The organism is Rhizobium sp. BK313 (assembly GCF_014193655.1).
In the GTDB taxonomy this organism is placed as follows: domain Bacteria; phylum Pseudomonadota; class Alphaproteobacteria; order Rhizobiales; family Rhizobiaceae; genus Rhizobium.
The window spans coordinates 285827-341233 of record NZ_JACHZQ010000007.1; the positions used below are offsets into that span (position 1 = coordinate 285827).

Consider the following 55407-nt stretch of genomic DNA (forward strand, 5'->3'; position numbering starts at 1 on the left):
GCCTGAAGACCGGCCGCGACGTCATCGTCGGAGCGCTGCTCGGTGCAGACGAGTTCGGCTTCGCCACCGCACCGCTGATCGCCGCCGGCTGCATCATGATGCGCAAGTGCCACCTCAACACCTGTCCAGTCGGCGTCGCGACCCAGGATCCGGTCCTGCGCAAGCGCTTCAAGGGTACGCCGGAGCATGTCATCAACTACTTCTTCTTCGTTGCCCAGGAAGTGCGCGAAATTCTCGCCTCGCTCGGCGTCGCCAAGCTGGACGACATCATCGGCGCTTCGGAGCTGTTGGAGAAGGACGATATGCTCGCCCACTGGAAGGCCAAGGGGCTCGACTTCAGCCGCATCTTCCACAAAGTCGATGCCCCGAAGGAAGAGACTTATTGGACGACTGTGCAGAAGCACCCGATCGTCGATATTCTCGACCGCAAGCTGATCGAGCAGGCCGAGCCGGCGCTTGCCAGCAAGACACCGGTCGCCTTCGAAGTCGGTATCAAGAACGTCGATCGTTCGGCCGGTGCCATGCTGTCTGGCGCAGTTGCCAAGCGCTACGGTCACCGCGGGCTGAAGGACGACACCATCCATGTCACGCTGAGAGGCACCGCCGGCCAGTCGTTCGGCGCGTTCCTGGCGCGGGGCGTCACGTTCAACCTCATCGGTGACGGCAACGACTATGTCGGCAAGGGGCTGTCGGGCGGCCGCATCATCATCCGCCCGCCGGAGAACTCGAAAATATTGGCCGAGCATTCGATCATCGTTGGCAACACTGTGCTTTACGGCGCGACCGAGGGCGAATGCTACTTCCGTGGTGTCGCCGGCGAGCGGTTTGCTGTCCGCAACTCCGGCGCCATCGCCGTCGTTGAAGGCGTGGGCGACCACGGCTGCGAATACATGACTGGCGGCGTCGTCGTCGTCCTCGGTGAAACCGGCCGAAACTTCGCTGCCGGCATGTCGGGTGGCGTAGCCTATGTACTCGATGAAAAGGGCGATTTCGCGCGCCGCTGCAACATGGCGATGGTCGAATTGGAACCGGTTCCGGAAGAGGACGAACTGCTGGAGAAGCTGCATCATCATGGCGGCGATCTTGCGCACAAGGGACGCGTCGACGTCTCGGGTGACATGACGCGCCACGACGAGGAACGCCTCTATCAGCTGATCTCAAACCACTTCCACTACACGGGTTCGACGCGGGCAAAGGAAATCCTCGATAGCTGGGCCGACTACCGTCCGAAATTCCGCAAGGTCATGCCGGTTGAATACCGTCGTGCGTTGGAGGACATGGAACGTAGCCGGATGAGCGTGGCGGCGGAGTGATCCGCGGCGGCTTGTCTTCCATTCGAGGATTTCGCTCCTGATTGCGATCGCCGGGGAGGCGATCGCAACTGTCGAATAGCGGAATCGAATTTGAATTACAGTGCCAGACAGAGCAGCGGGATTTGCCTGCGGGGCACGGGAGCCATCGGCTCCTCTACTAGAGTGAGGAAACGAAAGCATGGGCAAGGTAACAGGCTTCTTGGAAATCGACCGGCAGGTTGGCAAGTATCAGCCGGCGTCGGATCGCATCCGGCATTTCCGCGAATTCACGATCCCCATGTCGGACCAGGAAGTACAGAAACAGGCCGCGCGCTGCATGGACTGTGGCATTCCCTATTGCCACGGCCCGACCGGCTGCCCGGTTCACAACCAGATCCCGGATTGGAACGACCTCGTCTACAACAACAATTGGGAAGAGGCGATCCGCAACCTGCATTCGACCAACAACTTCCCGGAATTTACCGGCCGCGTCTGCCCGGCGCCTTGCGAGGAAGCTTGCACGCTGAACCTCGAGGATGCCCCGGTCGCGATCAAGACGGTCGAACAGGCTATAGCCGACAAGGCCTATGAGCTTGGTTTCATCCGCCCGGAACCGGCAACCGTCCATACGGGCAAGAAGGTCGCCGTCATCGGCTCCGGCCCTGCAGGTATGGCGGCTGCGCAACAGCTCGGTCGCGCCGGTCATGAGGTCCATGTCTACGAACGCGAGACGAAGCCCGGAGGGTTGCTGCGCTATGGTATTCCGGACTTCAAGATGGAGAAGAACTTCATCGACCGCCGCGTCGAGCAGATGAAGGGCGAAGGCGTCACCTTCCATTGCGGCGTGAATGTCGGTGTTGACGTCAAGGTCGAGCAGCTTCTGGCTGACCATGACGCGGTTCTGTATTGTGGTGGCTCGGAAACCCCGCGCGAGGCCGGCATTCCTGGCATCGGGCTTGCCGGCGTCCATGACGCCATGCCCTATCTCGTGCAGCAGAACCGCCGCATCGGCCGCGAAAACATCGACAGCATCGGCTGGCCGTCCGATCCGATCCTCGCCGGCGGCAAGCATATCGTCGTCGTCGGCGGCGGTGATACGGCATCGGACTGCGTCGGCACCGCGTTCCGCCAAGGCGCCGTCAAGGTGACTCAGCTCGACATCCGCCCGCAGCCGCCGGAGAAGGAAGACAAGCTCGCCGTCTGGCCGTTCTGGGCGACGAAGATGCGCACGTCGTCCTCGCAGGCCGAGGGCGCCGTGCGCGAATTCCAAGTGGCAACGCTGGAATTCATCGGCGAAGATGGCGTGCTGACGGGTGTGAAGTGCTGCGAAGTGGATGAGCGTCGGCGGCCGATTGCCGGGACCGAATTCGTCATCCGCGCCGATCTCGCCTTCATCGCCATTGGCTTCCGCGGCCCCTTCACCGATAGCGTGCTGAAGGAACTCGACGGCAAGCTGACGCTCAACACCGACAAGCGCGGCTCGACCAATGTCGTTGCCGACGACAAGGACTACAAGACCTCGGTCGACAGGCTCTGGACCGCCGGCGACGTTCGCCGCGGCCAGTCCCTGGTCGTCTGGGCTATCCGCGAAGGCCGCCAAGCCGCCCGCGCGATCGATGAGGTCTTGATGGGGGCCACGGTGCTGCCGCGGTAAGCGAGGAGCGTTATACTGACATAAGGGCCGCCAAGCGCGGCCCTTTTCATTTTATGGAGTTGTCCGCCGGCGCAGCAACCACTGGCAGTCGATAATCGTCAACGCGTCCGGTCGGAGCCGGAGCCATCTGGCCTTTCTCGACCAGGAGGTCGCGAGGTGATGGTGTGATGGAATCCCGAGCGGGAGCGCCGCCGAGAAGCTGTGCGCCGCCGTCGAGATTGGGATCGGAGAGACCCATCGGCTGTGTGCGGGTGATCTTCTCCATCTCTGCCGGCGGCAGGTTGACTTGTTCGGCCGGCAATTGATTTCCGGTGTCGAGGCGGGTGATATCCGGGCTCGCCTGGTCGCCAAGCAGCCGGCGCGTCGGTTTTTCGACATAGAAAGCGACCTTGCGCTTGCCCGCTGCCGTCAGGTTGATGCCGTCTGCAGTTCTAAGCCGCACCTGCTGGCCGTTGATGTCGGAGCCGGTAACGATGAACTCGCCGTTCTGGTCGGTGAACCCGTCCCAGATGTCGATGAACTCGCCGCCGACGCTTTCGACCTGACTTTGATAAAGCTGGTTGAGCTTCACGGCATCCGCCGTCATCTGATCAGAGCCGAAGGGCGGTAGGCCGACCCAGAGCAGAGGGATATGCCGGCTCGTCACCAGCTTGCCGAACTGCTGTACACGCTCCTCATAGGCGAGGTACCAAGGGTCAGTGCCGAATTTTTCATTGAGGCCGTCACCGATCATCTGCTGGCGGTCATTGGCGCCGATCATGACGACGACCATGGCCGGTTTCAATTGATCCATCATGGCGGGTAGCTGTTGCGGCCAGTTGTAATAATCCTGGCGCACGAGGCCGGAGGCAACGGTACTGCGCGTCTGGACGACGACGCCAGGCGACGTGGAAAAGGCATCGTCCAGCCCGTCACCTAGGCCGCCCGCCAGGAAATCACCGACGACGAGGATCGTCTTGGCATCAGGCAGCTTTTGCACCGGCGGCGGCGCATCCGGTTGAACCACCACCTGACGGGGCGGTGGAGCAGTCCGTTTGCGCGGCGGCGGCCGTATCAAGCGTCTCGGCGCGGGCCGATAGAGGACATCGGGCTCAGGGCCGCCGAACAGCATCTGGAGCAATGTTCTGCGCGGCCGCTGCTCCTGTGCCTCAGCCGCGGTCAACAGGCAGGCAAGCGCAAAACAGGCGGCAAGAAGAGTCGTGAGGATCGCTTTTGCAGCAGCCATGGTCGCGCGGGCAGGTCGGTTTCTCATCGGGCTCTTTTCCGCTCACTGCCCCATGGTTGCATGAAGACGGCGCCGCCGTCCAGCAAATCCAAGGTTCATGGTTGATCGCGGCGACCTATTTGCGTAATGCGTTCAGCAGGTTCATCGACGGCTCGCCGTCGGCGCTCATGCCGAAGCGCTCCTGAACGGCGCTAATGGCGGCTTTGGAGCCGGAACCGAAATTGCCGTCGACCACGCCGTCGTAATAGCCGAGTTCCTTCAGGCGGGTCTGCAGCTCAAACTTCTGCTTTACGTCCAGCGTGCCGCTCGGGCGCGGCCAGGATTGCTGCATGCCACCGTATCCGGCGATTTGATCGGCAAGCAGGCCAACGGCGAGCGCATAGCTGTCGGAAGCATTGTAGCGCTTGATGGTGAAGAAGTTGCCGGACATCAGGAAACCGGGGCCGCCAGGTCCGCCGAGCATCTTCAGTTGCGCACGATCGGAGGTCAGGCGGAAGGCCTTGCCGTTCGGGCGGGCAAAGCCGAGGGCTGCCCATTGAGCGAGCGTATGGGTCTTGCCGGCCTGTGCGCTGCCGCCGGGCGGCACGGTCACCTCGTAGCCCCAAGTGCGGCCAGCGCTCCAGCCGTTCTTTGCCAGCAGATTGGCGGTCGTTGCCAGCGCGTCGGGAATGGAGTTCCAGATATCGGCATGGCCGTTACCATCGGCATCGACGGCATAGAGCAGGTAACTGGTCGGGATGAACTGTGTATGACCCATCGCGCCGGCCCACGAGCCGTTGAGCTCATCGCGCGGCACATCGCCGCTCTGCAGGATCTTCAGCGCCGCGATCAATTGCTTTCTGGCATAGTTGGCGCGCTTCGGATCACCATAGGCAAGCGTCGCCAAGGCGCGGGGCACATAGTGCAGCTTCTCGTCCTTGGCCAATACCGCGCCGTAATTCGATTCCATCGACCAGATGGCTAGGATGATGTTGCGATCCACGCCGAAATGCTGTTCAAGGGAACGTAGTGTGGAACCGTATTTGGCCGCCATCTTCCGGCCAACATCAACGGTATAGGGATTGACGCGGGAATCCAGATAATCCCAGATCTGGGATTTGAATTCCGGTTGGAATTGAGCTTTTTCGAGGACCGTGGGGTCGGGGTCCGTCACGCCGGCAAATGCTTTGCGATAGGTTGACTGCGTAATGCCGCCTTTAGCCGCAGTATCGTAGAAACCGGCGATCCATTTCTGGAACCCAGGGTCCGCATTAGCGTTAACGGGGGCGAGTCCCGCAAAGGCACCGAGCGCGAGCGCCAGAGCGAGACCACGAAGGGAGTGTTTGCGGTTTGAGGTCATCAACAGCCGTGTCCATCAATAGTTGGATTTCGGTGCGGCGATGCCGGTGGCATTCGCCCAAGCGTGACACTACAGGAACGAAGTCAACAAATTCTTTACCATGGAAGCCGGGGTCAGTCATCATTTGCAAAACAGTAGCAAATTTATACTACTGACCCCCGAACAGCTTTGGCGCAAAGCGATGTAATTCCCCAGGAGGTATGAGTGGGACAGCATAAGAAGGTGCGTAAGGCAGTATTTCCGGTCGCCGGACTTGGGACGCGGTTCTTGCCAGCGACCAAGGCGGTGCCGAAGGAGATGCTGACCGTCGTCGACAAGCCGGTTATCCAATACGTCGTCGATGAGGCGATGGAGGCAGGCATCGAGCATTTCGTGTTCGTGACCGGCCGCAGCAAGCATGTCATCGAAGACTATTTCGACATCCAGTTCGAGCTTGAGCATACCCTTCGTCAGCGAAACAAGAATGCCGAGCTGTCGCTGCTGAACGGCCTGCTGCCCAAGGCAGGCACGGCAAGCTTCACGCGCCAGCAGGAACCGCTCGGTCTCGGCCATGCCGTCTGGTGTGCACGCGAGATTGTCGGTGACGAACCGTTTGCGCTGCTTCTGCCCGACATGGTGATGCGTGCGGAAAAGGGCTGCATGAAGGGTATGATCGAGCTCTATGAGCACAGTGGCGGCAACGTCATCGCCGTCGAAGAATGTGCTCCGGACCAGACCCATAAGTATGGCATCGTCGGCGTGGGGGAGACCATCGGCAACGGCTTCCGCATTACCGAGATGGTCGAAAAGCCAGCCAAGGGCACGGCTCCCTCGAACTTCTTCATCAACGGCCGCTACATCCTGCAGCCGGAGATTTTCCATATCCTGGAAAGCCAGGAGCGTGGTGCGGGTAATGAGATCCAGCTGACGGACGGCATGCTGAAGCTCGCCCAGGAGCAGGATTTCGCCGGCTATCACTTCCAGGGCCAGACTTTCGACTGTGGCGCCAAGGATGGCTTCATCCTCGCCAACGTTGCCTTCGCTCTTGCCCGCGCGGATATCCGTCCGACCATCGAGGACGGGTTCAAGGCACTGGTCGAGGCGCTGAAGTAGGCATGAATCGTCTCCTTCCCGCGCTGCGGGGAGGAGATGCTACCTCTTGACGGTCAATCCGACACCCGCCTGAAGTTGCTGTGTGTCGTCGCCCGTCTTTCGCGACGTTAGCTGATATCCGACATTGCTGGTCAAATCGAGATAGCGGTTGATGCCCCAGGTGAAACCGAGGGCAGCATCGTATTCGGTTTCGTCGGCAAAGGCGCTGTTGGACGGGTAATCACGCCAGATCGTGCCGCCGGTCAGTTTCGCCGTGAGGTCGTCGCGCAGTTCCTGGCTCAGCGTGCTGGTGAGCTGATAGGCCGTATAGCCGCTTTCCCCCGCCGTCGTTGACGGCTGGACGCTGGTCGACAGGCCGATGCTGACATCGGTGCCGCGTTGGGGTGACCAGGCGAGATTGCCGTCGACGGTGGGCGAATCGATCGAGGCGAGGCGCGAATCGTCGAATTCCGTATGCTGATAGCCGAAACCCAGTTCGCCCTTCATCTTGTCGCCGAGATCCAACTCGATACCCGCCTTGCCCCCGTAACTCTGATTCGAGCGCGCATATCCATCGCTGTCGCGCGATTGGTCGTAGACCGTCTTGCCAAGATCGGCTTCGAGGAAGGGTATGAGAGCGGGTGACAGTTCGTAACCGATGCGTCCGCGCCAGGTGCCGGCCGTCTGGTTGCGGTCGCTGAGCGTGACCTGCGTGCCGTCCGACAGGGTGGCGTCGGAATAGACGGTGCGGGTCAGCGCTACGGCTGTCGTGCCGCGCAGCAGGCCGAAATCGCGCTCCAGCGATGCGCCGGCGTCGAATTGGTTGACGGCCGATTGCTTCGAGGCGCCGGCGATGGCGTTCGGATCGCTGGTGTCTTCGCGGAAGAACTGATAGCCGGCGGTGATATGCGCCGTTGTATCTGAGGGAAGGTCTAGGCGCAGATCGGCGTTGATATCGACATTCGGCTGCTCCGCGCCGTTGCCGCTCAGGTTTTTCTGCCAGACGCCCTCACCGGTAACGGTCAGCGCATGCCGGTCCCAGTCCGATGTCAACGTGCTGCGCAGATCGGTCTGCAGGAAGCTGCGGTCGTCATTGGTGGAGCCGGTGCGGTTGCGCTCGACATTGATGGACTGGTTGACGGAGGGGCGCAGGGTGAATGTGCCGAGCGGTATGCCCTGTACGTCCTCACGATCCGGATGCTGCTGCGCCTTCAGGTCATCGACACTGGTCTCGCGCAGATTGACGCGGCGCAGGTCGTCATCGAGGGTAGAGCCCGTCGTCGTCGGGTCGATGCCGTCAAGCCGGAGGCGGGCATTGGGCGATGCGGCGGTATCCGTTGCGGCCTGATTCGCGGCTTTGGTCGTCCTGGATTTGGAGGATGTCGTGGTCGTCGCGTCTGAACCGGGCAGATCGAAATTATCAGTATCGGACGAAGCCGCCGTCAGATTGGTACTGGTGCTCTGGCTGGCATCGAGCAATTGCGCGTGAACCGGCATCGGCATGGCAAGTACGCCCCAGCCCAGCAGAGCGGATGCAGCGCATGCCGTCAGCCGGAGGGAGTCACCACCCGCCTTGTTTTTGCCGATGTCCATTTGATCTATGTCTGGCCTTACTGGAAATGCTTTAAATCCTTACCCAACCGTAAAGGCCCATGGTTAACGCTTCCTTGCCAGCGGACTACAAGGAGTAAGTAGTGACGGATCTTGCTATGGCGGTGCGACGACCCATCTCTAGCAGCACAAAATCGATCTCTGGTGGACAGAAATAGAGAAAAGCGGTACCCCTCGGTCATGAATAAGAGAGCAGTGAGACTCATCGAGAACGGTGCGATCGAATCCGCGATGCGGACGATCGAGACCGAAAGGCGGGGGCTGGAAGCGCTGGAGCGTTCGCTGGTCAATGGTTTGGCCGAGCCTTTCAGCCGCGCGGTGGAGCTTCTCGGCCACATCAACGGGCGTGTCATCGTCACTGGAGTCGGCAAGAGCGGCCATATCGGCAACAAGCTCGCCGCCACTTTTGCCTCCACGGGAACGCCGGCTTTCTTCGTGCATCCGGTCGAGGCCAATCACGGCGATCTCGGCATGATCACGCATGACGACGTCATTGTCGCCATGTCCTGGGGCGGCGAAAGCGCCGAACTACGTGGCATTATCAGCTATTCCCGTCGTTTCTCCATCCCGATGATCGCCATTACAGCCGGCGAGACATCGACGCTAGCGCGCGAGTCGGATGTGGTTCTGTTGCTGCCCAAGGAGCAGGAAGCCTGCCCGCATGGGCTGGCGCCGACGACATCGACGCTGTTGCAGCTTGCGATCGGCGATGCGCTAGCCGTGGCACTGCTGGAGGCGCGGGGCTTCACCGCGGAGGACTTCCGCACCTTCCATCCGGGCGGCAAACTCGGCGCCAGCCTCTCCCACGTCATCGATATCATGCACAAGGGCGATCGCGTACCGCTGGTCAAGCTCGGCACGGGCATGCCGGAAGCAGCGATGACCTTGTCGAAGATGCGTTTCGGCTGCGTCGGCGTGATCGATGACGACGGTTGCCTCTGCGGCATCATCACCGATGGCGATATCGCCCGCAATCTCGGTAGCAGCCTTGCGCAGATGCGGGTAGACGATGTGATGACGCGCAATCCAAAAACGGTGAAGGAAACGACGCTGGCGACCGGCGCGATGGCATTGCTGAACCGCCACAATATCTCGGCGCTGATCGTTGTCGACGACACCCGGCGGCCCATCGGCATCGTCCACTTCCACGATCTGCTGCGGATCGGCGTCGCCTAATCAGGCCGTTTCGACGGTCAGGTCGCGCCCATTGCTGGCGACGACCTTGACGCGGGTGCCGGCCGGAAGGTCCGGCCCCATCACGGTCCAAAAGGTATCGTCCAGACGGATACGGCCGCGGCCTTCGGTAATGGGTTCGTTGAGCGTTGCTGTGCGACCGACCAAGCTTGCGCCGCGTTGGTTGAGGAAGGGCTCGTCGGTCGTCTGATTGTTGTTATAGACATAGCGGCGGCCGAGCAGCGTGACGATGACGGCAGACGCCGCGAAGACCAGCAGTTGCACCTGCCAGATCCAGAAGGTGTTTTCCCAGAAGAGAAGCGACAGCGCGCCGACAATGATGGCCGCGAGGCCGATCCAGACGAGGAAGAAACCCGGCACTACCAGCTCGGCGGCGAGCAGCACCAACCCCAGCACCCACCAGCTCCACGGGCCAAGTTGAACGACGAGATTGTCGAACATGGTTAGCTCTCCCGTGGCGGCTGCGGATTGATGGACGGCGTCGTGCGCGCAGAGCCGGGACGCGGGCGGGGCGATTGCGGCGAAGTGCTGCCGTCGCTGTTATCGCCGAAAACCTCGCGGGCGATGGCTCCGATGCCGCTGAGTGAGCCGAGGATCGAGCTGGCTTCCATCGGCATCAGCACGATCTTGGAATTGCCGGCGGTGCCGATCGCCGCCAGTGCCTCGGTGTATTTCTGGGCGACGAAATAGTTGATCGCCTGCACATTGCCTTCGGCAATCGCCTCGGAGACCACGCGGGTCGCCTTGGCTTCGGCTTCAGCCAAACGTTCGCGTGCTTCGGCGTTGCGGAAAGCAGCCTCGCGCTGGCCCTCGGCCTGCAGCACGGCCGCCTGCTTGGCGCCTTCCGCGCGCAGGATCTGGGCGTTGCGCAGGCCCTCTGCCTCCAGAACCTGGGCACGCTTCTCGCGCTCCGCCTTCATCTGCCGTCCCATGGCGTCGACCAGATCCTTCGGCGGCTGGATATCCTTGATCTCGACGCGGGTCACCTTGATGCCCCAAGGCTGGACGGCGTCGTCGACCACACGCAGCAGCCGGTCGTTGATGGCGTCACGGTTGGACAGCAGCTCGTCGAGGTCCATCGAGCCCATGACCGAACGAATGTTGGTCTTGGTGAGGTTGAGGATGGCGGATTCGAGATTGGTGATCTGATAGGCGGCCTGGGCGGCGTTCAGCACCTGGAAAAAGGCGACGGCGTCGGCCGAAATGCTGGCGTTATCCCGGGTGATGACCTCCTGGGTCGGGACGGCCAATACCTGCTCCATGACATTCATGCGCGCGCCAATCGTCTCGACGAAAGGCACGATCAGATTGAGCCCCGGCTCCAGCGTGCGGATATAGCGGCCGAAGCGCTGGACCGTGTAGCGATATCCCTGCGGCACCGTCTTGATTCCTGCAAACAGCACCAGGATGACCAAGACAACCAAGGCAACCGCAACGATGCCGAACCCACCGATTACCATAAAATCCTCCATGGACGCTCCCGCACGATACGTGGTTTGCGTCACGTCAAAGCACTGCCGCAATCCTCGCGCATTCGAGCGAATAGGCGACGCAGCAGATCAATCAGATGTGGTGGGTTAGCATGTTCTCGGCAAGGGCGGAATGGGCCGCACTATCCAACCTTTTACCCTTCTCAATAGCGTGAAAGTGCGGGCGGAAACCTTGCGTTTCTGGCCCGAACAGACAGCTCCCGTCTCTGCGGAAATGAGATTCAGCCGAACTGGCAACCAGGACACTCAAATTCGCCCAAGGCCTTGCACCTAACCACACATCTTCATACCTTAAGGGAAGGAAATGTATCCGGTTTCTGCTGCCGCGCAGCCTTCTGAGCCATAGCATGGCGCATCACCAGGGTGAGACTATGATTATCGATAGGACTTTGCGGTCAATCGTGGCCGTGCACGCTTCAATTCCGGAAGATGCCTTCACGGCCGGGGCGTTAGGGACCCGGCGGGAAGGCAGCGGTGTGGTCATCAGAGATAACGGGCTGGTGCTCACGATCGGTTACCTGATCACCGAGGCCGATGAGGTCTGGCTGACGACCAATGACGGGCGTGTGGTTCCTGCTCATGCACTTGCCTACGATCAGGAAACCGGTTTCGGTCTGGTCCAGGCCCTTGGGTCGCTTGGTGTTCCCGCGCTGGATTTCGGCGACGTTGCCAAGGCTGAGATCGGCGATCCCGTCGTGATTGCTGACGGGATCGGTCAATTCGTCCGCGCAAACATTGTCGCCAAGCAGGAATTCGCCGGTTATTGGGAATACCTGCTGGAGGAGGCGATCTTCGTTGCGCCCGCCCATCCTTCATGGGGAGGTGCTGCGCTCATCGGCACGGACGGCAAGCTTTTGGGTATCGGCTCGCTTCACCTGCAGATGGCCTCCCAAAACGAAGAAACTGCCGACATCAATATGGTTGTGCCGATCAATTTGCTGCCGCCTATTCTGGATGATCTGCTCAACCGAGGCCAGGTCAACAAGCCACCGAGACCCTGGCTTGGGGCTTTCTCCGCCGAGAGCAACGGCGAGGTCGTGGTCATGAGCGTGGCAGAAGGCGGTCCGGCCGCTCAAGCGGGCTTGCGTCGAGGCGACGTCATCTCCGAGATCCGAGATGGCGAGGTTGACAGCCTGGCTGATTTTTACCGCAAGGTATGGGAAAGCGGCCCTGCCGGTGCAGAGATCCCGATGAGAATATTGCGCGACGGCCGTGAAGCATGGCTGCGCGTCAAGTCGGCCGATCGCAACAGTTTTCTGAGGAAGCCGCAATTGCAATGAGGCACCGGTTGCGTGGCGGAGTTCTGGACTAGAACAGCGCTCGATGAGGCGTGCGCTGCGAGGGCAGGGTGAGCATCAAGCCCAGCCCAACAATTCCCGCCTCACCACCTTCTCCAGCACCCGCATCCCATCCTCGCTGTCGTTCAGGCAGGGGATGTGCGTGAATTTCTCGCCGCCATTGTGGTGGAAGGATTCGGCGGCTTGTTCAGCGATTTCTTCAAGTGTTTCCAGGCAGTCCGAGACGAAACCGGGGTTGAGGACCGCGATGCGTCTGGTGCCCTCCTGGGCGAGGCGCTCCACCGTTTTGTCGGTATAGGGCTGAAGCCATTCCTCCGGGCCGAATCGGGACTGGAAGGTGATCATAAACCTGTCCTCGGGAAGTCCGAGCTTTTCGCGGAGCAACCGGCCAGTCTCCATGCATTGGCCGTAATAAGGATCGCCCTTCTCGGAATAGGAAAGCGGGATGCCGTGGAAGGAGGCTAGGATCTTCTCCGGCTGCCAGTCGAGCGTTGCGAGATGCCGGGTCACCGAGTTGGCGAGCGCCTCGATATAGGTGGGATCGGTATGATAATCGGGCACTGTGCGCAGCACCGGTTGCCAGCGCATGGTCATCAGCTTTTCGAAAGCTTTGTCGTTGACGGTGGCGGTGGTCGCGGCCGCATATTGCGGATAGAGCGGGAATAGCAGGATACGGTCGCAACCCTGATTTTTCAGCACCTGGATACGGTCGCCGATCGAAGGTTTTCCGTAGCGCATCGCCCAATCGACGATAACGTGGGGCAAGTCCGTCAGCCGCTCGGCCATCAATACCGACTGGTTGCGGGTATAGGTGCGCAAGAAACTTTCGTTCTTTTCCTTATTCCAGATTGTCTCATAGGCCTTGCCGACCTTGCCGGGGCGGGTGTTGAGGACGATGCCAAACAGGATCGGGTACCATTTCCACCGAGACCATTCGATGACGCGCTTGTCGGTCAGGAACTCGCGCAGATAGCGTCGCATCGACGTGTAGTCGGTACCATCCGGCGTGCCGAGATTGACGAGAAGGACGCCGATTTTGCCGGATTTCTGTTGCGAATAGCCGGTCGGGGCTTCTGCGGTCATCAGTTGTGTTCCTCTCAACGAAACGGAGTACCTCACATAGGAACAAAAGCCGGCCCGGGAAAGCCCGGACCGGCTGAGTTTTGCGAGACAAATGGTCTTTACTTGGCCGGTATCGTCAATTCACGGCCGACGGAGAGATGGCGCGGCTTGAGATCGTGATTGGCGGCCAGAAGCTTATGCCATTCATTGGCGTCGCCGTAGTAAGTCTTGGCGAGATCCCAGAGCGTATCGCCGGCGACGATGACGTGCGTGGTCGGCGTTTTCGGCGGTTCGCTGCTTTCGACGGCCGGCGCGGTGGTCTCCTGGGTCGTTGTGGGTGTGGTAGCTGGTGCCGTTGTTGTCGGAGTTGTGGTTGTCGCCGGAGCGGTCGCAGCCGGCGCCGCAGTCTCAGGTGTCGAGGTGGCAGGTGTTGTGGTCGTGGGCGTTTTCGACGGCTCGCTGCTGTCGGCGGTCGGTGCGGTGGTCTCCGAGGTCGTCGTCGTTGTGGTAGCGGGAGGCGTTGTCGTCGGAGTGGTGGTTGTCGCCGGAGCGGTCGCAGCCGGCGCCGTGGTTTCAGGTGTTGACGTGGCAGGTGTTTGGGTGGTGGGTGTTTTCGGGGGCTCGCTGCTTTGGGCCGTTGTCGTTGCGGCAGCGGGAGGCGTTACCGTCGTGGTGGTGGTTGTCGCTGGAGCGGTCGCGGCCGGCGCCGTGGTTTCAGGTGTTGAAGCCGCGGGCGCCGGGGTGTTGGCCGTTGTAGTGGTGGAGGACGCTGCACCGGTATCAGTCGCAGCCGGGGCGGGTTTTTGATCCGAAGTGGCCGCCTGCTGCGTTTCTGCCGGTTTCGCTGCGTCCGGTTGGGTGGCAGTTGCGGTCCCGCCGACCTGCGTCACGCGGCCGTCGGTATAAGGCTTGTAAGGACTATGGGCGGCCAGATAGTCGGCGACGACTGCTTCCAGATCGGGGCCGAAGTCATAGGCATCCTTGCCGTTCTGCGCAAAGACGACATAGCCGTCCCCGCCGGCGCGCATATAATTGTTGCTGACGACGCCATAGGTCTTGTTCGGATCAAGCGGCACGAATTCCGTGCCTTCCTGCACCACGACGGAGACTACGCGGCTACCGGGCGGCTTTGATTTATCAAAGGTATATTTGAGACCGGCGACCTGCGGGAAACGGCCGGCGCCGTCATCGATCTGGCTGAGGCCGTTTTCCAGCGCTGCCTTAACGTCCGCGCCCGTCAACTGGAAGGTGGCGACCGTATTCTGAAAGGGCAGCACGGTCAGCACGTCGCCCATCGTGACGTTGCCGCCTCCGATAGAGGCTCGCAAGCCACCGCCATTTTGGATGGCGATGTTGATCCCCTGGTTTTTGGTTCGATCGAGCATGGCGTCGGCGACGAGATTGCCCATCGAGCATTCTCCTGCGCGGCAACTCTCGCGCGATCCATCGATGGGGTCCGTGGAGGAGCCGATTACCTTATGGCGCAGTTCCTCGATCGGCTTGGCCATTTCCTGGACACGGGCTGATATCGTGGGGTCCGGTTTGACCGTGGAATCGAGCAGGATGGGATCGCCCTTGGCTTCCTTGACGACACCGTTGTCATCGAAGGTGATGACGATATCGCCGAGATATTTACTGTAGGAGGCAGCCTGGACGACGGGAACTTTATAGCCGGCCGGATTGTCGACCATCGTAGGATAAGGGCCGGCGGCTTTTGGATCGGTGTTCGACAGCAACGTATGCGAATGGCCGCCAACGACGACATCGACGCCGGCGATCCTGGCGATCTGGGCGACATCGCGGGGATAGCCGACGTGGGTGAGCGCGATGATCTTGTTGACACCCTGCGACTTCAGCGCGTCCACCTCGGCACTGATGGCGGCGGCATCGTCAGTGATCTTGACATGCGGGCCAGGTGAGGCGAGCTGGGGCGTCTCGGTCGTGACTGCGCCGACGATGCCGATCTTCTGGCCGCCGATATCGAGCACGACGGACTTCTTGATGCGGTCGCCGATTTTCGATTGGTTGTCCACCACCAGGTTGGCTGTGACGACGGGGAATTGCGCCTTGTCGAGGAAAGCGGCGAGCGGGCCTTCTCCGTCATCGAATTCGTGATTGCCGACCGTCATGGCGTCGATCTTCATATCGTTGAGGAATTCGACCTCGGCAGCCCCCTTGTACGTCGTGTAGAACAGCGAGCCCTGGAAATTGTCGCCGGCATCGAGCAACAGGACATTCTGACCGGCAAGTGCGGCACGACGCTGGTCAATTGCGGTCTTCAGCCGCGCTGCCCCGCCGAAGCATTCATTTTTGCTTTCTTCCGCGGCCGAGCAAGTGGCGTCGAACTTGTTGATCGACTCCACGCGTGAATGGAAATCGTTGAAATGCAGAATGTTGAGCTGGTAATCCGCGAAAGCGGCGCTGGCGCTGAGCGCCAAGGCCGCGGCGGCCAAAAGACCCACACCGAAGGGCTTCGTCATCTCTCTCTCCTGTTGCTCACCAATATCCGGTCCGCCTTTGCCCCCGGCGGTTCCTCACATGAATGTTTCCATCACGGCAGAAAGAGCGCAAGCGAAAGCTGTTGGGTTTATTAGGATTTCGCAAATCCACGGGAAAGAAGTCGCGACGTCAGGCACAGGCCTCGATGGAGGCGTCGCCGTAGGATTCCAGCACGGCGGCGATGAAATTCCAGCCGATGGAGAGAGAGACAAGCAGGCAGCAGAGTGCCGCGACGCGGTGAAAGCGCCGGCTCCTGTCGCGGTAAAGCAGGATGGTGCCGGTGCCGTAGATCAACAAGGCGGGCAGGGCGATGATGAAGACGGCTATTGGTCCGTCGCAATCGAGAGCGGTGATGCCCTGTGCCTTATAGCTGTTGGCGGGCAGAACCGCCGCCAGGACGGCGAGCGGCAAGGCGGCGATGAGAACGAGATAGAGCGCCATTCTGCGCATGGCATTTTATCCGTCCGCACCGCCTGTTCCAGCTTATCGACGATTGAGGGAGAACTGCTTCCCGGCATCGGAGGTGCAGTTGAGCTGGTAAGGGCTGATCAGGGCGCAGTTGATCTTGGACTGCGTCTTGCGCACCAGCGAGGTCATGTTGATCTCGATCAGGCTGGGGGAAACACTGGTATAGGTGCCGGAGGCCAGAACGGAGTTGCTGTCGGTAGTGTGGGTCGTGAAGGTGCCGGCCTGGAAGGTCGAAATGAGGCCGTTCGCATCGCTCCAGTTGCCTTCCACCCCCGTCCCCTGCGGCTGCGCGCTTGCGCGTATGGCAGGCGGAGGCCTCGATCCGCCGAAATCGACGCAAGCGGACAGTGCTGCTGCGGCGGTGACAAGGGCAATGCTGGTTCTGATCTTCATAAATGTCTCCCGCGATTGAAGGCGGACTAATATCATGCTGGTTGCGAGAAACATGGCGCGGCCATCTGTTGAAAGCAAGGCTTCAGAACCCGTCACCTTGATTTATCCGGTGAGCGTAACAAAAATGCCCGCACGACCTGTGCGGGCATTTCAATCGTCGATTATTCGGATGATCGGCCGATCAACGAACCAGGATGTTCTTGAACTGCCAGGGATCCTTGGTGTTGATGTCTTCCGGGAACAGCCCAGGCCGGCCGTCGAGCGGCGTCCAGTCGGTGTAGTGGCCTTCAACTGGGCCGAGATAGGGCAACTGTACTTCGAGGCAGCGCTTATAGTCGATCTCGTCGGCTTCGACGATGCCGGCGGTCGGATTCTCCAGAGCCCAGACCATGCCGGCGAGAACGGCTGATGTCACCTGCAGACCGGTCGCATTCTGGTATGGGGCGATGCGACGGGTCTCTTCGAGCGACAGGCGCGAACCGTACCAATAGGCGTTTTTGTCGTGGCCATAGAGCAGCACGCCGAGTTCGTCGATGCCGTCTTCCAGCTCATCTTCGTCGAGGACGTGGTGAACCGGCTGCGGCGTACCGCCATTGCCGAACATTTCGTGCAGCGAAAGTACGGCGTCGTTGGCCGGATGGTAGGCGTAATGGCAGGTCGGGCGGAAGGTGACTTCGCCATCCTTGTCGCGGACCGTGAAGAAGTCAGCGATCGAGATCGACTCGTTGTGAGTGACCAGGAAGCCGTACTGGGGACCCGGCGTCGGGCACCAGGTGCGAACACGGGTGTTGGCGCCCGGCTGTTCCAGGTAAATGGCGGCCTTGGAACCCTTCTTGTGCGTCTTGGCGTTCTTCGGCATCCATTCTTCATGGGTGCCCCAGCCGAGTTCGGCCGGCTGCATGCCTTCCGAGATGAAGCCTTCGACGGACCAGGTGTTCCAGAAGACGTTCAGCGGCTTCGGATGCTTGGTGCGCTGGGTGTCGCGCTCGGCGATATGGATGCCCTTGACGCCGACCTTCTTCATCAGCTTGGCCCAGCCTTCGCGGTCATGCTGATCCGGCTCTTCGAACTTGACACCAATGTCATTGGCGAGATTGACGAGGGCCTGCTTGACGAACCAGGACACCATGCCCGGGTTTGCTCCGCAGGTGGAAACCGCCGTCGCGCCGCCCGGGTTCTTCGCCTTTTCCTTGCGCACGGTCTCGCGCAGCGCATAGTTGGTGCGGTCGGCGTTCTTCATGTTCTTGTCGAAATAGAAGCCGAGCCAGGGTTCAACGACGGTATCGATATAGAGCACGTCGAGCTTGCGGCAGAACTTGATGAGGTCGAGCGACGAGGTGTCGACCGAAAGGTTGACGCAAAAGCCTTGACCGCCACCTTCCGTCAGAAGCGGCTTCAACAGCTCCTTGTAGTTGTCCTTGGTGACATATTCCTTGATGTGCCGGACGCCGTGCCTCTCCAGGATCGCCAAGTGGTCGGCGTCCATTTGCGGGTCGATGACGACCATCCGGCTCTTGTCGAATTTGAAGTGGCGCTCGATCAGGGGCAAGGTGCCGCGGCCGATGGAGCCAAAGCCGATCATCACGATCGGACCGGTAATTTCGGCATATACCGGATAGTTCTGTTCGGTCATTCTTGTCTCCTTCGAAAGGCAGGACGCCGTTCGGCCTATGAAATTCAATCAATGTTTGCGCGAAAATGCGAGGTGAACGGCTCTAACCATATATTGATGTCACAATAAAGAGCCGTCCCGGCTTATCGGGTAAATGTCAAGCTGATGAAGCAACTTCCGCAAGCACTCGTAATTGCCTCACCAGCTCCGCTTTCTGATGAACCAGACCTTTATAGACCACCTGCCGTTCGTCCAACGCATCCAATTGTGCGGCGAAGCTTAATGCCAGTTCCGAGGCTTTGGGATGGTTCGCGATCGCGGCGATCGGGTCGACATAGACGCGGATGGTGAAGAGGATATCGCCCGATATCGGCAGTTTGCGCAGCGTCTGGCGCTCGACACGAGCAAAACGGGTTTCGAGCGTGGGGGCCGTGGTGCCTTGCGGCCGTCTGTGTTTAGACGTCGGGACAGACAGCTCATTTGTCGTATTCACCGACCAGTTCATCCGCTCGACGGGCTGCGGCACCTGCAGATTGTCGAAGATGCGGGTGATCAGGGTGGCGTTGCGCGTGCCCTCGCCGAACCCCGGCACATCAGCATGGATCGCCTGCATCGGCCGGCCGAATTTTTCCTGAAGTGACCATGACGAGGGGAAGGCGACATGGCCGGCAACGAGATGCCAGCCGTCCGTCTTGCGGCGCATGATGACGAGATCATCGCTGATCAGCGAGCCGGCCTTCAAGAGGGGCGGAACCGAGGTATCGGCAAGATCGACCGAGTGACCGGCGGCAGAAACGACATCGTCCTTGCGGCGATAGATGGCTGGATGCTGGTCGCAAAGATAAGCCGCCAGAAGATCGAGGCATTCCTGCTGCGCATTCTCAGAGCCGGCTTCGGAGACGAAAATATCGTCGCGATAGTCGCGAAGAAGTCGGCGCTTTTCATCGAGATAGCGCCTGAGATCGGCGTCCGGCTCGATCCAGCGGGCGCAGTCCAGTGGTGCCAGGCCGATGGTGAAGGGTTTGGCGGATCCGTCATAGGGTGTGTAAGTCAGTTGCGTCATGAATAGAGCTTATCGCGTCAGCGTTCCCTGATGGAAGATCATCCGCCACTTGCCATCCGTCTCCAGCCGCCAGATCGAACTTCTGAGCGTTCTGACCGTGGGCTTGTCCGGAGAATCGCGCGTGGCCCGATAGGTGACGAGAGCGATGCCGTCCGAAAGCAGGCGAGCGTCGAAGTCCTCAAGTGTCCGCGAGGCGATATTCTCCGGATCTGTCGGAAGCCGGGTCAGGATGTCCTCCAAGTCGAAAAGCAGGCCGGAGCTGCCGATCTCGCGGAAATCAGTGGAAAGCAACTCCGCCAAGGCCTGCCGCGAGCCACGCACCGCAGGGTCGAAGAGCCGTTCTTCCAGGTCTTTCAAGTGCGCTTTTAGATCGTCCAATGGGCTTTTCTCAGCTCTTCAACGTCTCCAGTCCCTCGGTCACGGTCGTCAGAGCAATTTCCGTGACTTCATAGGCGGCTACGCCATGGATCGTAAAAGGATCGACGGCGACATAGGCTTCCAGTTCGGCGCGGTCGCCGCGGGCAAAGATGATGCCGCCGGTGCGAGGTACCTTGCGGCCGGACGCGAGGAACCAGCCCTTGGCATAGCCTTCCTTCACCCAGGCCATATGCGGCTCCATGTGCTTGTCGGCTTCGTCATTGCCCTTGAGATAGGTCAGCGAGAGAATGAGCATTGCGTCAATTCCATACGAGTTGCGCGCGGATCAGTCCGCGCAGAGAGTTTCCGACATAAAGCGTGGCTTTTTCCAGATCGTCCAGCCTTATCCGACCGACGCGGGCTTTGCGTTGGCAGATGAGTTCGGTGCGCAACACACCGGCGAGCAGGCCGGAAGAAATGGGTGGAGTTCGGAACGGACCGGAACCCTCGTCGAGGAAAATCGAGGTGATGGTGCCCTCGCAGACCTCATCCTTTTCATTGAGCAACAGCACCTCGTCGGCTTCCGCCGGCGAATATTCGCCGCGGGCAGCCTCATAGACGGATCGGCGAGTGGTTTTGACGCGTAGCAGCTTGTCGGTGGAATCAAGCCGGGTCTCGGCAACGCGGATGCGCCAGATGGTGTCAGGAACAAGGGGCGTAAAGGCGGCGGTCGTCACTTCTGTCCGCCCGGCGCGATCGAATGTCAGGCGGACCCGCATCGGAGCGTTCGCGCCAGCCACGACAGCATCCAGTTTCGCCAGCGCATCCTTCGGTGCGGGAAAGCCCAGACGGCGGGCGGAGCGTTGCAGCCGGGCAAGGTGTAACCGCAGGCGCACGAAGCCGATTTGCGGTTCATAACGCAGCGTCTCGATCAGCGAAAAATCGTCTAGCGCTTGATCCATCGATCCCCCACGGCGAAGCGCGCCTTCAACAGGCATTCTTCATATTCTGCTTCCGCCGTCGAATCGAAAACGATGCCACCGCCGACATTGAAGACGGCACGGCCATCATCGAACAGCGTGATGGTGCGGATCGCGACGGAAAAGCGCATGGCGCCGCCAGGCGAAATCATGCCGATTGCCCCGCAATAGGCATCGCGCGGGCCGTCTTCGAGATCATGCAGAATTTCCATCGCCCGCATTTTCGGCGCGCCGGTGATCGAGCCGCAGGGGAAGAGCGCTGCGAAGATATCGCGGACGGTCATGTTGTGGTGCAGCTTCGCCTGCACATGGCTGACCATCTGGTGCAAGGTCGGATAGGTCTCGATCTCGAAGAGTTTCGGCACATCGAGCGTACCGACTTCGGTGATGCGCGAGATATCGTTGCGTAGGAGATCGACGATCATCCGGTTTTCGGCCTGGGTCTTCTCGTCGGCCAGCATGGTGCTGATGATTTCCGCATCCTCGACGGCGTCGACGCCGCGCTTGGCCGTGCCCTTCATCGGATGCGTCTCGATCCAGCCGCTGTCGTCGGTGCGGAAGAAGAGTTCGGGTGAGCGCGACAGAATGATCGGGCCGCCGAGATCGACCAGAGCACCGTACTTCACCGGCTGACGCTCGATCAGCGACCAGAAGGCGGTTCTGGCATCGCCATTCCAGCGGGCCGAGATCGGCATCGTAAGGTTCGCCTGATAGCAGTCACCTTGGCGGATATGCCAATGCAGCCGGTCGAATCTCTCTTTATATATAGGGAAGTCCCACGCGGCCGTGGCGTCGGTCAGGAACTCCTCGTTTTCGAGGCGTTGCATTGGCTGGGCGAGGGGATGGCGGTCCGCCGCCGGAGCATCGAAAACGCCGAAGCAAAGCAGCGGCGTCTCTCGGTTCTCCTCGGCGAAAGGCGCGAGTTTTTCCTCGAAGAGATGGCCGGCCTCGTAGGCGATATAGCCCGCCAGCCATTTTCCTTCGGCCTTCGCCTTCTCCATCCGGTCAAGGGCATCGAAGAATTCCGCGCGTGTTCGAGCCATGATGATCTCCGCCGGCTCGGCGAAGAGCATCACCTGTCCAGTGCTGTCGTCCCGGAAGAGGACGTAGGGTTGGGCATCGGCCATGCGCGGTTCTTCATCAATGTGCATCAAGCGCTCTTATCAAGCGCCTCCAGCTCATCGATGAGCCCTTCGATCATCGACAGTCCCTTGCTCCAGAACGACGGATCGGTGGCATCGAGGCCGAAGGGTTTCAGGAGTTCGGAGTGATGCTTGGTGCCGCCGGCCTTTAGCAGCTCGAAATATTTCGCCTGAAAACCTGCTTCGGCATTCTGGTAGACGGCGTAGAGCGAATTCACCAGGCAATCGCCGAAGGCATAGGCATAGACGTAGAAGGGCGAGTGGATGAAGTGAGGGATATAGGTCCAATAGGTCTCGTAGCCCTCGGAAATCTTGATCGCCGGGCCTAGGCTTTCCGACTGCACGGACAGCCACAGCTCGCCGATATCATCGGATGTCAGCTCGCCGTTCTTGCGGGCGGTGTGCAGCTTGCGCTCGAATTCGTAGAAGGCGATCTGGCGCACGACCGTATTGATCATGTCCTCGACCTTCTGGGCGAGCATCGCCTTGCGCTCGTGCTTGTCGGTGGTCCTGTCGAGCAGGGCTCGGAAGGTCAGCATTTCGCCGAAAACAGAGGCGGTTTCAGCCAGCGTCAGCGGTGTCTGGCACATCAGCGCGCCCTGGCCGCCGGCAAGCACCTGATGCACGCCATGCCCGAGTTCGTGCGCCAGCGTCATGACATCGCGTGGCTTGCCCATATAGTTGACGAGCACATAGGGATGGGCGGACGGAACGGTCGGATGGGCAAAGGCGCCCGGCGCCTTGCCGGGGCGCACGGGCGCGTCGATCCATTCCTCATCGAAGAAACGCTTGGCGATTGCGGCCATTTCCGGGGCGAAATTGTTGTAGGCAGAGAGAACGGTCTCCTTCGCCTCGGTCCAGGAAATCAGCGCATTGGAGGTTTCGGGCAGCGGCGCGTTGCGGTCCCAGAAGTTCATCTGCTCCATGCCGAGCCACTTGGCCTTCATCTTGTAATAGCGGTGCGAGAGGCGCGGATAGGCGTCGCGGACCGCCGCTGCCAATGCGTCGACGACTTCGCGCTCGACACGGTTGGCCAGGTGCCGGCTGTCGGCAATGTCCTCGAAGCCGCGCCAGCGGTCGGCAATGTCCTTGTCCTTGGCGAGCGTATTGGTGATCAGGGTAAAGACGCGCAAATTGGCCTTGAAGGTCTCGGCCAAAGCCATTGCCGCCTTGCGGCGCGCCTCAGGATCTTTTTCCTGCAGCATGTTCAAGGTGACTTCCAGCGGAAGCTTCTCGCCGTCGACCTCGAAGCGCAGCTCCGCCATGGTCTCGTCGAACAGGCGATTGAAAGCGGCGGCACTTGTCATGGACTTTTCGAGGAATAGCTGCTCCAGCTTGTCCTCGAGCTGATAGGGCTTGTCCTTGCGCAGGTCGACGATCCAGGGACGATAGTGGCCTGCTGCGGGATCGTTCGCCATGCACGCATCCATCACGGCATCGTCGATACGATTCAGTTCCAGCGGGAAGAACAGCAGATGGGCCGAATAGTCGGTCAGCCGCGCCTGCACGTCGCCATAGAGCTTGCCATTGGCCGGATCGCTGGTGTTGGAGAAATAGGTGAGCCCGGCGAAGGAGCCGAGGCGACCCATGATGTCGTCGAGCGCTTCATATTCTTTCAGCGCGGCGCCGATGCCGGCATCGCCGGTCTTGGTCGCAGCGTCGGCAAGCTTGCCCTTCCACTTTTCCTCGAAGGCGATTGCCGCCTTGCCAGCCTTTTCCATGTCGCTGACGAAGGCGGTGGATGTGGCGGAAGGATAGAGATCGCTGAGCTTCCAGGCCGGCAGGTCGCCGAGCGCGGCATTAGTCGCCGCCGCCGCCGGGCCAGCGGAAAAGTTAAGCGATGAATGGAGCGAGGTCGGGCTCATGGGCAGTATTTCCTCTGCTTTTCTTTACGGGACAGTCCGGTCGGTCCGTGTCTATTCGGCTGAAAAGGCCGCGGCAAGGGCGGATTTCCTTGGGGCCGAACAACCGGACTCATGGGCGATGTTATATTCGTCACAATGATTAAAATACGACGCTTTGGCAAAACTTCATGTTCAAGCCTTTCTGCGAATGTCCCCATCAGGTTTCGCATGAAGTGAGGCACCAATGACCGTATTTAATAGCGCCAAGGGGGGCGCGCAGATTCTTGTTGTTGAGGATGATCCGATTCAACGGCGTCTGCTTAGAAACGCTATCGAGCGGCACGGACACGTTGCTCATATGGCGGAGAATGGCCGTTTCGGCCTTGAGATTCTGAAGCGCAATAGCGAGCAGATCAATGTGATCGTACTCGATCTTATGATGCCTGAGATGAACGGCATCGAATTTCTGGGTGCGCTTAGCGATATGGGTATCGATCTGCCCGTCATCGTGCAGACGGGGCAGGGCGGTATCGAGACCGTGGTGCAGGCCATGCGGGCCGGCGCTTTCGATTTTGTCGTCAAGCCGGTGTCGCCTGAACGGATAGCGGCTTCGATCGCCAATGCGCTGAAGCTCGATCAGCGCGAGGCCAGGGCTCGTGCCGGACGCAGGTCGCGCTCAAGCACGATCAGCTTCGACGACATCGTCTCGGCGAGCCCGGCGATGATGCGCGTGATCGACTTGGCTCAGCGGGCTGCGCAATCGAACATCCCCGTGGTGCTCGAGGGTGAATCCGGCGTCGGCAAGGAGCTGGTGGCGCGTGCCATTCAGGCTGCTAGCGATCGCGCCGGCAAGCCGTTCGTGACGGTCAATTGCGGCGCCATTCCGCACAATCTTGTCGAGAGTATTCTCTTCGGCCACGAGAAGGGTGCTTTCACCGGCGCTGCCGAACGGCACGTCGGCAAGTTCATGGAAGCGGACGGCGGCACGCTGTTCCTCGACGAGGTCGGCGATCTGCCGCTGGAAGTGCAGGTCAAGCTCCTGCGCGCCGTGCAGCAGGGCGAGATCGAGACGGTCGGCGCGCGCGTCGCCCAGAAGGTCAATGTCCGGCTGATCTCGGCCACCAACAAGGATCTGATCGAGGAGGTGAAGGCCGGGCGATTCCGTGAAGACCTCTACTATCGCCTTAACGTTTTCCCGATCACCATGCCGGCGCTGCGCCGCCGCAAGGAGGATATTCCGTACCTTGCCCGTGCCTTCGCCGACCGATTTGCGCACGAACAGAAGCTCGGTCATTCGCTTTCGATCAGCCCCGGCGCTGTGGCGCTACTGACGGCGTATGACTGGCCGGGCAATATCCGCCAGCTCGAAAACGCGATCTTCCGCGCCGTCGTGCTGTCTGAGGGTTCGGAATTGATCGAAGCCGATTTCCCGCAGATTGCGGCACAGTTGCCGGGGTATTTCACCGCTGAGCACCCGACTTTAGTTGTGGATAATTCCGAGGCTTTCGGCATCGACGCGGCCGCCGCCGAAAGGTTTGATCGCGGTATGCGTGTCATTTCCTCGGATGCGGCTACAACTCCGCCGCTTTCGATCGTCGAAACGTCATCTGGACATGTATCAGACAATGTCATCGCCAGTACTGACCCGTCCGGCGACGTCAGAAAGCTCGCAGATGTTGAAGAAGAGCTTATTCGATTCGCTCTCAAATTCTATCGAGGGCAAATGAGCCAAGTGGCAAGGAAGCTCGGAATTGGCCGTTCGACCCTCTATCGAAAGTTGAAAGACTATGGGATAGACCCGGATGACCCGCAGAAACATGCAGCCTGAGCGTATTTTAACGTTTACGCAAGCATATTTTGTTACCCGTCGTAAAGCACTTGTTAGTGCATCGTTCACCATGTATGAAGAGGGCGACCATGTGTGGCATTTTTGCCATCGTGTCACCGCAATTGACAGCCATTTGGAACACGATGCGACATTGTCTGTCGGACGGGGATCGAATTGCCGAATCTGAGTGGAAATACCAAGCCTAATAGCTTGAGCTGGCGTTCTGCGTGCTCTGAGATATTTCGTAAGGTGGCCAAGGTCGTAGCCGTTGGCTTCCTTGCGATGGCCGTTTCCACTCCAGTTTTCGTTGGAACCCCTTCCCAGGCAGGCGGCGAAACCCGCAGCCTCAAGATCTATTATGTCCATACAGGCGAAAAGGCCGTCATCACCTACAAGCGCAATGGGAAGTTCGATCCGGACGGTCTTCAGAAACTGAACCGTATCCTGCGCGACTGGCGTAAAAACCAGCCGACCAAGATGAACCCGCGTTTGTTCGACCTGATTTGGGAAGTCTACCGCGAAAGCGGCTCGCATGAATTCATCTATGTCATCTGCGGTTTCCGCTCGCCGGGAACCAACGAGATGCTGCGCACGCGTTCGGCCCATACGGGTGTCGCGAAGAAAAGCCAGCATATGCTCGGCAACGCGATGGATTTCTATATTCCTGACGTCAAGCTCACGAAGCTGCGCGAGATCGGCATGAAGCTGCAGGTCGGCGGCGTCGGCTACTATCCGACGTCTGGTTCGCCCTTCGTCCATATGGACGTAGGCGGCGTGCGCGCATGGCCGCGCATGGATCGCCAGGATCTTGTCCGTCTCTTCCCTGACGGCAAGACCATGCATATCCCGGCTGACGGACGCCCGCTGCCGGGCTATCAGGAGGCGGTTGCCGACTATAAGCGCCGCATGGCATCCGACGATATCCAGGTCGCCAGCTCGTCCTCTTCGCGTCGCGGTTTCTTCGCCAGGCTGTTTGGTGGCGGTGCGGATGAGGAAGAGGACAATGCGGATGACGGTGCACCGGCAACGGCAGCGCCGACGACCGCCGTTGCTAGCAACAAGAATCAGCCGGCTCCTTCAGCGGACGATGGCGACGACAGTCAGTCACAGACGCAAGTTGCCAGCATAAATGCGCCTGTTCCGCAAGTACGTCCGGCCTTCGGCAATCAGCCGGCGGGTAGCGAAGTTGCTTCGGCTCTGATGTCATCACCGCAGGACGCCGCTCAGGATGCGCTTGCCGCAGCCATGCCGGATGCGAATGGCCAACAACAGGATCCTCAGCAATATCCGGATCTTCGTGCTTATCACGTTCCCGTGCCGGCGCTGCTTGACCGCCGTTCGCCCGGTGATGCCGAGCTAGCCTCCGCCGAATCCGACGCGAAGGACCAGACTGCCGACGTGCCTGTCCCGGCCGAGCGTCCGGAAGTGGCTGAAAGCCTGCTAGCCTCTGCCGATGCCGACCCGGATGCCATCGATGATGCCGCCGATGAAGGCACGCTGTCGCCCTCGATCGTTGCCGCTCTCGAACAGCATCGCAGCAATGAGACGGATGTAAATGATGGCGTTCCCGTCAATGCGGCCGCCGTTAACAACGTCGCATCCAAGGACGAGATGCCGGTGAAGGATAACACGCCGGCCAAGAATAACGCTGTTGCCGACAATGAAGCTATCCGGGCAATCGCCGCGGTCTCGCCGCAAAAGAGGCCGGGTCAGCAGATGCCGATGCAGGTGGCAGCACTCGCGCCGACTGCCAGCGAGATCAAGGTCAGCAGCGGCCGCTTCAACGATAGTTTCGAACCGGCGCGGCCGCAGGAGCGTCCGATTGCTGCCGGTATTGCGACGAAGGGCGGTCGCCCGAACAAGCAGGATGCCGCGGTGGCTGATGCCGGCCGTGCCACGGTGACCACCGAGCCGAAGCTGACCGAAAAGATGATCTCGCAGTGGGCGATCGCCAATGCCCGCGTCGAGATCGTCAACCGCCCGGTCAAGGCGCCGCGCTTCGTCAGCCCGACGCTGCGTGCCCAGCCGACCGCCGTCTATACCGAAGGCTTCAAGGTGCAGACCGCATCGATCGATCCGGAACGCTTCAGTGGTTCGGCCGTGAACTTCCTGCAGGTGAAGAAGTTCAATTCAGTCGAATAGCTACCGCTATCAACTCCAAAAGAAAAACCGCCGAAGCGATTCGGCGGTTTTTCTTTTTCAGGCGATCGTGGCTTGAGGCTCAGGCTTCCGGCGGAGCTTCGATCATGCCGAGGGCGTGAAGATAGGTGTCGAGGATCAGATCTTCCTCCATCCGCTCCTGTTCGTCCTTCTTGCGCAGCGAAATGACCTTCTTCAAGATTTTGGTATCGAAGCCCATGCCCTTGGCTTCGCCGTAAACATCCTTGATGTCGTCGGCAATGGTCTTCTTTTCTTCTTCCAGCCGTTCGATGCGCTCGACAAAAGCGCGAAGCTGATCGCGGGCGACGCCATGAGCATCAGACATCATTGTCTCCTGATTGCGTGGGATTTTGAATTCGATGGGCCGTTGACCTGCCGCGAAAGGAGCGCGAGGTCAAGCCGTCTCGATAGAAGTGGCGCTATTCTTTCGGCTTGTTCAGCTCAAAAGCGGCTTTTTGCACAGCGGATGCCTCCGCCTGATGCAGATTTTTCCAGTCGTCATAGGACATGCCGTAGACCATTTCACGCGATTCGTCCTTGGTCACCGGCAGGCCTGCTTCCTCGGCCGCCTCGCGATACCAGTTGGACAGACAGTTGCGGCAGAAGCCTGCGAGATTCATCAGGTCGATGTTCTGAACGTCGCTGCGCTCGCGCAGATGGGCGACAAGGCGACGGAAGGCTGCCGCTTCCAGTTCGGTCTGCTGTTCCTTGGTGAGTTCGGTCATCTCTATCTCCTCAAGCCATTTCACTGGCATGATGTTGTCCAAAACCGCGGCACGCTTTGGTGTCAAGCGTCGTCGTACGGGCCGGTGCGCGACGGGTAGCGCTTGTATTCATGCAGCGCCGGATCGTCGTTCAGTGCCGAAAAGATCGGTGCCAGCCGCTCGGTCCATTCGCTGATGCCGGCCTCCTCGCCGATCAAATCTTGGCGAACTTCCAGCAGCGCATGCGGAATGCCCTTGACCATGCAGTGGCGGTACATGGTGTCGTTCCTGAGCGCCCCGTCGTAGGGTTCGTTGTCGCCTATAACGAGATTGGTGTCGGCACTCAGCTTTGCAAGAAGCGGCAGTACAGCGCGCTCATCGCTATCCCAGAGCACGCTCGCATGCCAGGGGCGGGGGACGCCCTTCCAGGCCGGCGTGAAGGAATGCAGCGACAGCACCAGCGGCGCCTTGCCAGTCGCCTCCGCGACCGATGCGATCGTTTCGTCCACAGCGCGGTGATAGGGCCGGTGGAAAGCTTCGATGCGATAATTCCATTCTTCCTCGGTAATCGGATGATTGCCTGGGATGATCGCCCCATCGGAAATCTTCATGATCAGCGTGGGGTCGTCTTCGCCGCGGTTCGGATCGATCAGCAGACGGGAAAAGCCGCCCAGTACGGAGGGCACGCCGAGCCGCGCCGAAAGCTTGCGGCAAAGGCTCTCGATGCCGATGTCATAGGCGATATGCCGCGAAAAGGCAGTTTCCGGCAGCCCCAGCCGTCCATAACGTTCGGGGAGGTTCCGCATCGCATGATCGCCGAGGATGACCATGCCTTTGTCACGATTGCCGGATATGATTTCGAAAGATTTGAAGTCATTCATGTGGATTGTAGATTACCGCATTTTCAGCCCGTTGTTTGATTGCATGCGCGGGCGGAAGGTGCAAGGCTCGGCGTATTGATCGGGCGAGGAGCGGGCCTCAGAGCGCCGTCACCATCCCGTGAAGAAAATATAATCGATTAGAGTTGCGTTGACATTCGTTGGATGGCGGCGCAAGAAGACGCAACAACGAATAACCGGGAGCCCATTGGAAGCCGTGTCCAGCCAAGTCGCGCCAAGTTTCGTTACGCGGTCAGGGCCGCTTGCCCGATTCGCATTTTTCATCCTTGCCGCTGCCGCGCCGTTTTTCTTCATGCCAAATGCAGCCCATGCCGATTTCCGCGTCTGCAATGGTACGCAGAATCTCGTGGGCGTGGCGATCGGCTATCGTGCAAAGGAAGGCTGGGTGACCGAGGGATGGTGGCAAGTGCCGGCCACCACCTGCGCCACTTTGATCGAAGGGCCGCTCCAGTCCCGCTATTATTACCTCTACGCAGAAGACGCAGCTCGCGGCGGCCGCTGGACGGGCGATGTCGAAATGTGCGTGGCGGAAAATGAATTCAAGATCCCGGGCGTGAAGGATTGCTACGCGCGCGGCTACCAGAAAATGGGATTCAAGGAATACGACACGGGGCGTCAGGCGAGCTGGATGGTTCAGCTTTCCGATACCCCGGGCAGCCAAGAGAGCCAGAATTGATGAAACGCAACAGAAAAGTCAAAATCCTAGCGACGCTAGGCCCGGCCTCCTCCTCCGAGGAGATGATCCAGAAGCTTCATGAAGCCGGCGCAGACCTGTTCCGCATCAACATGAGCCACGCCAGCCATGATGTGATGCGCGCGCTGATTCAGCGTATCCGCGCCGTCGAGGCCCGCTGCGGCCGTCCGATCGGTATTCTCGCCGACTTGCAGGGTCCCAAGCTGCGCGTCGGCAAGTTTGCCGAAACCAAGGTCGATCTCAAACCCGGCCAGACATTCACGCTCGACAACAACGACACGCCCGGCGACAATACCCGCGTGTTCCTGCCGCATCCGGAAATCCTGGAAGCGGTTCAGCCCGGTCACCGTCTGCTGATCGACGATGGCAAGCTGGCGCTCCGCGCGGAAAAATGCGACGGCAAGAGCATCGTCGCGACCGTCATTTCCGGCACGAAGATTTCCGACCGGAAGGGCGTCAGCCTGCCTGATACGCTGCTTGGCGTCGGCGCGCTGACCGAAAAGGATCGCGTTGACCTCGACGCCGTGCTCGCCACCAACGAAGTCGACTGGGTGGCGCTCTCGTTCATCCAGCGCCCGGAAGACCTGTCCGAAGTCCGCAAGATTTCGCGCGGCCGCGTCGGCCTGATGTCGAAGATCGAGAAGCCGCAGGCCGTCGAGCGCATCGAGGAAATCATCGAGCTTTCCGACGCGCTGATGGTTGCCCGCGGCGACCTCGGCGTCGAAATGCCGCTCGAAGCCGTTCCCGGCATCCAGAAGCAGTTGATCCGCGCCTGCCGTCGTTCCGGCAAGCCGGTGGTCGTCGCCACGCAGATGCTGGAATCGATGATCTCCGCGCCGGTTCCGACCCGCGCTGAAGTCTCCGACGTCGCCACCGCCGTCTTCGAGGGTGCCGATGCCGTCATGCTGTCGGCTGAATCCGCCTCCGGTGACTATCCGGTCGAGGCCGTATCGATGATGGCCTCGATCGCCAGCACGATTGAGCGCGAGCCGCATTATTCGGGCATCATCTACGCGCAGCGCGCCCAGCCGGAAGCAACCGGCGCCGACGCCATTTCGCTTGCCGCCCGACAGATCGCCGAGACGCTGAAGCTCGCCGCGATCGTCTGCTACACCTCCTCGGGCACGACCGGCCTGCGCGCCTCGCGCGAGCGGCCGCAGGTTCCGATCCTGGCGCTGTCGCCGATCATCCAGACGGCCCGTCGCCTGTCGGTTGTCTGGGGCATGCACTGTGTCGTTACCCATGACGCCACCGACCTTGACGACATGGTTAACAATGCCTGCCGCATCGTCGCGGAAGAAGGCTTCGGCAAGCCCGGCGACCGCATCATCATCTCGGCCGGTGTGCCGCTCGGCACTCCCGGCGCGACCAATATGTTGCGCATCGCCTATATCGGCTCGGACGGCCAGTCCGGCATGTAACGGCCGGGTTCCTACTAGTATCGAAGCCCGTCGCCTGAGAAAGGCGGCGGGCTTTTTGCGTTATCAGGCAGCCGCAGCCACCCGGCCAACCCTTGCCGTGAAAAATTAGCTTAGCGGCGGTGGTAAGAGTGGCGGCAAAAAAGGGCTGCCCAAACCCGCCTTTATCTGAGACAATCGGATGGGGAGGATTACATCTGCGGCTAACATAGCTGCAGAGGACGGTCTTGAACCGTATCCCGTTGAAGCATCCTTGATCCCGCCCCGTCCGCAGCGATGAGTCGGCTGTCGGCAAGCATCTAGCGAACATCTTTCATTGTTCAGTAAACGCGCGCCAGGAGCACTTCACATGGTAACGTGGAAACCCGATCCAAGCTTTTATCCATCACCGCGCATGGCCATGAAGGCCGCGCCGGAGACACTTGCCTACGTCGTCGCCTTTGACCCGACGCGAGCGGTTCCCGACGAGCTCTCCGTCGTCGATGTCGACCCCAAGTCAGCCTCCTACGGTCAGATCATCACGTCCGTTGCGATGCCCAATGTCGGTGACGAGTTGCATCATTTCGGCTGGAACGCGTGTTCATCCTGCCTTTGCCCGAATGCGCCGCATCCGCATGCGGAACGTCGCTATTTGGTCGTGCCGGGATTGAAGTCCTCGCGCATCCACATTCTCGATACCAAGCCCGATGGCCGGAAGCCGTCGATCGTCAAGGTCATCGAGCCCGGCGAGGTCGCCGAACGGGCCGGATATTCCCGGCCGCATACCGTTCACTGCGGGCCGGAGGGTATTTATATTGCAGCACTCGGCAATGCCGAGGGGAAGGCGCCCGGCGGCGTGTTCCTCATGGATCACGAGACGTTCGAGGTGCGCGGCCAATGGGAAATGGATCGCGGACCGCAACAGCTTTCCTATGACGTCTGGTGGCACCTTGGTCACGATACGCTCGTCACCAGCGAGTGGGGCACGCCGGATACCTTCGAAAACGGCCTGATCCCGGAAGTCCTGCTCGGTGCGAAATATGGTCGCCGCCTGCATTTCTGGGATCTGCACAAGCGTAAGCATCTGCAGACGATCGATTTTGGTGACAAGTATCAGCTCGTGTTCGAACTCAGACCGGCGCACGACCCGACCAAGGCTTATGGTTTCGTCAACTGCGTTCTCAGTCTCGAGGATCTCTCATCCTCGATATGGGTCTGGCATCGGGACGGCGCGAAGTGGGGGGTAACAAAGGTGATCGACATTCCGGCGGAGCCCGCCGATCCGGAGCAGTTGCCACCGATGCTTAAGGGTTTCAAGGCCGTACCGCCGCTCGTCACCGATATCGATCTTTCGATGGATGACAGATTTCTCTACGTCTCCTGCTGGGGAACCGGCGATCTGCATCAGTACGACGTGTCCGATCCGTTCAAGCCCAAGCTGACAGGCAAGGTCCGGATCGGCGGCATCGTTTCGCGGGCTTCGCACCCAGGAGCGAAGAACGGCGCGCTGAATGGCGGCCCGCAGATGGTCGAGATCAGCCGCGACGGTCGCCGCGTCTATTTCACCAATTCGCTTTATGGCGCGATCGATGAGCAGTTCTATCCCGACGGCGTTTCCGGCTGGATGGTGAAGCTTGACGCGGAGCCGGACGGCGGCATTGCCTTCGACGAGAAATTCTTCGTCGAGTGGCCAAAGTCGCATCGCCCGCATCAGGTCCGCTTGCAGGGTGGAGATTGCTCGTCGGATTCATATTGTTATCCGTAAGGAGCAAAGGTCAGCCGAACGAGGCGCCTCATGAACGAACTCTGGCCGTGGATGCTACTGGCGGGACTTGGAGCCTTTCACGGTCTCAACCCCGCGATGGGATGGCTGTTTGCCGTGGCGCTTGGCGTTCACCGGCAGAGTTCCGCTGCAGTGGTCAAGGCGGTGCCTGCCATCGCCCTGGGCCACGCCGTGTCCATCGCGCTGGTGGCCGGAGCCGTAGTCGCCGTCGGTCTTTTCGTGGATCAGGGTGCCGTGCGCATTGCCACCGGGTTGGGCCTCATCGCGTGGGCTATCTGGCATCATTTCTTCGGGCACCGGCACCGCGTTCGTATCGGCATGCGCACGGGGCTTGCCGGCCTCGTGCTCTGGTCGTTCCTGATGGCGACGGCTCATGGTGCGGGGCTCATGCTCCTGCCGGCCCTGATGCCGCTCTGTCTTGCGGGGTCGCCATTGCATAGCATCGGCGGGGATGCGTCGGCGGCGATGACGATCGCAGCGGTTGGTGTCCATACCCTTGCGATGCTGGCGGTCACAGGCCTCGTTGCCCTGGCGGTCTATCGCTGGGTCGGGCTCGAGATATTGCGCAGCGCATGGATCAATGTGGATCTCGTATGGACGCTGGTTCTGCTTGGCACAGGTACCGTAATGCTGATCGTCTAGCGAAGGCGAAAAAGATGTGCTGAAGTCGGGGACTAATCTATCCCGGTGTTCTTTGGCATAATCTTGCCCGAAAGCCGTCTCACCCGTTTTGGGATAATGCTCTGAGCTTTAGCGAAATCATTTATGAATGGAGAATTTCCAGTGAAGATCGGATTTATCGGATTGGGCCAGATGGGCAGCGCCATGGCGGCGAACCTGTTGAAGGCCGGGCACGATGTGACGGTTTACAATCGCTCGCGCGACAAGGCGGAAGCACTCGTCGGCGAGGGCGCAAAGATTGCCGCAACGGTGGCAGAGGCCTGTGGCGGCGAGGCGGTATTCACCATGCTCGCCAACGACGATGCGCTGTCGGCTGTCGTGCATGGCGACGGCGGCCTCTTGGCAAGCCTCGGCAAGGGCGCAATTCATATTTCCTCGAGCACGATCAGTGTCGCACTTTCGGAGCGACTGACGAAAGAGCATGCGGCGGTGGGTCAGCGCTTCGTCTCAGCACCGGTCTTCGGCCGTCCGGAAGCGGCGGCTGCAGCCAAACTCTTTGTCGCCGCGGCTGGCGAGCCCGGCGCCATCGAAGCCGTGACACCGCTGTTTGAGGCGATCGGCCAGCGCACCTTCGTTCTCGGCGAAGAACCGAAGTCCGCCAATCTCGTCAAACTCAGTGGCAATTTTCTGATCGCCTCGGTGATCGAGTCGCTCGGCGAGGCCATGGCGCTGGTGGAAAAGGGTGGGGTCGACCGGCATCAATATCTCGACCTTTTGACATCGACGCTGTTCAGTGCCCCGGTCTACAAGACCTATGGCGGCCTGATCGCCGACCGCAAATTCAAGCCCGCCGGCTTTGCCGCGCCTCTCGGTCAAAAAGACATCCGCCTCGCACTGGCCGCCGGCGAGGCATTGAACGTGCCGCTGCCGCTTGCAAGCCTGCTGCGCGACCGCTTCCTGACCTTGCTCGCCCACGGCGGCGAGGATCTCGACTGGTCGGCGGTCGGAGCGCTGGCGGCGAAGGACGCGGGGCTGAAGGAATAGTGGCTCGGCATACGCGAAGCCTGCCGTGAGCAGCAAACAAGGAGAGCATCCTCTTTCGTAAGTAGCAGACGCTTGCCAAGCGAGGCGGTGCATGCAAGTTTCCGACAATCATGAGGAGGAAACCATGCACCTCACCGCGCTGCTTGCCTTTGCAACCGTCTCCTTCATCGGCATCGCGACGCCGGGGCCGACCGTGCTTCTGGCATTGACCAACGGTTCGCGCTACGGCGTGCGCCGTGCCTTGGCCGGCATGGCGGGAGCCGTGCTGTCGGACTTCGTATTGATCGGCGCGGTCGCCATCGGGCTCGGCGCGTTGCTGGCGGCCTCGGAATTCTGGTTTTCGGTGCTGAAATGGGCAGGCGCTGCCTATCTCGCCTTCCTCGGCATCATGATGCTGCGCTCGAAGGGAACGATCGACGGCATGCTCAAGGCCAGCGTCGAGCAGGCGAAGGGCACGGTGCTTTCCATCGGGTTGAAGAGCTTCATGGTCGCAGTGACCAATCCCAAGGGTTATCTGATGTTCTCGGCCTTCCTGCCGCAGTTCATCGATCCGACTGCGCCGCAGATGCCGCAATATGTCATCCTGGCGCTGGTCTTCGCCTCGCTCGATTTCGCGATCATGTTCAGCTATGCCGTTTTCGGCTCGCAAGCCATGCGGTTCCTGAAGGCCGAAGGTGCGAAATGGCTGGAACGCGCCTGTGGCGGCGCGCTCCTGGCTCTAGCCGGCTCACTGGCGCTTTATCGCCGCGCCGCGAGCTGAGGGTTAGAGCGCCGTGTGTTCTTTCGAACGCACAAAAGTCGCTCTAATCTTTTGAATCTAGAGCATCTTGTCCGCTTGCAGGTGCTTCCACCTGAAAGAGGGATGCTCTAGTGACGATGCAATGCTGTCTCGAAAACGTCCGTGTCGACATTGCCGCCTGAAGTGACCGCGATGACCGTGTCGCCGTCGATCTTCTTGCCATGGAACAGGGCCGCTGCAAGTGCCACAGCGCCGCCCGGCTCGACGACGATCTTGAGGCGAGTGAAGGCGAGCGCCATCGCGTCCAGTGCTTCCTCGTCGGTCACGACCAGACCGGGGCCGCAGAGGCGCTTGAGGATAGGAAAGGTGATGTTGCCGGGCTGCGGGGTGATGATGGCGTCGCAGATCGAGCCTTGCAGGGCGGCGTTGCGTTCGATCTTGCCAGAGGCGAGGGAACGGGTGGTGTCGTCAAAGTCCTTGGGTTCACAGGGCCGGACTTTGAAGCCGGGGGCGTGGGCCTCGAGCGCCAGCGCGATGCCGGAGGTGAGCCCGCCGCCGCCGCAGGGGACGAGTACGGTTGCGGCATCGATGCCTTCTTCGGCTGCCTGTTCGGCGATTTCCAGCCCGGCCGTTCCCTGGCCTGCTATGACCAGCGGTTCGTCGAAAGGCTTGATCAGCGTCAGGCCGCGTTCCTTGGAGAGCCGCGCACCGATCTCGTCGCGATCTTCCTTGATGCGGTCATAGAGCACGACTTCGGCGCCGAAGGCGCGGGTATTGGCGATCTTCAGCTTCGGTGCATCCGTTGGCATGACGATGACGGCGGGGACGCCGTGCAATTGTGCGGCGAGCGCCACGCCCTGGGCATGGTTGCCCGAAGAAAAGGCAATGACGCCCTTGGCGCGCACGGAGGGTTCCAGCGCCGACACCGCCGACCAGCCGCCGCGGAATTTGAAGGAGCCGGAATGCTGCAGGCATTCCGCCTTCACGAACAGCCGCCGCCCGGCGATCTCATCGAGGAAGGGAGAAGAGAGAAGGGGCGTGCGCCGGGCGCGGCCGTCGAGGCGAGCGCGAGCGGCTTCAATCATTGCAATATCGACCATAGAGGAAACACTCTTCTGCTGCGGAAAGGTTATCCATCCATAAAACGCTGCAGCCCTCTTTGAAACAACGACTTTGTCCCTGTGACACTTCAACCTGCTTCCGGGAGGGAGAGATGGCCGACATTGTAAGCCTGGACGCCTGGCCGCAACATGCGTTTCGGCAGATCGGCGAGGAGCCGGAAATGCACCCGCGTCCAACTGTTGGGCTCGAAGGCGGCGACGGAGGCAAGTGCTTCTCCGCGTGCGACGTCGCCAGCAGCTTCATCGCTCTCGCGCTGACGAATCTCGGCGAGCGGCGCATGGGACTCCGTTTGGATGATCTCGCGGGTGGCAAACCGGGCATTGCGAATGTCCGGCGAAACGTCGGCACGCCAGACGACCCAGGTCTTCACTTTCGGCCAGCCGAAACTATCCGTCAGCCCGACAAAGCCGGGGCCGCAGATGAAATCGCTCAAGCCTTCGTCCTTCTCCCAGACATAGAAGGGCGCGTAGAGATTTTCCCGGCTTTCCGTTACTCCATTATCCTTCCGCGCCGTGAGATAGGCCTTGAATTTCAGGCCAGGAAAATTGTCGAGCAGGTGGCCCTTGTCACGGATGCGGCGATCAATGATCGCCATGTCGTAGTCGGCGGGCAGGGGGAAGCTGTATTGCATGGCGATCATGGTCAATCCTCCAGCCAGGTCACGGCGCTACCGTTCTTTGCGGCCTGGATGCTGATATAGGCGAAGTTGCTGTCCGGCGCTGCGCCATGTCGATGACGCTCGCCGGGAGCGAAGGTGATGCAGTCGCCGGCGCGCAGTTCCTCGGCGGCGTGGTTGTCGCGCTCGGCAAGCCCGACGCCCGACAGGGCGTAGAGGATCTGGCCGTGCGGATGCGTATGCCAACGGGTCATGGTGCCGGGTTCGAGCGCGCAGCGCATAGCGCTCAAGCCGCCGTCTTGACTATTTTCGACCAGCATTTCCACCCAGAAGGGAGCGTTGGCGATACCGTCAGGTGAGCGTTTCGTGGCGCTGCCGGCGCGGTGGATCTGTGGCGATTGCGGACTGGTGGATTGTTCCATCGCCGCTACGCCTGTTCGCGCTGATGGACGGCACCGCCCGGAATCCCGTCATAAATGACGCCGTTCGAAAAGGAGATGTTCTCAGGTGGCGTCGCCGTTATCACGATCATGACATCTTCCGGACGAATGCCTGGTGCTTCAGCAAGCAACTGGACGAGGCGGCGATAGAAACCCTGCTTCATCCCGGCGGTGCGTGGCTTGCCGATGGTGATTTCAAAGAAGACAAAATTATCCGAGCGCGGGCCTCCGAGATAGGTCGGATCAAAGATCAATTCGCCAGCGTCGAATTGATGGATCGATTGAAAACGATCGTCAGGCGGCACATCGAAGGTCTCGATCATGGCGCGGTGGAAATTGTCCGAGAGTGCCTTGAGGTATTCCGGCGACTTGCCGCGGAGAAGGGAAATACGGGTGAATGGCATAGCGTGCTCCTGTCCTGTCATCAGGTCTACTTGACGGCTTCACCATGCCACGGGATAATCGTTCGGAAAATCAGATAATATTGGACTGATAGTCCCAAAAATATGGATCGTTGATCATGCGGAAAATCATCTTCGACCTCGACGTTCTGCGCAGCTTTGTCACCGGCATGGAGCTTGGCAGTTTTGCCAAGGCGGCCGACCGGCTCGGGCGTTCGACGTCGGCGATCAGTGCGCAGCTCAAGAAGCTGGAGGAACAGGCGGGCACACCGATCTTCCGCAAAGCCGGGCGGGGGCTGGCGCTGACGGAGGCCGGCGAGACCATGCTTGCCTATGCGCGGAGGTTGCTGGATCTCAACGACGAAGCGGCGACCGCAATTCATGGCGCCGATCTGGAGGGGTGGGTGCGCCTCGGCTTGCAGGAGGATTTCGGCGAGACGCTCCTGCCGGAGGTGCTTGGCCGCTTCGCTCGCGCGCATCCGAAGGTGCGGATCGAGGCGCGCGTGGTCCGAAATGCGGAGCTGATCGAGCGGGTGACATCCGGCAAGCTCGATCTGGCCCTTGCCTGGAGTGACGGTTTTCGCACTGCCCATACCGATCGGATCGCCGAAGTGCCGATGTGCTGGGTCGGACCAGCGCATGGTGCCACCCATTGGCATGCCGATGGCGGCGAGCCGCTGCCGCTTGCGTCACTGGAGGCACCCTGCCTGCTGCGAACCATCGCGACCAAGGTGCTGGATCACGCCGGTATCGGCTGGCGCATCTCCTTTGTCAGCCCCAGTCTTGGCGGGCTCTGGGCCGCGACGGCAGCGGGGCTGGGTTTGACCGTACGTACGCCGCTAGGCTTGCCGGACAAAGTGCGGCTGCTGGCAGCAGGCGAAGCCGGCTTGCCGCCGTTGCCGAAACTGGATCTCGTGCTGCATCGCGCCGAAGCGGAGGCAAATCCGGCGACGGAGCGGCTGGCTTCGATCATGCTGCAAGCCGTGCGGCAAACGGTGGACGCGACGCCGCAGGGGCGGGTGTTTGTCGATGCCCCGAATTATGAATTGGTGACCGCTTGAGGCGAGGACGGGGCTTCGGTTGGCAGCGCGGTCTTCAGGCTGGCAATGCGGGTTTCCGCTGCCTGGGCGAGCGCCTGGAGATCGCGTGACTGGCCGGCGAGGTGCTCCATCGCCGCGATGACCACATCGGTCGCAACATAGTCCGGCTTATGGCCGAGATGGCGGATGGTGACGAGCTCGGCGCCGGCGATATCGCGCGCCAGACCGCGGGAATGCAGCTCTTCCATGACGATGTCGTCGCTGTCGCCGGTGATGATGACAGTTGGCGCTGTGATCTCGCGATAGCGCCGCGCTTGCGCGGAAACATAGGCGAAGAGATTGGCAACGTCGGCTGCGTTATTGCGAAAGGCTTTTGGCCGCAGCACCAGCTCCGGTGCTGTCTTTTCAATATAGTCGGCAGGCCGCTCATTGGGGCGGAAGACGCCGCGCGTGCCGCTTTCGACACGGCGCAGGCCGATTGGCATCACTACCAGATGGGCGAAGAGCCAGCCAAAGACCGGCATGGCGGCAAGCGTATAATACCAGTCGATGCCGCCCGGCCATGGGTGGGTCGCCGGTGAGAGGAAAAGCAGGCCGCTTGTCTTGTCAGCATGACGAACGCCGAAGGCCGCAGCAATGGCGCCACCGAAGGAATGGCCGACGATGATCGCGCTTTCGATACCGCGTTTTTCCATCAACCTGGCGATGGCATCAGCCTGGCCGGAGGGCAAGGCATTTTCCGGGCCGCCGCGTTCGGAATAGCCATGGCCGGGGCGATCGACGAACAGCATTTCGGCCCGGCCGGCAAGCGGGCCGGCAAAAGCTGCGTATTGGTCGCGCAGATTGCCGCTGGCGCCGTGGATGAAAACCAACGGGGGAAGGTCGACGGTGGCGGGGCGGGGCAGGTGCACGGCGTTTATACGGAATCCGCCGATATCGGTCAGTTCGCCTATGTTCGGGTAGGCCTGCTCGATGGCGCGTGTCTTGTAGGCCGAAAAGCCGACCGCAACGACAACAAGCAGAGTAAGGGCGTAAAACAAAACATTGATCATTGCTGTATGAAGCAGATAACGGAACTCTTAGCCTATCCGACTTTCATGACCTCTCGTCCGTCGCAGGCCTGCCCGTTGTTGACAAACCCTAGGTTCGGCTTCCGGCGATCTTTTCGGAGAGGGTATTAGCCTGCTCCTGGGCGGCGCGATTCGCCGGGTAGATTTCAAGGAAGCGTTCCCAGGCCTTCAGCGTCAGCTCGTCGTTGCCGGCTTCGCTCAAGATCGCGGCCATACCGGCAAGCGCACCGAAATGGCGCGGCTCTATCCGCAGCACCTGATTGATGTCTTCCATCGACTTGCGATAGTCGCCGATAGCGTAATTCAAGGTCGCGCGGCGATTCCACCCTTCGGCATAGTCGGGCTTCAAAGCGATGACCTGATCAAGGAAATCCATAGCGGCGGCGTTGCGCTTTTCCTGGATGGCCTTGTCGGCCCATTGCATCAGGAGATTGATCGTGGCGCTACCGGAATCGCTCCACTCCATGCGGATCTGGTCGGCGATGAGGCTCGCCTGATCGGGATCGCGCTGGCGCTTCAAAGCTGTGAAGAGATTGTCGAGCTGCTGCTTTGGCGACAGGTTGTCGGTCGCAGCGTTCGGATCTTTCTTCTCGACGATGCTCGAATCATCCGCCATGGCGACATGCGGTGCGACAACGGTCAGAGCGAGGAGAATCGGCAGGGCCAGATATGACAAAGCAAAAATGCGCATGGCGGGCATAGTAGCCCGCCAATGTCGAAGATCAAAACAATTTTGATGTGATCATCTCAAGCGACCGGTGAACGGTCTGCCTGCCCATAGCCAGGCGCCACGCAAAATCAGCCCTGACGAGCCTTGTAGCGCGGGTTCAGCTTGTTGATGATATAAATGCGGCCCTTGCGGCGGACCAGACGGTTGTCACGGTGACGCGCCTTGAGCGACTTGAGCGAATTCTTGATCTTCATTTTTCTGATCCGCGATGTTTGAGGGGGAATGTCACATTCGCCCGTATCTTTAACAATCAAAAGCGCGCTCAGGGCGCGCTCTTTAGGGTGGGCAGCAAATACCCCGTCCCCTGGGTCGTGTCAACTACGTCAGGGGCTTTTTCCCTGCGCTGTTAACGACGAAGCTGGGTGATATGGCCCATTTTGCGGCCGGGACGCGACTCCGTCTTGCCGTAGAGATGCACCAGCACCTCGTCTTGGCTCAGCCAACCGGGAACGGAAAGGATATCGTCGCCGATCAGATTCTGCATCACGCAGTCGGAATGGCGGATGGGGTTGCCAAGCGGCAGGCCAGCGACGGCGCGGATATGTTGCTCGAATTGCGAGACGACGCAGGCGGCCTCCGTCCAATGGCCGGAATTATGCACTCTGGGAGCCATTTCGTTGGCGATCAGGCTGCCGTCGGCGAGGGCGAAGAACTCGATGCCAATGACGCCGACATAGCCGAGCGCGGCCAGAATCTTTTCCGCAGCCACGCGCGCCGCAGCAGCCGTCTCGGCGGAGATACTGGCGGGGAGGGTGGAGGTGTGAAGGATTCCATCTCGGTGAATATTTTCCGCCGGATCGTAACAGGCGATAGTGCCGTCGAGGCTGCGGGCGGCGATGATGGAAATCTCCCGCTCGAAGGGCACGAAGCTTTCGAGAATCAGCGGCACGCTGCCGAGCGCGGCATAGCCGCCTTCAGAACTGTCGGCCGGAGAGCGGTAGACGCGCTGCCCCTTGCCGTCATAGCCGAGACGACGGGTCTTGAGCACGCCTTGTCCACCGAAATCGGCAAGCGCCGATTCGAGATCGGCCTGGCTGTCGACGGCATGGAAGCGGGCGGTCGGGATGCCGCAGTCGTTGATGAAGCGCTTTTCGGTCAGCCTGTCCTGGGCCATCTCCAGCGCCTTCGGCGGCGGATAGACGGCAACATTACTCGCGAGCTTTTCCGCGGCGGCGACCGGTACGTTTTCGAATTCGTAGGTAATGACGTCACAGCGCTTCGCCAGCTCGGCGAGAGCCGCGGGATCGTCATAGGCGGCCACGATCTGGTCGTTCGCCACCTGCGCGGCCGGGCAATCGGCTTGCGGTTCGAGGATGATCGTACGGAAGTTCAAACGGGCCGCAGCCATGGCCAGCATGCGGCCGAGCTGGCCGCCGCCGATAATGCCGATCGTTTTCGCGGTCATAGGTCGTCCATCGGATATTCGGCGACTGCGGCGCTCTGCCTGGCGCGCCATTCGTCCAGCCGCTCGGCGATCTCGTCGTCGCCGAGCGCAAGGACGGCGGCGGCAAGAAGGGCGGCGTTGATCGCGCCGGCCTTGCCGATCGCGAGTGTGCCGACGGGAATGCCTGCCGGCATCTGCACGATGGAAAGAAGACTGTCCTGGCCGGACAAGGCGCGCGACTGCACCGGCACGCCGAAGACCGGCAAGGGCGTCATCGAGGCAGCCATGCCCGGAAGATGGGCGGCACCGCCCGCGCCGGCGATGATGACTTTAAAGCCTTCGTCGCGTGCACCCTTGGCGAAACTCACCAGCCGGTCCGGCGTGCGATGCGCGGAGATGATGCGCGCGTCATAGGTGATCTCCAGCGCTTCCAGCGTGTCTGCTGCATTCTTCATGGTTTCCCAGTCGGACTGGCTGCCCATGATGATGGCGACGGGCGGTCTTTCTGTCATCATCGTCGCGTCTAACTCCTCAGGCGATAATGTCGGGGATGATCTGGTCTTCCAGCTTGGTGAGCTTGTCCTTGATGACGAGCTTTTTCTTTTTCATGCGCTGGATGCGAAGGGCGTCGCAGCCCGTCTGGATCATGGCGTCGATTGCGGCGTCGTAATCCTCATGTTCCTGGCGCAACCGCGCCACGATCAGCCTGATTTCCGCCTGTTCCTGATCGGCCATGCCCATTTCCCCAATGCCCCGCGGAATCGCGCTGGTTCCGCCTCGTGATTTCCGCAAGCTCCTATCACCAAATGGCGGTAACGGGAAGTTATCCTTCATCACGAATTTGCCGCCTATAAGCCACGTTTTGGCCTTCGACAAGGGTTCAATATTATGGCACACTGATAGGGTTGACACCTAGAGCCTTGGCGATGGATGGCCAGGGTTCGTATGAGGAAGGAAGGGTCATATGACTGTTCAAGCTCATCTTGAATCGCTCGAAAAGAAACATGTCGCTCTTGAGGAGGAGCTACATTCTGCACTGACATCTCCCTCTATCAATGATACCGAAATATCCGATATCAAGCGCAGGAAGCTGCGCCTCAAAGACGAAATCCAACGTCTGCGATCGTCAGTTCACTGACGCAACGTCTTCCAAAGGACAAAAGCCGCCGATCGTGGCAAGGAAGACAGCCGGACCGAAAGGCCCTGAAACAATTCCCTTGTAAGAGACGGTGACTACTCCCAGTCGGAACGGATGCGCCAACTTCAAAACGTGAGGAGTGGGGGTTGGCGCAACTTTCGTGAGAAAGATCGGGAAATTGCTGCAAAGGCGTGCAGAAGGGGCCGTCAGGCCCAGAATTGATCAAGCCACAAATTGAGCTTGTCGAAACCGCGGCTGTTGACCGCGTAAATGCGCTTCGTACCTTCGGTGGTGACGGAAACTAGATTGCTGTCGAGCAATGCCTTAAGATGCTGCGACACGGCGGGGCGGCTGATCGGCAGGCCCTGCGCCAGTTCATTGACCGTTTTCGGTGCGCGCCGCAGCTCCTCCAGCAGGTAGCGCCGGTTCGGGTCCGCGATGGCTGCGAAGGGGTCCATGATCGACATGGCGAAAAGCTACGTCAAACGCCAAAGAGCGGCAAGTCAATTGTGCGACGCAATGATGCATTGCGTAATCAGCTTCCAAAATATTTCGGCTAGAAGCGACTTTTAGGCCTCTGCAACGTCGGATAGTGCTTATTGGGGCGGAGTGGTTTCAACGCTGTGCCCCTTGTCAGACCGTCCCAACGGATTTACTCACAAACATCGAGCCGGGTGCGCTATCCCTGACGATCGAACCCGCAAACATGGAAACTCGCATGACTGTACCTGAAGATCGCTGCCGCCTCGTTCTCATCGTTCCCGATATCGCCGATATTGATGAGCAGGCGAAGGCGGTGACCGATGCGCTGATGGGCGGGGATGTGGCGTCAGTCATTATCCCGCAATATGGGCTCGACGACAGCACCTTTCAGAAGCACGCTGAAAAGCTGGTGCCGGTGGTACAGGCGGTCGGTGCAGCGGCGCTGATTGCTGGGGACAGCCGTGTTGCGGGCCGCGCCAAGGCCGACGGGTTGCACATTACCGGCAATCTCGCCGAATTCACCGAGGCGGTCGAGAAATTCGTGCCGAAGCTGATCGTCGGCGGCGGTAGTGCGACGGATAGGCACAATGCGCTGGAGATCGGCGAGCTGCGTCCCGACTATATCTTCTTCGGCAAGCTCGACGGTGACATCAAGCCGGAGGCGCACCCGAAAAACGTGGCGCTCGGCGAATGGTGGGCGTCGATGATCGAAATTCCCTGCATCGTTATGGGAGGCACGGATCCGAAATCGGCGCTGGAGGTGGCTTTATCGGGCGCCGAATTCGTGGCGCTGCGCACTGCTGTTTTTGCCGATCCTTCGGCGGCGCCGTCCATCGTTGCGGAAGTGAATGCGCTTCTCGACGAAAAAGCGCCACGGTTTGAAGATTGATAGCAATCCATGTCGTTCACGCCTCGATTCCGTCACCGTTCCTTTCTTGCTGCGCTCGCCGTCGGGCTGACGGCATTGCCGCTGTTGGCGGTGGCGCAATCGGGCAATAACGATACGTCGCTGCCGGGCATCACGATGCAGCCGGACAAGGGCAGCCGGCCCGTTGATAGCGACCAATCCGACGATGCTGCGCAGCCGGATAATGATACTGTGCAGTCGGGCAATGGCACGCCTGCACACGGTGACAGCGTGGTTACGCGGCCATTGAACGCGGAAGTCGGTACCTTCAAGTCCGAGAAGATCGAGCCTGGCGCCGAGCCGAAGGCGGACGATGCTATCAAGCCCTCCCAAGGTGTCGGTGTTTTTGACCGCATGGGTGCGAAGCTGCCCGATTTGCCGCCGGAGAAGCCCTTCAAGGGCAAGATCGACGAAGCCTATGGCGCCTTCCAGCGCGGCTATTATCTGACCGCGTTTCAGAAGGCTCTGCCACGGGCGCAGCTCGGCGATCCTGCGGCGCAGACCCTGCTTGCCGAACTGATGTCGCAAGGCCTGGGGGTCAAACGCGACAGCAAGGACGCTGCCTTCTGGTATGGCAAGGCCGCCGAGGGCGGTGATGCGACGTCGATGTTCAAATATGCGCTGATCCTGATGGAAGGGCGCGACGTGCCGCGCGACGAGAAGAAGGCGGACGAATGGATGAAGAAGGCGGCCGATGCCGGCCAGGCATCCGCCGAATTCAATTGGGCGCAGAGCCTGACAGCCGACAATCCCGGCGTCAAAGGCCTGCAGATGGCTCTTCCATATTATGAAAAATCCGCGCAGCAGGGCATTGCCGATGCGCAATATGCAGTCTCGCAGCTCTACCTCAATCTGCCGGACTTGCCTGCGGAGAAGAAGGCGCAGGCGCGTGAATGGCTATCGCGCGCCGCCAATGCGGGCTTTGATACAGCACAGCTCGACATGGGCATTTGGCTGATCAACGGTATCGGCGGCAAGCAGGACCTGGAGAACGGTTTCAACTGGATGCGGGTTGCCGCCTATCGCGGCAACGTCGTTGCGCAGAACAAGCTGGCGCATCTCTATATCAATGCACTCGGCACGAAACAGGATCCGGTCGCTGCGGCGACCTGGTATGTCATCTCGCGCCGCGCCGGCCTGAAAGATCCTGAGCTCGAGGATTTCTACCAGGGCATCGAGGATTATCAGCAGAAGGCTGCGATCGATGCCGCGAACAAATTTCGCCGGGCGCAGTAACGCACAAGAGCGCCGTTCATTTGAACGCACAAAGGTCGCTCTAGTCTTTTGAGTCTAGAGCATCCTATCCGCTTGCAGGTGCTTCCATCTGAAAGCGGGATGCTCTAGGCGGAATCCAATTTTGTTAGAACAGGGCGTCGGCGAAAAGATCTTCGTCATTCGTCTGGGCCGGCGCCGCTGCGGCCGGTGCAGCACTGTCGTCCATGGCGATGATGTCGCGATGGACGTTGCGCTCCTGCGCCATGGTGTAGATCTTGAAGATGCGCGCGCTGAGCGATGCGATGATTTCCTCCAAATCGCTCACGTCGGCGATATCGCTGCCGGCCATGTCGTCGAGCGTATCCGCGCAATTTGCCAGGGTCTCGCCGAGGTCGCGCTGGAAGTCCAGCTTGCCGATCGACAGCATGATCTTGTTTGCCACTTCGCGGCCATGCGCCGATAGCGTTTCCAACTCGCCGTCCATGATATTGGCGGCGGCGCGGATGGTGTCGACGGCCGAGATCAGTCTCTCGTCGAGACGATGGTCCGAAGCCTCCTGGCTGGAGGCGACGCGGCCGGCTGCCGTTTCGAGAGATGCGAGACCGGAGACGATCGCGTCGGCGGAATCATCAAGTTTTGCCGCAAAGATGCGCAGTTCGGCGGTAACGACGTTGATTGAACGGCCTTCCTCGCCCATGCGGCTGCAGCGCAGATTGGTATTCAGCGCCATATAATGAATATCCGTCTTGACGGCGCGGATGGTCTCGATGCGCTGCAACAGGTTCGAGGCGGTGCCGAGTGTCGACTGGCTGATGCCATCGGCCTGGACGCGGGCGGTTTCGACCTGCTTGACGATGGTGTGGGCAGCGGAGACGCTCTGTTCCAATGCACGCAGCACATTGCCGTCGCCGCGTCCATCCTCCGGCTTCATGGCGTCGCGCAGTTTCAGGATTTCCTGAGTGTCATGGCTGAAGCTGGCGATCGTCTTGACGACATTGCCCGACTCCCGCTGGAAGTCCGCGACCATCTCGCGCATCTGCGCAGCCGTCAGGTGATGAATGACATTTGCGAGCCGCTGGCGGGCATCGGTATCGAGCCTGCTCCCTTCGTCGCTCCCGAGAAATTCTTCGAGAAAGGTGAAGGCGCTTTGCACGTGCTCGATACGTTGGCGGGTGATGTCGCCGATCTGCAGAGCCGAGAGGGTGCTTGCGACCTTGCTTTGCACGCCGCGAGCAATGGCGCCAACCTGGGCGGCGATCGTTGCGAGTTCCTTACGATGGGCGGCGATGGTGCGAGCATCTCTTTCCAGCGCACCGACCACTTGCGGAACGTTGCGGTCATAGGCCTTTGCGGTGTTGGCGCCAAAAGTCATGGCGACTTTCAGCTCACGTTCGAGCGCGCCCAGCTGCTGGGCGAAGGTGTTGACTTCATTTGTACCAGAATGGATGCGCTCCAGAATCTCTTCCGCAAAACCGGCAAATTCGGCAATGCCCGCACCGGTAATCTTCACCGTGACGGCGAAGGTGCGAAGGTAACGCATGGTCTCCTGCATATCGGTGACGTGGGCGTGCAGCGTGGAGCCGGCCTCGGCGAGAACGGAAAAATTCACCTGGCGTCTGGCCTCGAGGCCGGGCAGGTCGGAGAGGCCGCTCACCGTCTGCAGTAAATCAACCGTGGTGTCGCTGGCGCCATCGCTGTCGAGCGCCTTGGTCAATCGGTCGAGGGATGACAACAGTTGGTTCAGAACTTCCATCACCGACAAGAGAACAGCGCCGCCGTCGAGAAAGCGTTTCTCAACCTCGGTGCGCGCCGCTTCCAGGGTGCGGCTGACATCCATTGCCTGCGGGACCCCCCGTGGGCGATCGATGCGGCGTGCCAGAGCTGTTCCATTTTTCATGTCGGTCCCTTTACTTGGAGAAAGGCTCGTTTGACTCAACTCTTAAATGTGGGATGGAAAATTCTGGTAAATTCCCGGGACTCGTAAGCGTTGCACCCCGGGCTTTCACCAGCAGGGTTAAGATTCGCTAATCGGGAAAGGAGTGTTTTAGTCTTTTTCGATTTAACTACCTGAATCTCAATCACATTTTTCATCATAAAATTTTAATGGTCATTTATATCAGGTGAGAATTCACAGCTCCCGAAACGTCGATTTATACAACCTGCATTTACTCACTGTTAAGGTTGACATGAGATTCAATAGTTATTGCTCAAGTATTTATTTGATAGCGGGGCCAGATTTGAAATGTACGACAAATATTCCGAATCTATTTCTCTGCCGAATGCCCTGAACATCAGGAACATTTCTGAAATTTATCAAAGTATGACTCTGAAGTTTCGGGACAGCAAAATGGTTGTCCTCGAAGTCGCTGACGATGCAGAAGCCGATTTGAGCTTTGTGCAATTGGTCGAGTCAGCGCGGGTCGAGGCGAAGGCCTCCGGTAAAACACTTCGCCTTTCTTCCCCGGCCAGCGGTTCTGTTCTGAAAGTCTTGCAGAGGGGTGGGTTCATCGACGCCTTTACGGCAGAGGACGCGCAATTCTGGCTTCATCAAGAGGTATATCCATGAGTGCGAAGATTTTGACTGTCGATGATTCCGCCAGCATCCGTCTGACGACCAAGGTGACGCTGACCAATGCCGGCTACGAGATCACTGAAGCGGTAAACGGCGCCGAAGGCCTCGACAAGGCCAAGGCCGGACAGTTCGATCTCATCGTGACCGACCTCAACATGCCCGTTATGGATGGGCTGACGATGATCGAAGAGCTGCGCAAGCTGCCGGCTCACATGGGTGTTCCGATCATCTTCCTGACGACGGAATCCGATGCCGATCTCAAGGCGCGTGCCAAGGCGGCCGGCGCCACCGGCTGGCTGACCAAACCTTTCGATCCGGAAAACCTCGTCAAGATCGTCAGGAAGGTGCTTGGAAGATGAGCTCGACCGATCCTATCGCCGTCTTCCGTACCGAGGCCGCCGAATGCCTGGAACAGATCGAGGCCGGCCTTCTCGATCTCACGCACCAGCTTGACGACAAGGCCCTGATCGACGCGGTGTTCCGCGGCCTTCACACGCTGAAGGGTTCGGGCTCGATGTTCGGCTTCGATGCACTCGCCGCCTTCACCCATCATTGCGAAACCGCCTTCGATCGTGTCCGCAAGGGCGAGGCGCCGGCAACGGCCGAACTCGTCGCCGCCGTTCTCGATGCGCAGGATCACATGCGCGCCCTCGTCGACGATCCCAATGGTGACCATGGCGCTACCAGCCAGCGTCTTCTGGCACAGTTGCAAGCAGCAGTCGGCGGTGCCAGCGATGCCGTAAAGCCGGCTCAGACGGTCGCCGTATCTGCGCCTGTCGTCACGGACAAGCGCAAGACCTGGCGTATCCGCTTCAGCCTGCCGTTGAATGCGATGATCAACGGTACCAATCCGCTCGGGCTGCTGGACGAGTTGCGCGACCTCGGTGAATGCCGCGTCCTCGCCAACACGTCGGCCATTCCGTCGCTGAGCGCACTGGCGCCGACGGAGCTCTATCTCTCCTGGGATGTGACGGTCACGACCGAGCAGCCGCGCTCGGCCATCGACGATGTTTTCATCTTCGTCATGGACGACATGCAGCTCGACGTGCAGGAAATCGATGGCTGCACCGTTGCCGCAGCGCCGAAGGAAGCCGCTCCCCTAGCACCGCAAGCGATCACACCCTCTGCGCCGGTCGCGTCGGCCGTTGCCGAGGCCGCGCCGGTCAAACGGGATACACCGGCGCCCGTTCAGGCAGCACCCGTTGCCGACCAGCGTCAAACCAAAGCAGCGGAGAGCGTTCGCGTTCCCGCGGAGCGCCTCGATGAACTCATGGATCGTGTTGGGGAGCTGGTCATCGCGCAATCGCGCCTCAGCCAGCTCGCCAGCGCCAGCGCCGACATCGGGCTGCGCTCGGTGTCCGAAGAGATCGAACGCCTCTCCGGCGAGCTGCGCGATACTATGATGGTGTTGCGCATGGTGCCGGTCGCAAGCCTCTTCAGCCGCTTCCGTCGCCTTGTCCATGATCTGGCGCGCGAAACCGGCAAGGTCATCGAGCTCGTCACCGAAGGCGAGACGACGGAAGTCGACAAGACCGTCATCGAGCGGCTTGCCGATCCGTTGGTGCATCTGGTCCGCAATTCCATCGACCATGGCCTCGAGCCACCGGAAGAGCGCCTCGCTGCCGGTAAGGCCGAAGCCGGAACCATTACGTTGTCGGCACGGCAATCGGGCGGCGAGGTGATCATCTCGATCAAGGACGATGGCCGCGGCATCAACCGCGAGCGTGTCCGCGCCAAGGCGGAATCCTCTGGGCTGATCCAATCCGGCCAGCAGCTGAGCGATGCCGAGCTTCTGCAGCTGATCTTCGCGCCGGGCTTTTCGACAGCGGCGCAGATCACCAATCTCTCCGGCCGCGGCGTCGGCATGGATGTGGTGAAGAAGACGGTCGAAGCGCTGCGCGGCGCCATCGATATCGTCAGCTTGTCGGGGCAGGGGTCCGATGTATCGCTGCGCATCCCGCTGACGCTCGCCATCATCGACGGCCTGCTCGTACGCGTTGGCGCGGGGCGCTACGTCATTCCGCTGTCGGCGGTCGAGGAGTGCCTGGAACTCTCGCTGGAAGAGGATCTGCGTTCACGCGGCCGCAGTTTCATTTCGCTGCGCGACAGCCTGGTGCCCTTCCTTCGGCTCCGCGACGTGTTCCGCACCGGCACCAAGCCGGATGTTCATCAGAAGGTCGTGGTCATCTCGACCGGCACGGAGCGGGTCGGCTTGGTCGTCGACCAGATCATCGGCGACCATCAGACGGTGATCAAATCCATGTCGAAGCTGCACAATGACGTCGCGCATTTCTCCGGGGCCACGATCCTCGGCGACGGCAGTGTCGCCCTCATTCTCGACGTCGTGCATCTGGTTACCGCCGGTCAGCAACAGGAGGCGCATCTGCGTGCAGCAGGATGAGCGAAGCAGCCGTGAAACTCGACAATCTCTTTAATGGCACTCATTGGAATGACGACGGCGAGCTCGAAGTCCTGACCTTCGATCTCAACGGCGAAACCTTCGCCCTTGAGGCGGTCATGGTTCAGGAAATCCTGGACGTTCTGCCGGAAACCGCCGTTCCCGGCAGCCAGCCTTTCGTGGGCAGCGTCATCAACTTTCGCGGTAAGGTGATCCCCCTTGCCGATCTCCGTCTCGCCTTCGGCATGGAGGCGGCCGAAGCGACCATCGATAGCCGTATCATCGTTATCGAACTCGACCTGCAGGATGAGCCCACGCTCGTGGGTCTGCGGACTGACAAGGTGAATGAAGTCACCACACTTGCAAAAGCTTCCAGCGAAGCACCGCCTAGCGTGGGGATGCGTTGGCGTCCCGACTACATCAACTGCCTGGTCAAGCGCGGAGGGGAATTCATCATTCTCCCCAATCTGCAGGCGATTTTTTCCGCCCGGCAGAACAAGGCGCTTTCCGCCTGACCATTGCCGCCGGTCGAATTTTCGAGGGAACCAAGACGATGCGTCTAACGATCAAAGCCAAGCTGGTGGGGGCGTTCACCTTCATCATTCTTATGCTGATAGGCACGGCCGGCTACGGCATCATGAGCCTCAGCTCGTTCAATGACCAGATCAGCAATGTACTTGAAGGGCCGGCAGCGCGCCTGGAACTTACGCAGGAGGTTCAGGTCTCTATCCTTGAGATCATCCGTGAACAGAAGAATCTGCTGTCCGCCCGCAGCGACGACGAGATCAAGGCCGCCGAAGCGGGCGGCAACCAGGCGCGTACCGCCCTGAGCACCGCGCTGGCAAGCCTCGATAAAGTGGTCGATGACGAAGATCGTTCGAGCTTCACACAAACGAGTACCATGCTCGACAAGTTCCTAAAGGTCGACGACCAGGTCAATGAACTCTACAAGGCAGGCCAGAAGGATAAGGCGCTCGACCTTTCCCTCGGCGACCTCCGTGCTACATACGATGAGGTTGACCAGAATCTCGGTACGATGCTGACGGCCGAGAAGGCGAAGATGAAGTTCGTGGACGACGATACCGACGTGCAATATGCCAAGGTACGGACCATGATGACTATCGTCTCGGGCGTTTCGCTGCTGCTAGCCGCCGTCATTGCCTACTGGATTTCGAATACGATCAGTAAGGGCCTCGCCCGCGCCAACACCGTTGTTCGTGAGGTCTCCGAAGGCGATCTGACGAAGACCGCAGAGATCACCAACCACGATGAAATCGGCGAATTGCTGGGCAACGTCAATGTCATGATCGAACGTCTGCGCGGCGTCGTCGCCGACGCACTGGGCGCTGCAGACAATGTCTCTTCGGGCAGCCAGGAGTTGTCGGCGAGTTCCGAGCAGGTGTCGCAGGGCGCGACCGAACAGGCGGCATCGGCTGAAGAGGCTTCAGCCTCGATGGAGCAGATGGCGGCCAACATCAAGCAGAATGCCGACAATGCCGCCCAGACGGAGAAGATCGCCCGTCAGTCCGCCAAGGATGCCGAGGCCAGCGGCGATGCCGTCACCCGCGCCGTCAGCGCCATGCGCACCATCGCCGAGAAGATTGGCATCGTCCAGGAGATCGCCCGCCAGACCGATCTCCTCGCTCTGAACGCGGCTGTCGAAGCGGCCCGTGCCGGCGAACATGGCAAGGGCTTCGCGGTCGTTGCCTCGGAAGTGCGCAAGCTTGCCGAACGCAGCCAGTCTGCCGCTGCCGAGATCAGCTCGATGTCGAGCGATACCGTCAAGGCGGCTGCCGAAGCCGGCGAAATGCTCGGCCGCCTGGTGCCGGATATCCGCAAGACCGCCGAACTCGTCTCCGAGATCAGCGCCGCTTGCCGCGAGCAGGACATCGGTGCTGCCCAGATCAACGAAGCGATCCAGCAGCTCGACAAGGTGACGCAGCAGAATGCCGGCGCCTCGGAAGAAATGTCTGCGACCTCTGAGGAACTGGCCGCTCAGGCCGAAGAGCTCCAGACCTCCATCGCCTTCTTCAAGGTCGACGTGGCCGGCCATAAGGTCGCCGCCAGGAAGTCGCCGGCTAAGACCGCGGTCCACAAGGTTGCCACCGCCCCACTGGCCAACCGCCGTACGGCGCCCGCCGCCAGCAATCCGGCGCATACCGTCGCTGCCCAGCAGGCACGCGCCAAGGGCTTTGCCCTCGATCTCTCGATGGGCGGTCCCGATGCCGGCGACGCGGATTTCCGCGAAAGCGCCTAAGCATCTCTGCCAACCGATTACGCCGGGACCTTTCAGGCCCCGGCAAACTGATATCCCCAACGTGTGTATGCGTTGGCGTCGTGGTTCGTGAGATGTCCAGCATAGGGTGGGTGAATGGATCGCTCCCCAGGTCAGCAGGCTCTCACATATTGGCGCGACGTCCTGAGAATCGGGTCGCCAGTTGCCGCATCCGTTTTTCAACTATGCCGAGGGGCATTCCCATGCGTCTGACAATCAAATTGAAATTAATATCCGCGTTCGGTCTGATCATCTTGCTGACCATCGGCATGGCTGGGCTCGCGATCACCAACCTGTCGTCGCTGAACTTTGCGATCGCCGACCTCGTCGCAGGTCCCGCTACCAACCTCTTGAATTCCGGCGGGCTATCGGACGCGGTTTCTGCGGCGATAAGCGCGGAAAAGAATGCCGTTATGGATACGAACCCGGCGGAAATCGCCGGTTATGCGACGACAATCCAACAGCAGCGCAAGGAGATCGATGCGCGCTTGGTCGAACTCGACAAGGAAACCAACGAACGCATCAAGGCTAAAGTTTCCGAGTTCAAGACTCTTTATCCGGACTGGATAAAGACACAGGACCAGATCGTTGCGCTAGCAACCCAGAATACGACGGAAAGCAACGCTCGCGCTGCTGAAATCTCGATGAAGGATGGTGCGAAGGTCACCGATAGCCTTTTGAAGACTTTGAATGGTCTGAACATGGAAGTTGTCGAGGATCTGCATGCCACCGACCGGGCGGCTGCTGCGGAATACTCCAGTTCCAGCGCCATTCTGATCGGCATGACAATCGGCCTCTTCGTATTCTCCGTTGTTGTTGCCACCTGGATCGCTCTCAGCATCAGCCGGGGTCTGACCAAGGTGTCGAACATCGCCAAGGCCGTGGCGCTCGGCGATCTCAATCACAAGGTCGAGGTCAAGACCAATGACGAGATCAAGGACCTGATCGACACCGTCAATGTCATGACATCGAACCTGCGCGACACAGCCGGAGTTGCCGACCGCATCGCTATGGGCGATCTCTCCATTGCGGTGAAGCCGCTCTCCGACAAGGACGTGTTGGGTTTGGCGATGCAGAGCATGGTTACAAACCTTCGCGCCACCTCCGATATCGCTACAAAGATCTCCAACGGCGATCTGATGGTCACGCCGAAGCCGCTCTCCGACAAGGATGTGCTCGGCTTGGCGCTGGAGCAAATGGTGGAACGACTGCGCGGCGTCGTTGCCGACGCCATCTCCGCATCGGAGAATGTCTCCTCGGGCAGCCAGGAGCTTTCGGCAAGTTCGGAGCAGGTGTCGCAGGGCGCGACCGAACAGGCGGCATCGGCTGAAGAAGCTTCGGCTTCGATGGAGCAGATGGCTGCCAATATCAAGCAGAACGCCGATAACGCGGCCCAGACGGAAAAGATCGCCCGTCAGTCGGCCAAGGATGCGGAAGCAAGCGGCGATGCCGTCACCCGCGCCGTCAGCGCCATGCGCACCATCGCCGAGAAAATCGGCATCGTGCAGGAGATCGCCCGCCAGACCGATCTGCTCGCTCTGAACGCGGCTGTCGAAGCGGCTCGTGCCGGCGAACATGGCAAGGGCTTCGCGGTCGTTGCCTCGGAAGTGCGCAAGCTTGCCGAACGCAGCCAGTCTGCCGCTGCCGAGATCAGCTCGATGTCGAGCGATACCGTCAAGGCGGCTGCCGAAGCCGGCGAAATGCTCGGCCGCCTGGTGCCGGATATCCGCAAGACCGCAGAGCTCGTCTCCGAGATCAGCGCCGCTTGCCGCGAGCAGGATGTCGGTGCTGCCCAGATCAACGAAGCGATCCAGCAGCTCGACAAGGTGACACAGCAGAATGCCGGCGCTTCGGAAGAGATGTCTGCGACCTCTGAGGAATTGGCCGCTCAGGCCGAAGAGCTGCAAGCCTCCATCGCCTTCTTCAAGGTTGATACGTCGGCCAATCGCCAGAACCGCACTGTCGCGGCCAAGGCGGGCGGACGGGCTCCGGCAGCGGCCGCTCGTCAGCCGAAAGCTGCGAACCCCACCACGATCCAGGCGCAGCAAGCACGTCTCAAAGGCTTCGCTCTCGATCTCTCCATGGGCGGCCCGGACGCCGGTGACGCCGAATTCAAGGAAAGCGCATGATCATGGCCACACCTGCTCTGGAAG

General features: G+C 60.3%; 54 protein-coding genes and 2 pseudogenes (2 of these 56 only partly in view). 25 read left to right on the plus strand and 31 right to left on the minus strand.

Features of this window, described 5'->3' with window-relative positions; genetic code table 11:
• Together gltB and FHT86_RS29720 are read left to right on the plus strand one after the other, a co-directional pair.
• Window positions 1-1313, plus strand: partial view of a glutamate synthase large subunit gene (gene gltB, locus FHT86_RS29715; RefSeq protein WP_133710500.1) — the 3' portion only. It extends 3415 nt beyond the left edge of the window; 1313 of the gene's 4728 nt are visible here — the last part of the coding sequence; its start codon lies off the left edge, out of view; the stop codon is at window positions 1311-1313.
• A gap of 178 nt (window positions 1314-1491) precedes the next feature.
• Window positions 1492-2946 (plus strand): glutamate synthase subunit beta, encoded by a 1455-nt coding sequence (locus tag FHT86_RS29720; RefSeq protein ID WP_133710501.1) that lies wholly within the window; start codon window positions 1492-1494, stop codon window positions 2944-2946.
• 46 nt (window positions 2947-2992) lie between these two features.
• Here FHT86_RS29720 and FHT86_RS29725 read toward each other — a convergent pair whose 3' ends face one another.
• Both FHT86_RS29725 and FHT86_RS29730 read right to left on the minus strand, forming a co-directional pair.
• Window positions 2993-4198 (minus strand): DUF459 domain-containing protein, encoded by a 1206-nt coding sequence (locus FHT86_RS29725; protein WP_133710502.1) that lies wholly within the window; start codon window positions 4196-4198, stop codon window positions 2993-2995.
• Between the two features lie 88 nt (window positions 4199-4286).
• Entirely contained in the window at window positions 4287-5510 is a 1224-nt protein-coding gene (locus tag FHT86_RS29730; protein WP_133710503.1) for a lytic murein transglycosylase, read from the minus strand.
• Window positions 5511-5714: 204 nt separating this feature from the next.
• On the opposite strand from FHT86_RS29730, the gene galU reads away from it, so the two are divergent.
• Window positions 5715-6602, plus strand: a complete 888-nt coding sequence (gene galU / locus FHT86_RS29735; RefSeq protein ID WP_133710504.1) for a UTP--glucose-1-phosphate uridylyltransferase GalU — start codon at window positions 5715-5717, stop codon at window positions 6600-6602.
• Window positions 6603-6641: 39 nt separating this feature from the next.
• Here the strand turns inward: galU and FHT86_RS29740 are convergent, their stop codons facing one another.
• Complete coding sequence (locus tag FHT86_RS29740; protein ID WP_133710505.1) at window positions 6642-8174, minus strand: outer membrane beta-barrel protein; 1533 nt, start codon at window positions 8172-8174, stop codon at window positions 6642-6644.
• 198 nt (window positions 8175-8372) lie between these two features.
• Here FHT86_RS29740 and FHT86_RS29745 point away from each other — a divergent pair, with 198 nt between their 5' ends.
• Window positions 8373-9368, plus strand: coding sequence for an SIS domain-containing protein (locus tag FHT86_RS29745; RefSeq protein WP_133710506.1), 996 nt, complete (start codon window positions 8373-8375; stop codon window positions 9366-9368).
• Here the strand turns inward: FHT86_RS29745 and FHT86_RS29750 are convergent, their stop codons facing one another.
• Together FHT86_RS29750 and FHT86_RS29755 are read right to left on the minus strand one after the other, a co-directional pair.
• Window positions 9369-9827, minus strand: coding sequence for an NfeD family protein (locus tag FHT86_RS29750; RefSeq protein ID WP_133710507.1), 459 nt, complete (start codon window positions 9825-9827; stop codon window positions 9369-9371). It abuts the gene before it with no gap.
• Window positions 9828-9829: 2 nt separating this feature from the next.
• Window positions 9830-10846 (minus strand): SPFH domain-containing protein, encoded by a 1017-nt coding sequence (locus tag FHT86_RS29755; RefSeq protein ID WP_133710641.1) that lies wholly within the window; start codon window positions 10844-10846, stop codon window positions 9830-9832.
• Between the two features lie 401 nt (window positions 10847-11247).
• Here FHT86_RS29755 and FHT86_RS29760 point away from each other — a divergent pair, with 401 nt between their 5' ends.
• The gene (locus FHT86_RS29760; RefSeq protein WP_133710508.1) at window positions 11248-12156 is read left to right on the plus strand and encodes a S1C family serine protease; all 909 of its coding nucleotides are present in this window, start codon (window positions 11248-11250) and stop codon (window positions 12154-12156) included.
• 75 nt (window positions 12157-12231) lie between these two features.
• Here the strand turns inward: FHT86_RS29760 and hemH are convergent, their stop codons facing one another.
• The 11 genes from hemH to FHT86_RS29815 all read right to left on the minus strand — a co-directional run bounded on the left by hemH (window position 12232) and on the right by FHT86_RS29815 (window position 23615).
• Window positions 12232-13257, minus strand: a complete 1026-nt coding sequence (gene hemH, locus FHT86_RS29765) for a ferrochelatase (protein ID WP_133710509.1) — start codon at window positions 13255-13257, stop codon at window positions 12232-12234.
• A gap of 98 nt (window positions 13258-13355) precedes the next feature.
• Entirely contained in the window at window positions 13356-15716 is a 2361-nt protein-coding gene (locus tag FHT86_RS29770) for a 5'-nucleotidase C-terminal domain-containing protein (protein ID WP_133710510.1), read from the minus strand.
• Between the two features lie 148 nt (window positions 15717-15864).
• The gene (locus FHT86_RS29775) at window positions 15865-16185 is read right to left on the minus strand and encodes a hypothetical protein (RefSeq protein ID WP_133710511.1); all 321 of its coding nucleotides are present in this window, start codon (window positions 16183-16185) and stop codon (window positions 15865-15867) included.
• Window positions 16186-16218: 33 nt separating this feature from the next.
• The gene (omp10, locus tag FHT86_RS29780; protein WP_133710512.1) at window positions 16219-16596 is read right to left on the minus strand and encodes an outer membrane lipoprotein Omp10; all 378 of its coding nucleotides are present in this window, start codon (window positions 16594-16596) and stop codon (window positions 16219-16221) included.
• Between the two features lie 181 nt (window positions 16597-16777).
• Window positions 16778-18229 (minus strand): homospermidine synthase, encoded by a 1452-nt coding sequence (locus tag FHT86_RS29785; RefSeq protein WP_133710513.1) that lies wholly within the window; start codon window positions 18227-18229, stop codon window positions 16778-16780.
• A 136-nt stretch (window positions 18230-18365) separates the two neighbouring features.
• A complete protein-coding gene (locus tag FHT86_RS29790) occupies window positions 18366-19271 on the minus strand; it encodes a heme-dependent oxidative N-demethylase family protein (protein ID WP_133710514.1) in 906 nt (301 codons plus the stop codon).
• A gap of 9 nt (window positions 19272-19280) precedes the next feature.
• Window positions 19281-19649, minus strand: a complete 369-nt coding sequence (locus FHT86_RS29795) for a DUF4440 domain-containing protein (RefSeq protein WP_133710515.1) — start codon at window positions 19647-19649, stop codon at window positions 19281-19283.
• Between the two features lie 10 nt (window positions 19650-19659).
• A complete protein-coding gene (locus FHT86_RS29800) occupies window positions 19660-19944 on the minus strand; it encodes a YciI family protein (RefSeq protein ID WP_133710516.1) in 285 nt (94 codons plus the stop codon).
• A gap of 4 nt (window positions 19945-19948) precedes the next feature.
• Window positions 19949-20590: an aminotransferase class IV family protein gene (locus FHT86_RS29805; RefSeq protein ID WP_133710517.1), complete on the minus strand. Its 642-nt coding sequence runs from the start codon at window positions 20588-20590 to the stop codon at window positions 19949-19951.
• Complete coding sequence (locus FHT86_RS29810; RefSeq protein WP_133710642.1) at window positions 20575-21735, minus strand: aminodeoxychorismate synthase component I; 1161 nt, start codon at window positions 21733-21735, stop codon at window positions 20575-20577. Before FHT86_RS29810 ends, FHT86_RS29805 begins: the two co-directional genes overlap by 16 nt.
• A gap of 23 nt (window positions 21736-21758) precedes the next feature.
• A complete protein-coding gene (locus FHT86_RS29815) occupies window positions 21759-23615 on the minus strand; it encodes a M3 family oligoendopeptidase (RefSeq protein ID WP_133710518.1) in 1857 nt (618 codons plus the stop codon).
• Window positions 23616-23838: 223 nt separating this feature from the next.
• Between FHT86_RS29815 and FHT86_RS29820 the strand changes: the two are divergent.
• The 3 genes and pseudogenes from FHT86_RS29820 to FHT86_RS29825 all read left to right on the plus strand — a co-directional run.
• Window positions 23839-25090 (plus strand): annotated as a pseudogene (locus tag FHT86_RS29820) (sigma-54-dependent transcriptional regulator); the annotation flags it as partial.
• 122 nt (window positions 25091-25212) lie between these two features.
• Window positions 25213-25422 (plus strand): annotated as a pseudogene (locus FHT86_RS38965) (helix-turn-helix domain-containing protein); the annotation flags it as partial.
• Between the two features lie 174 nt (window positions 25423-25596).
• Complete coding sequence (locus FHT86_RS29825; protein ID WP_133710520.1) at window positions 25597-27564, plus strand: DUF882 domain-containing protein; 1968 nt, start codon at window positions 25597-25599, stop codon at window positions 27562-27564.
• Between the two features lie 79 nt (window positions 27565-27643).
• On the opposite strand, the gene FHT86_RS29830 is transcribed toward FHT86_RS29825, so the two are convergent.
• The 3 genes from FHT86_RS29830 to FHT86_RS29840 form a co-directional block, all read right to left on the minus strand.
• On the minus strand, window positions 27644-27907 hold the full coding sequence (locus FHT86_RS29830) for a DUF2312 domain-containing protein (protein WP_133710521.1): 264 nt from the start codon (window positions 27905-27907) through the stop codon (window positions 27644-27646).
• Between the two features lie 94 nt (window positions 27908-28001).
• Window positions 28002-28307, minus strand: a complete 306-nt coding sequence (locus tag FHT86_RS29835) for a DUF1244 domain-containing protein (protein WP_133710522.1) — start codon at window positions 28305-28307, stop codon at window positions 28002-28004.
• A gap of 62 nt (window positions 28308-28369) precedes the next feature.
• A complete protein-coding gene (locus tag FHT86_RS29840) occupies window positions 28370-29167 on the minus strand; it encodes an N-formylglutamate amidohydrolase (protein ID WP_133710523.1) in 798 nt (265 codons plus the stop codon).
• Window positions 29168-29372: 205 nt separating this feature from the next.
• Between FHT86_RS29840 and FHT86_RS29845 the strand changes: the two genes are divergently transcribed.
• The 6 genes from FHT86_RS29845 to FHT86_RS29870 all read left to right on the plus strand — a co-directional run bounded on the left by FHT86_RS29845 (window position 29373) and on the right by FHT86_RS29870 (window position 35484).
• The gene (locus tag FHT86_RS29845) at window positions 29373-29861 is read left to right on the plus strand and encodes a DUF1036 domain-containing protein (protein ID WP_133710524.1); all 489 of its coding nucleotides are present in this window, start codon (window positions 29373-29375) and stop codon (window positions 29859-29861) included.
• A complete protein-coding gene (gene pyk / locus FHT86_RS29850; RefSeq protein WP_133710525.1) occupies window positions 29861-31300 on the plus strand; it encodes a pyruvate kinase in 1440 nt (479 codons plus the stop codon). The genes FHT86_RS29845 and pyk overlap by 1 nt, the downstream gene beginning before the upstream one ends.
• A gap of 346 nt (window positions 31301-31646) precedes the next feature.
• Window positions 31647-33041, plus strand: coding sequence for a selenium-binding family protein (locus tag FHT86_RS29855; RefSeq protein ID WP_133710526.1), 1395 nt, complete (start codon window positions 31647-31649; stop codon window positions 33039-33041).
• 30 nt (window positions 33042-33071) lie between these two features.
• Entirely contained in the window at window positions 33072-33701 is a 630-nt protein-coding gene (locus FHT86_RS29860) for a hypothetical protein (protein ID WP_133710527.1), read from the plus strand.
• Window positions 33702-33842: 141 nt separating this feature from the next.
• Complete coding sequence (locus FHT86_RS29865; RefSeq protein ID WP_133710528.1) at window positions 33843-34724, plus strand: NAD(P)-dependent oxidoreductase; 882 nt, start codon at window positions 33843-33845, stop codon at window positions 34722-34724.
• Between the two features lie 124 nt (window positions 34725-34848).
• Window positions 34849-35484, plus strand: a complete 636-nt coding sequence (locus tag FHT86_RS29870; protein WP_133710643.1) for a LysE family translocator — start codon at window positions 34849-34851, stop codon at window positions 35482-35484.
• Window positions 35485-35591: 107 nt separating this feature from the next.
• Here the strand turns inward: FHT86_RS29870 and FHT86_RS29875 are convergent, their stop codons facing one another.
• From FHT86_RS29875 to FHT86_RS29890, 4 genes are all read right to left on the minus strand, one after another.
• Window positions 35592-36563, minus strand: a complete 972-nt coding sequence (locus FHT86_RS29875) for a threonine/serine dehydratase (RefSeq protein ID WP_133710529.1) — start codon at window positions 36561-36563, stop codon at window positions 35592-35594.
• An 89-nt stretch (window positions 36564-36652) separates the two neighbouring features.
• Entirely contained in the window at window positions 36653-37225 is a 573-nt protein-coding gene (locus tag FHT86_RS29880; protein ID WP_133710530.1) for a DUF4865 family protein, read from the minus strand.
• 2 nt (window positions 37226-37227) lie between these two features.
• Window positions 37228-37623 (minus strand): cupin domain-containing protein, encoded by a 396-nt coding sequence (locus FHT86_RS29885; protein ID WP_133710531.1) that lies wholly within the window; start codon window positions 37621-37623, stop codon window positions 37228-37230.
• Between the two features lie 5 nt (window positions 37624-37628).
• A complete protein-coding gene (locus tag FHT86_RS29890; protein ID WP_133710532.1) occupies window positions 37629-38045 on the minus strand; it encodes a tautomerase family protein in 417 nt (138 codons plus the stop codon).
• A 116-nt stretch (window positions 38046-38161) separates the two neighbouring features.
• On the opposite strand from FHT86_RS29890, the gene FHT86_RS29895 reads away from it, so the two are divergent.
• Window positions 38162-39103, plus strand: a complete 942-nt coding sequence (locus tag FHT86_RS29895; protein ID WP_133710533.1) for a LysR substrate-binding domain-containing protein — start codon at window positions 38162-38164, stop codon at window positions 39101-39103.
• On the opposite strand, the gene FHT86_RS29900 is transcribed toward FHT86_RS29895, so the two are convergent.
• The 6 genes from FHT86_RS29900 to FHT86_RS29925 all read right to left on the minus strand — a co-directional run bounded on the left by FHT86_RS29900 (window position 39082) and on the right by FHT86_RS29925 (window position 43001).
• On the minus strand, window positions 39082-40134 hold the full coding sequence (locus FHT86_RS29900) for an alpha/beta fold hydrolase (RefSeq protein WP_133710534.1): 1053 nt from the start codon (window positions 40132-40134) through the stop codon (window positions 39082-39084). The two genes, FHT86_RS29895 and FHT86_RS29900, sit on opposite strands and share 22 nt — an antisense overlap.
• Before the next feature lie 88 nt (window positions 40135-40222).
• Window positions 40223-40852 (minus strand): hypothetical protein, encoded by a 630-nt coding sequence (locus FHT86_RS29905; protein ID WP_133710535.1) that lies wholly within the window; start codon window positions 40850-40852, stop codon window positions 40223-40225.
• A 98-nt stretch (window positions 40853-40950) separates the two neighbouring features.
• Window positions 40951-41076 (minus strand): type B 50S ribosomal protein L36, encoded by a 126-nt coding sequence (ykgO, locus tag FHT86_RS29910; RefSeq protein WP_003582204.1) that lies wholly within the window; start codon window positions 41074-41076, stop codon window positions 40951-40953.
• A gap of 152 nt (window positions 41077-41228) precedes the next feature.
• Window positions 41229-42287 carry a 5-(carboxyamino)imidazole ribonucleotide synthase gene (locus tag FHT86_RS29915; RefSeq protein ID WP_246779726.1) on the minus strand — a complete coding sequence of 353 codons (1059 nt, stop codon included), beginning with the start codon at window positions 42285-42287 and terminating at the stop codon, window positions 41229-41231.
• A complete protein-coding gene (gene purE, locus FHT86_RS29920; RefSeq protein ID WP_133710644.1) occupies window positions 42284-42778 on the minus strand; it encodes a 5-(carboxyamino)imidazole ribonucleotide mutase in 495 nt (164 codons plus the stop codon). The genes FHT86_RS29915 and purE overlap by 4 nt, the downstream gene beginning before the upstream one ends.
• Before the next feature lie 19 nt (window positions 42779-42797).
• Window positions 42798-43001, minus strand: a complete 204-nt coding sequence (locus tag FHT86_RS29925) for a YdcH family protein (RefSeq protein WP_028752913.1) — start codon at window positions 42999-43001, stop codon at window positions 42798-42800.
• A 229-nt stretch (window positions 43002-43230) separates the two neighbouring features.
• On the opposite strand from FHT86_RS29925, the gene FHT86_RS29930 reads away from it, so the two are divergent.
• Window positions 43231-43404 carry a YdcH family protein gene (locus tag FHT86_RS29930; protein WP_133710537.1) on the plus strand — a complete coding sequence of 58 codons (174 nt, stop codon included), beginning with the start codon at window positions 43231-43233 and terminating at the stop codon, window positions 43402-43404.
• A 206-nt stretch (window positions 43405-43610) separates the two neighbouring features.
• On the opposite strand, the gene FHT86_RS29935 is transcribed toward FHT86_RS29930, so the two are convergent.
• Window positions 43611-43871, minus strand: coding sequence for a helix-turn-helix transcriptional regulator (locus FHT86_RS29935; protein WP_133710538.1), 261 nt, complete (start codon window positions 43869-43871; stop codon window positions 43611-43613).
• Between the two features lie 251 nt (window positions 43872-44122).
• Here FHT86_RS29935 and FHT86_RS29940 point away from each other — a divergent pair, with 251 nt between their 5' ends.
• Together FHT86_RS29940 and FHT86_RS29945 are read left to right on the plus strand one after the other, a co-directional pair.
• Window positions 44123-44776 (plus strand): thiamine phosphate synthase, encoded by a 654-nt coding sequence (locus tag FHT86_RS29940; protein ID WP_133710539.1) that lies wholly within the window; start codon window positions 44123-44125, stop codon window positions 44774-44776.
• A 9-nt stretch (window positions 44777-44785) separates the two neighbouring features.
• Window positions 44786-46030, plus strand: coding sequence for a tetratricopeptide repeat protein (locus FHT86_RS29945; protein ID WP_133710540.1), 1245 nt, complete (start codon window positions 44786-44788; stop codon window positions 46028-46030).
• 124 nt (window positions 46031-46154) lie between these two features.
• Here FHT86_RS29945 and FHT86_RS29950 read toward each other — a convergent pair whose 3' ends face one another.
• Complete coding sequence (locus FHT86_RS29950) at window positions 46155-47846, minus strand: chemotaxis protein (RefSeq protein WP_133710645.1); 1692 nt, start codon at window positions 47844-47846, stop codon at window positions 46155-46157.
• 405 nt (window positions 47847-48251) lie between these two features.
• Between FHT86_RS29950 and FHT86_RS29955 the strand changes: the two genes are divergently transcribed.
• The 7 genes from FHT86_RS29955 to FHT86_RS29985 form a co-directional block, all read left to right on the plus strand.
• A complete protein-coding gene (locus tag FHT86_RS29955; RefSeq protein ID WP_133710541.1) occupies window positions 48252-48575 on the plus strand; it encodes an STAS domain-containing protein in 324 nt (107 codons plus the stop codon).
• Window positions 48572-48940: a response regulator gene (locus FHT86_RS29960; RefSeq protein WP_133710542.1), complete on the plus strand. Its 369-nt coding sequence runs from the start codon at window positions 48572-48574 to the stop codon at window positions 48938-48940. The genes FHT86_RS29955 and FHT86_RS29960 overlap by 4 nt, the downstream gene beginning before the upstream one ends.
• Window positions 48937-50982, plus strand: a complete 2046-nt coding sequence (locus FHT86_RS29965) for a chemotaxis protein CheA (protein ID WP_133710543.1) — start codon at window positions 48937-48939, stop codon at window positions 50980-50982. Before FHT86_RS29960 ends, FHT86_RS29965 begins: the two co-directional genes overlap by 4 nt.
• Window positions 50979-51494: a chemotaxis protein CheW gene (locus FHT86_RS29970; protein ID WP_210298069.1), complete on the plus strand. Its 516-nt coding sequence runs from the start codon at window positions 50979-50981 to the stop codon at window positions 51492-51494. The genes FHT86_RS29965 and FHT86_RS29970 overlap by 4 nt, the downstream gene beginning before the upstream one ends.
• 38 nt (window positions 51495-51532) lie before the next feature.
• Complete coding sequence (locus FHT86_RS29975; protein ID WP_133710544.1) at window positions 51533-53236, plus strand: methyl-accepting chemotaxis protein; 1704 nt, start codon at window positions 51533-51535, stop codon at window positions 53234-53236.
• 221 nt (window positions 53237-53457) lie between these two features.
• Complete coding sequence (locus FHT86_RS29980; RefSeq protein ID WP_133710545.1) at window positions 53458-55383, plus strand: methyl-accepting chemotaxis protein; 1926 nt, start codon at window positions 53458-53460, stop codon at window positions 55381-55383.
• On the plus strand, window positions 55380-55407 hold the beginning of the coding sequence (locus tag FHT86_RS29985) for a chemotaxis protein CheW (RefSeq protein WP_183868963.1). The gene runs 470 nt beyond the window's last position; 28 of the gene's 498 nt are visible here — the first part of the coding sequence; the start codon lies at window positions 55380-55382; its stop codon lies off the right edge, out of view. Before FHT86_RS29980 ends, FHT86_RS29985 begins: the two co-directional genes overlap by 4 nt.

What these genes read in the sequence shown, in the direction of transcription:
- FHT86_RS29890 (WP_133710532.1), bottom strand. Translation starts at nt 38,045, where the DNA reads ATGCCATTCACCCGTATTTCCCTTCTCCGCGGCAAGTCGCCGGAATAC.
- FHT86_RS29810 (WP_133710642.1), bottom strand. Translation starts at nt 21,735, where the DNA reads ATGGCCGATGCCCAACCCTACGTCCTCTTCCGGGACGACAGCACTGGA.
- FHT86_RS29940 (WP_133710539.1), top strand. Translation starts at nt 44,123, where the DNA reads ATGACTGTACCTGAAGATCGCTGCCGCCTCGTTCTCATCGTTCCCGAT.
- FHT86_RS29745 (WP_133710506.1), top strand. Translation starts at nt 8,373, where the DNA reads ATGAATAAGAGAGCAGTGAGACTCATCGAGAACGGTGCGATCGAATCC.
- FHT86_RS29935 (WP_133710538.1), bottom strand. Translation starts at nt 43,871, where the DNA reads ATGTCGATCATGGACCCCTTCGCAGCCATCGCGGACCCGAACCGGCGC.
- FHT86_RS29925 (WP_028752913.1), bottom strand. Translation starts at nt 43,001, where the DNA reads ATGGCCGATCAGGAACAGGCGGAAATCAGGCTGATCGTGGCGCGGTTG.
- ykgO (WP_003582204.1), bottom strand. Translation starts at nt 41,076, where the DNA reads ATGAAGATCAAGAATTCGCTCAAGTCGCTCAAGGCGCGTCACCGTGAC.
- FHT86_RS29800 (WP_133710516.1), bottom strand. Translation starts at nt 19,944, where the DNA reads ATGCTCATTCTCTCGCTGACCTATCTCAAGGGCAATGACGAAGCCGAC.
- FHT86_RS29750 (WP_133710507.1), bottom strand. Translation starts at nt 9,827, where the DNA reads ATGTTCGACAATCTCGTCGTTCAACTTGGCCCGTGGAGCTGGTGGGTG.
- hemH (WP_133710509.1), bottom strand. Translation starts at nt 13,257, where the DNA reads ATGACCGCAGAAGCCCCGACCGGCTATTCGCAACAGAAATCCGGCAAA.
- FHT86_RS29720 (WP_133710501.1), top strand. Translation starts at nt 1,492, where the DNA reads ATGGGCAAGGTAACAGGCTTCTTGGAAATCGACCGGCAGGTTGGCAAG.
- pyk (WP_133710525.1), top strand. Translation starts at nt 29,861, where the DNA reads ATGAAACGCAACAGAAAAGTCAAAATCCTAGCGACGCTAGGCCCGGCC.
- FHT86_RS29930 (WP_133710537.1), top strand. Translation starts at nt 43,231, where the DNA reads ATGACTGTTCAAGCTCATCTTGAATCGCTCGAAAAGAAACATGTCGCT.
- FHT86_RS29815 (WP_133710518.1), bottom strand. Translation starts at nt 23,615, where the DNA reads ATGAGCCCGACCTCGCTCCATTCATCGCTTAACTTTTCCGCTGGCCCG.
- FHT86_RS29755 (WP_133710641.1), bottom strand. Translation starts at nt 10,846, where the DNA reads ATGGTAATCGGTGGGTTCGGCATCGTTGCGGTTGCCTTGGTTGTCTTG.
- FHT86_RS29980 (WP_133710545.1), top strand. Translation starts at nt 53,458, where the DNA reads ATGCGTCTGACAATCAAATTGAAATTAATATCCGCGTTCGGTCTGATC.
- FHT86_RS29885 (WP_133710531.1), bottom strand. Translation starts at nt 37,623, where the DNA reads ATGGAACAATCCACCAGTCCGCAATCGCCACAGATCCACCGCGCCGGC.
- FHT86_RS29860 (WP_133710527.1), top strand. Translation starts at nt 33,072, where the DNA reads ATGAACGAACTCTGGCCGTGGATGCTACTGGCGGGACTTGGAGCCTTT.
- FHT86_RS29740 (WP_133710505.1), bottom strand. Translation starts at nt 8,174, where the DNA reads ATGGACATCGGCAAAAACAAGGCGGGTGGTGACTCCCTCCGGCTGACG.
- FHT86_RS29955 (WP_133710541.1), top strand. Translation starts at nt 48,252, where the DNA reads ATGTACGACAAATATTCCGAATCTATTTCTCTGCCGAATGCCCTGAAC.
- FHT86_RS29875 (WP_133710529.1), bottom strand. Translation starts at nt 36,563, where the DNA reads ATGGTCGATATTGCAATGATTGAAGCCGCTCGCGCTCGCCTCGACGGC.
- FHT86_RS29805 (WP_133710517.1), bottom strand. Translation starts at nt 20,590, where the DNA reads ATGGATCAAGCGCTAGACGATTTTTCGCTGATCGAGACGCTGCGTTAT.
- FHT86_RS29855 (WP_133710526.1), top strand. Translation starts at nt 31,647, where the DNA reads ATGGTAACGTGGAAACCCGATCCAAGCTTTTATCCATCACCGCGCATG.
- FHT86_RS29905 (WP_133710535.1), bottom strand. Translation starts at nt 40,852, where the DNA reads ATGCCCGCCATGCGCATTTTTGCTTTGTCATATCTGGCCCTGCCGATT.
- FHT86_RS29950 (WP_133710645.1), bottom strand. Translation starts at nt 47,846, where the DNA reads ATGGATGTCAGCCGCACCCTGGAAGCGGCGCGCACCGAGGTTGAGAAA.
- FHT86_RS29840 (WP_133710523.1), bottom strand. Translation starts at nt 29,167, where the DNA reads ATGAATGACTTCAAATCTTTCGAAATCATATCCGGCAATCGTGACAAA.
- FHT86_RS29835 (WP_133710522.1), bottom strand. Translation starts at nt 28,307, where the DNA reads ATGACCGAACTCACCAAGGAACAGCAGACCGAACTGGAAGCGGCAGCC.
- purE (WP_133710644.1), bottom strand. Translation starts at nt 42,778, where the DNA reads ATGACAGAAAGACCGCCCGTCGCCATCATCATGGGCAGCCAGTCCGAC.
- FHT86_RS29770 (WP_133710510.1), bottom strand. Translation starts at nt 15,716, where the DNA reads ATGACGAAGCCCTTCGGTGTGGGTCTTTTGGCCGCCGCGGCCTTGGCG.
- FHT86_RS29870 (WP_133710643.1), top strand. Translation starts at nt 34,849, where the DNA reads ATGCACCTCACCGCGCTGCTTGCCTTTGCAACCGTCTCCTTCATCGGC.
- FHT86_RS29775 (WP_133710511.1), bottom strand. Translation starts at nt 16,185, where the DNA reads ATGCGCAGAATGGCGCTCTATCTCGTTCTCATCGCCGCCTTGCCGCTC.
- FHT86_RS29965 (WP_133710543.1), top strand. Translation starts at nt 48,937, where the DNA reads ATGAGCTCGACCGATCCTATCGCCGTCTTCCGTACCGAGGCCGCCGAA.
- FHT86_RS29945 (WP_133710540.1), top strand. Translation starts at nt 44,786, where the DNA reads ATGTCGTTCACGCCTCGATTCCGTCACCGTTCCTTTCTTGCTGCGCTC.
- FHT86_RS29725 (WP_133710502.1), bottom strand. Translation starts at nt 4,198, where the DNA reads ATGAGAAACCGACCTGCCCGCGCGACCATGGCTGCTGCAAAAGCGATC.
- FHT86_RS29730 (WP_133710503.1), bottom strand. Translation starts at nt 5,510, where the DNA reads ATGACCTCAAACCGCAAACACTCCCTTCGTGGTCTCGCTCTGGCGCTC.
- FHT86_RS29915 (WP_246779726.1), bottom strand. Translation starts at nt 42,287, where the DNA reads ATGACCGCGAAAACGATCGGCATTATCGGCGGCGGCCAGCTCGGCCGC.
- FHT86_RS29900 (WP_133710534.1), bottom strand. Translation starts at nt 40,134, where the DNA reads ATGATCAATGTTTTGTTTTACGCCCTTACTCTGCTTGTTGTCGTTGCG.
- FHT86_RS29960 (WP_133710542.1), top strand. Translation starts at nt 48,572, where the DNA reads ATGAGTGCGAAGATTTTGACTGTCGATGATTCCGCCAGCATCCGTCTG.
- FHT86_RS29970 (WP_210298069.1), top strand. Translation starts at nt 50,979, where the DNA reads ATGAGCGAAGCAGCCGTGAAACTCGACAATCTCTTTAATGGCACTCAT.
- omp10 (WP_133710512.1), bottom strand. Translation starts at nt 16,596, where the DNA reads ATGAAGATCAGAACCAGCATTGCCCTTGTCACCGCCGCAGCAGCACTG.
- FHT86_RS29785 (WP_133710513.1), bottom strand. Translation starts at nt 18,229, where the DNA reads ATGACCGAACAGAACTATCCGGTATATGCCGAAATTACCGGTCCGATC.
- FHT86_RS29895 (WP_133710533.1), top strand. Translation starts at nt 38,162, where the DNA reads ATGCGGAAAATCATCTTCGACCTCGACGTTCTGCGCAGCTTTGTCACC.
- FHT86_RS29975 (WP_133710544.1), top strand. Translation starts at nt 51,533, where the DNA reads ATGCGTCTAACGATCAAAGCCAAGCTGGTGGGGGCGTTCACCTTCATC.
- FHT86_RS29760 (WP_133710508.1), top strand. Translation starts at nt 11,248, where the DNA reads ATGATTATCGATAGGACTTTGCGGTCAATCGTGGCCGTGCACGCTTCA.
- FHT86_RS29790 (WP_133710514.1), bottom strand. Translation starts at nt 19,271, where the DNA reads ATGACGCAACTGACTTACACACCCTATGACGGATCCGCCAAACCCTTC.
- FHT86_RS29880 (WP_133710530.1), bottom strand. Translation starts at nt 37,225, where the DNA reads ATGATCGCCATGCAATACAGCTTCCCCCTGCCCGCCGACTACGACATG.
- FHT86_RS29830 (WP_133710521.1), bottom strand. Translation starts at nt 27,907, where the DNA reads ATGTCTGATGCTCATGGCGTCGCCCGCGATCAGCTTCGCGCTTTTGTC.